The organism is uncultured Paraglaciecola sp. (assembly GCF_913058035.1).
Classification (GTDB): Bacteria; Pseudomonadota; Gammaproteobacteria; order Enterobacterales; family Alteromonadaceae; genus Paraglaciecola.
Map to the genome: position 1 here is coordinate 1 of NZ_CAJXPA010000007.1, position 57,671 is coordinate 57,671.

45 protein-coding genes and 1 pseudogene (1 of these 46 running past the window's edge) are annotated in these 57,671 nt (G+C 40.7%); 35 read left to right on the forward strand and 11 right to left on the reverse strand.

Annotation, left to right across the window (positions count from 1 at the left end; genetic code table 11):
* Together ovoA and QZ562_RS01885 are read left to right on the forward strand one after the other, a co-directional pair.
* Positions 1-2,094, forward strand: a 2,094-nt coding sequence (gene ovoA / locus QZ562_RS01880; protein WP_293756184.1) for a 5-histidylcysteine sulfoxide synthase, incomplete at its 5' end; no start/stop codon positions are given.
* 17 nt (positions 2,095-2,111) lie between these two features.
* Positions 2,112-3,338, forward strand: a complete 1,227-nt coding sequence (locus QZ562_RS01885; protein WP_293756186.1) for an FAD-dependent monooxygenase — start codon at positions 2,112-2,114, stop codon at positions 3,336-3,338.
* Positions 3,339-3,525: 187 nt separating this feature from the next.
* Here QZ562_RS01885 and QZ562_RS01890 read toward each other — a convergent pair whose 3' ends face one another.
* Complete coding sequence (locus QZ562_RS01890) at positions 3,526-4,485, reverse strand: LysR family transcriptional regulator (RefSeq protein ID WP_293756188.1); 960 nt, start codon at positions 4,483-4,485, stop codon at positions 3,526-3,528.
* Between the two features lie 334 nt (positions 4,486-4,819).
* On the opposite strand from QZ562_RS01890, the gene QZ562_RS01895 reads away from it, so the two are divergent.
* From QZ562_RS01895 to QZ562_RS01925, 7 genes and pseudogenes are all read left to right on the forward strand, one after another.
* On the forward strand, positions 4,820-5,362 hold the full coding sequence (locus QZ562_RS01895; RefSeq protein ID WP_293756190.1) for an acyloxyacyl hydrolase: 543 nt from the start codon (positions 4,820-4,822) through the stop codon (positions 5,360-5,362).
* A gap of 108 nt (positions 5,363-5,470) precedes the next feature.
* Positions 5,471-6,130: an ABC transporter substrate-binding protein gene (locus QZ562_RS01900; RefSeq protein ID WP_293756192.1), complete on the forward strand. Its 660-nt coding sequence runs from the start codon at positions 5,471-5,473 to the stop codon at positions 6,128-6,130.
* A 458-nt stretch (positions 6,131-6,588) separates the two neighbouring features.
* A complete protein-coding gene (locus QZ562_RS01905; RefSeq protein WP_293756194.1) occupies positions 6,589-7,668 on the forward strand; it encodes an SMP-30/gluconolactonase/LRE family protein in 1,080 nt (359 codons plus the stop codon).
* A 334-nt stretch (positions 7,669-8,002) separates the two neighbouring features.
* The gene (gene purT, locus QZ562_RS01910) at positions 8,003-9,193 is read left to right on the forward strand and encodes a formate-dependent phosphoribosylglycinamide formyltransferase (RefSeq protein ID WP_293756196.1); all 1,191 of its coding nucleotides are present in this window, start codon (positions 8,003-8,005) and stop codon (positions 9,191-9,193) included.
* An 897-nt stretch (positions 9,194-10,090) separates the two neighbouring features.
* The gene (locus QZ562_RS01915; RefSeq protein ID WP_293756199.1) at positions 10,091-10,801 is read left to right on the forward strand and encodes a hypothetical protein; all 711 of its coding nucleotides are present in this window, start codon (positions 10,091-10,093) and stop codon (positions 10,799-10,801) included.
* 336 nt (positions 10,802-11,137) lie between these two features.
* A pseudogene (locus tag QZ562_RS01920) lies at positions 11,138-11,215 on the forward strand (transposase); the annotation flags it as partial.
* A 979-nt stretch (positions 11,216-12,194) separates the two neighbouring features.
* Positions 12,195-13,370: an aminotransferase class I/II-fold pyridoxal phosphate-dependent enzyme gene (locus QZ562_RS01925; protein ID WP_293756201.1), complete on the forward strand. Its 1,176-nt coding sequence runs from the start codon at positions 12,195-12,197 to the stop codon at positions 13,368-13,370.
* A 66-nt stretch (positions 13,371-13,436) separates the two neighbouring features.
* Here the strand turns inward: QZ562_RS01925 and QZ562_RS01930 are convergent, their stop codons facing one another.
* Positions 13,437-13,715 (reverse strand): zinc-dependent peptidase, encoded by a 279-nt coding sequence (locus tag QZ562_RS01930; RefSeq protein WP_363315312.1) that lies wholly within the window; start codon positions 13,713-13,715, stop codon positions 13,437-13,439.
* Between the two features lie 917 nt (positions 13,716-14,632).
* Here QZ562_RS01930 and QZ562_RS01935 point away from each other — a divergent pair.
* The 3 genes from QZ562_RS01935 (at position 14,633) to QZ562_RS01945 (ending at position 17,091) form a co-directional block, all read left to right on the forward strand.
* Entirely contained in the window at positions 14,633-15,499 is an 867-nt protein-coding gene (locus QZ562_RS01935; RefSeq protein ID WP_293756203.1) for an SDR family NAD(P)-dependent oxidoreductase, read from the forward strand.
* A gap of 236 nt (positions 15,500-15,735) precedes the next feature.
* Positions 15,736-16,491 (forward strand): transporter substrate-binding domain-containing protein, encoded by a 756-nt coding sequence (locus QZ562_RS01940; RefSeq protein WP_293756205.1) that lies wholly within the window; start codon positions 15,736-15,738, stop codon positions 16,489-16,491.
* Positions 16,492-16,581: 90 nt separating this feature from the next.
* Positions 16,582-17,091 carry an immunity 22 family protein gene (locus QZ562_RS01945; protein WP_293756207.1) on the forward strand — a complete coding sequence of 170 codons (510 nt, stop codon included), beginning with the start codon at positions 16,582-16,584 and terminating at the stop codon, positions 17,089-17,091.
* A 557-nt stretch (positions 17,092-17,648) separates the two neighbouring features.
* Here the strand turns inward: QZ562_RS01945 and QZ562_RS01950 are convergent.
* Entirely contained in the window at positions 17,649-17,855 is a 207-nt protein-coding gene (locus tag QZ562_RS01950) for a hypothetical protein (RefSeq protein WP_293756209.1), read from the reverse strand.
* A 693-nt stretch (positions 17,856-18,548) separates the two neighbouring features.
* Here QZ562_RS01950 and QZ562_RS01955 point away from each other — a divergent pair.
* The 3 genes from QZ562_RS01955 to QZ562_RS01965 all read left to right on the forward strand — a co-directional run bounded on the left by QZ562_RS01955 (position 18,549) and on the right by QZ562_RS01965 (position 20,881).
* Positions 18,549-18,851 (forward strand): hypothetical protein, encoded by a 303-nt coding sequence (locus tag QZ562_RS01955; RefSeq protein ID WP_293756211.1) that lies wholly within the window; start codon positions 18,549-18,551, stop codon positions 18,849-18,851.
* 60 nt (positions 18,852-18,911) lie between these two features.
* A complete protein-coding gene (locus tag QZ562_RS01960; protein WP_293756213.1) occupies positions 18,912-19,499 on the forward strand; it encodes a CBS domain-containing protein in 588 nt (195 codons plus the stop codon).
* A gap of 224 nt (positions 19,500-19,723) precedes the next feature.
* The gene (locus QZ562_RS01965) at positions 19,724-20,881 is read left to right on the forward strand and encodes a hypothetical protein (RefSeq protein ID WP_293756215.1); all 1,158 of its coding nucleotides are present in this window, start codon (positions 19,724-19,726) and stop codon (positions 20,879-20,881) included.
* Between the two features lie 114 nt (positions 20,882-20,995).
* On the opposite strand, the gene QZ562_RS01970 is transcribed toward QZ562_RS01965, so the two are convergent.
* A complete protein-coding gene (locus tag QZ562_RS01970; protein WP_293756217.1) occupies positions 20,996-23,398 on the reverse strand; it encodes a penicillin acylase family protein in 2,403 nt (800 codons plus the stop codon).
* A gap of 249 nt (positions 23,399-23,647) precedes the next feature.
* On the opposite strand from QZ562_RS01970, the gene QZ562_RS01975 reads away from it, so the two are divergent.
* Together QZ562_RS01975 and QZ562_RS01980 are read left to right on the forward strand one after the other, a co-directional pair.
* Positions 23,648-24,334: a hypothetical protein gene (locus tag QZ562_RS01975; protein ID WP_293756219.1), complete on the forward strand. Its 687-nt coding sequence runs from the start codon at positions 23,648-23,650 to the stop codon at positions 24,332-24,334.
* Between the two features lie 295 nt (positions 24,335-24,629).
* Positions 24,630-25,697, forward strand: a complete 1,068-nt coding sequence (locus tag QZ562_RS01980; RefSeq protein WP_293756221.1) for an ABC transporter substrate-binding protein — start codon at positions 24,630-24,632, stop codon at positions 25,695-25,697.
* Positions 25,698-25,872: 175 nt separating this feature from the next.
* On the opposite strand, the gene QZ562_RS01985 is transcribed toward QZ562_RS01980, so the two are convergent.
* The 4 genes from QZ562_RS01985 to QZ562_RS02000 all read right to left on the reverse strand — a co-directional run bounded on the left by QZ562_RS01985 (position 25,873) and on the right by QZ562_RS02000 (position 29,094).
* Positions 25,873-26,415, reverse strand: coding sequence for a peptide-methionine (S)-S-oxide reductase (locus QZ562_RS01985; protein ID WP_293756223.1), 543 nt, complete (start codon positions 26,413-26,415; stop codon positions 25,873-25,875).
* A gap of 52 nt (positions 26,416-26,467) precedes the next feature.
* Positions 26,468-26,965: a peptide-methionine (S)-S-oxide reductase MsrA gene (gene msrA / locus QZ562_RS01990; protein WP_293756225.1), complete on the reverse strand. Its 498-nt coding sequence runs from the start codon at positions 26,963-26,965 to the stop codon at positions 26,468-26,470.
* A 2-nt stretch (positions 26,966-26,967) separates the two neighbouring features.
* The gene (gene msrB / locus QZ562_RS01995; RefSeq protein ID WP_293756227.1) at positions 26,968-27,414 is read right to left on the reverse strand and encodes a peptide-methionine (R)-S-oxide reductase MsrB; all 447 of its coding nucleotides are present in this window, start codon (positions 27,412-27,414) and stop codon (positions 26,968-26,970) included.
* Between the two features lie 108 nt (positions 27,415-27,522).
* Entirely contained in the window at positions 27,523-29,094 is a 1,572-nt protein-coding gene (locus QZ562_RS02000) for an NAD(P)/FAD-dependent oxidoreductase (RefSeq protein WP_293756229.1), read from the reverse strand.
* 98 nt (positions 29,095-29,192) lie between these two features.
* Here QZ562_RS02000 and QZ562_RS02005 point away from each other — a divergent pair, with 98 nt between their 5' ends.
* Positions 29,193-30,398, forward strand: a complete 1,206-nt coding sequence (locus QZ562_RS02005; RefSeq protein WP_293756231.1) for an aromatic ring-hydroxylating dioxygenase subunit alpha — start codon at positions 29,193-29,195, stop codon at positions 30,396-30,398.
* 324 nt (positions 30,399-30,722) lie between these two features.
* Here QZ562_RS02005 and QZ562_RS02010 read toward each other — a convergent pair whose 3' ends face one another.
* A complete protein-coding gene (locus QZ562_RS02010; RefSeq protein WP_293756233.1) occupies positions 30,723-32,492 on the reverse strand; it encodes an acyl-CoA dehydrogenase C-terminal domain-containing protein in 1,770 nt (589 codons plus the stop codon).
* 622 nt (positions 32,493-33,114) lie between these two features.
* On the opposite strand from QZ562_RS02010, the gene QZ562_RS02015 reads away from it, so the two are divergent.
* Positions 33,115-33,852 (forward strand): NAD(P)H-dependent oxidoreductase, encoded by a 738-nt coding sequence (locus tag QZ562_RS02015; protein ID WP_293756235.1) that lies wholly within the window; start codon positions 33,115-33,117, stop codon positions 33,850-33,852.
* A gap of 681 nt (positions 33,853-34,533) precedes the next feature.
* Here QZ562_RS02015 and QZ562_RS02020 read toward each other — a convergent pair.
* The gene (locus QZ562_RS02020; RefSeq protein WP_293756238.1) at positions 34,534-35,142 is read right to left on the reverse strand and encodes a TetR family transcriptional regulator C-terminal domain-containing protein; all 609 of its coding nucleotides are present in this window, start codon (positions 35,140-35,142) and stop codon (positions 34,534-34,536) included.
* Between the two features lie 615 nt (positions 35,143-35,757).
* Between QZ562_RS02020 and iadA the strand changes: the two genes are divergently transcribed.
* From iadA to QZ562_RS02055, 7 genes are all read left to right on the forward strand, one after another.
* Positions 35,758-36,945, forward strand: coding sequence for a beta-aspartyl-peptidase (iadA, locus tag QZ562_RS02025; protein WP_293756241.1), 1,188 nt, complete (start codon positions 35,758-35,760; stop codon positions 36,943-36,945).
* 2 nt (positions 36,946-36,947) lie between these two features.
* Positions 36,948-37,766, forward strand: a complete 819-nt coding sequence (locus QZ562_RS02030) for a cyanophycinase (protein ID WP_293756244.1) — start codon at positions 36,948-36,950, stop codon at positions 37,764-37,766.
* A gap of 177 nt (positions 37,767-37,943) precedes the next feature.
* Positions 37,944-40,760 (forward strand): cyanophycin synthetase, encoded by a 2,817-nt coding sequence (gene cphA / locus QZ562_RS02035; RefSeq protein WP_293756247.1) that lies wholly within the window; start codon positions 37,944-37,946, stop codon positions 40,758-40,760.
* 13 nt (positions 40,761-40,773) lie between these two features.
* Positions 40,774-42,456 carry a Mur ligase family protein gene (locus QZ562_RS02040; protein ID WP_293756249.1) on the forward strand — a complete coding sequence of 561 codons (1,683 nt, stop codon included), beginning with the start codon at positions 40,774-40,776 and terminating at the stop codon, positions 42,454-42,456.
* A 97-nt stretch (positions 42,457-42,553) separates the two neighbouring features.
* Positions 42,554-43,600, forward strand: coding sequence for a metal-dependent hydrolase (locus QZ562_RS02045; protein WP_293756252.1), 1,047 nt, complete (start codon positions 42,554-42,556; stop codon positions 43,598-43,600).
* 212 nt (positions 43,601-43,812) lie between these two features.
* Entirely contained in the window at positions 43,813-44,748 is a 936-nt protein-coding gene (locus QZ562_RS02050; protein WP_293756255.1) for a MoxR family ATPase, read from the forward strand.
* Positions 44,749-46,230 (forward strand): VWA domain-containing protein, encoded by a 1,482-nt coding sequence (locus QZ562_RS02055; protein ID WP_293756258.1) that lies wholly within the window; start codon positions 44,749-44,751, stop codon positions 46,228-46,230.
* Here the strand turns inward: QZ562_RS02055 and QZ562_RS02060 are convergent.
* Positions 46,205-47,200: a helix-turn-helix domain-containing protein gene (locus tag QZ562_RS02060; RefSeq protein ID WP_293756290.1), complete on the reverse strand. Its 996-nt coding sequence runs from the start codon at positions 47,198-47,200 to the stop codon at positions 46,205-46,207. The two genes, QZ562_RS02055 and QZ562_RS02060, sit on opposite strands and share 26 nt — an antisense overlap.
* A gap of 159 nt (positions 47,201-47,359) precedes the next feature.
* Here QZ562_RS02060 and QZ562_RS02065 point away from each other — a divergent pair, with 159 nt between their 5' ends.
* The 9 genes from QZ562_RS02065 to QZ562_RS02105 form a co-directional block, all read left to right on the forward strand.
* Positions 47,360-48,541 carry an acyl-CoA dehydrogenase family protein gene (locus tag QZ562_RS02065; protein WP_293756261.1) on the forward strand — a complete coding sequence of 394 codons (1,182 nt, stop codon included), beginning with the start codon at positions 47,360-47,362 and terminating at the stop codon, positions 48,539-48,541.
* 2 nt (positions 48,542-48,543) lie between these two features.
* Positions 48,544-49,683, forward strand: coding sequence for an acyl-CoA dehydrogenase (locus tag QZ562_RS02070; RefSeq protein ID WP_293756264.1), 1,140 nt, complete (start codon positions 48,544-48,546; stop codon positions 49,681-49,683).
* A 536-nt stretch (positions 49,684-50,219) separates the two neighbouring features.
* Positions 50,220-51,080, forward strand: a complete 861-nt coding sequence (locus QZ562_RS02075; RefSeq protein WP_293756266.1) for a glycoside hydrolase family 16 protein — start codon at positions 50,220-50,222, stop codon at positions 51,078-51,080.
* A gap of 353 nt (positions 51,081-51,433) precedes the next feature.
* The gene (locus QZ562_RS02080; protein ID WP_293756268.1) at positions 51,434-53,098 is read left to right on the forward strand and encodes a SulP family inorganic anion transporter; all 1,665 of its coding nucleotides are present in this window, start codon (positions 51,434-51,436) and stop codon (positions 53,096-53,098) included.
* Positions 53,099-53,632: 534 nt separating this feature from the next.
* A complete protein-coding gene (locus tag QZ562_RS02085; RefSeq protein ID WP_293756271.1) occupies positions 53,633-53,977 on the forward strand; it encodes a PadR family transcriptional regulator in 345 nt (114 codons plus the stop codon).
* The gene (locus QZ562_RS02090) at positions 53,964-54,665 is read left to right on the forward strand and encodes a hypothetical protein (protein ID WP_293756273.1); all 702 of its coding nucleotides are present in this window, start codon (positions 53,964-53,966) and stop codon (positions 54,663-54,665) included. The genes QZ562_RS02085 and QZ562_RS02090 overlap by 14 nt, the downstream gene beginning before the upstream one ends.
* Before the next feature lie 676 nt (positions 54,666-55,341).
* The gene (locus QZ562_RS02095) at positions 55,342-56,556 is read left to right on the forward strand and encodes an ice-binding family protein (protein WP_293756275.1); all 1,215 of its coding nucleotides are present in this window, start codon (positions 55,342-55,344) and stop codon (positions 56,554-56,556) included.
* A gap of 618 nt (positions 56,557-57,174) precedes the next feature.
* Positions 57,175-57,342 carry a hypothetical protein gene (locus tag QZ562_RS02100; protein WP_293756277.1) on the forward strand — a complete coding sequence of 56 codons (168 nt, stop codon included), beginning with the start codon at positions 57,175-57,177 and terminating at the stop codon, positions 57,340-57,342.
* Positions 57,343-57,354: 12 nt separating this feature from the next.
* Positions 57,355-57,671, forward strand: the 5' portion of a protein-coding gene (locus QZ562_RS02105) for a MipA/OmpV family protein (protein WP_293756279.1). 244 nt of this gene lie beyond the right edge of the window; 317 of the gene's 561 nt are visible here — the first part of the coding sequence; it begins with the start codon at positions 57,355-57,357; the stop codon falls past the right edge of the window.

Below are 57,671 nucleotides of genomic sequence, written 5' to 3' on the forward strand. Positions count from 1 at the left end.
ACATTAGATAAGCCACCGCTGTTAACTGGCCATGATGTTGAAAAAAAACGAGCCGAGCTGAAAGCTTACTTTGAACAAACGTGGGAATTGTATGAATCGCTGTTTTCGTTGATAAACGAAGATAAAGCATTCGTATTGCGTCCTGAGCCATTGCGTCACCCGCTAATTTTTTATTACGGACACACTGCGGTTTTCTATGTTAATAAGTTACTTTTAGGCAAATTTATTAAGCAGCGTGTCAACAACCAGATAGAATCTGTTTGTGCTGTTGGTGTGGATGAAATGTCATGGGATGATCTTTCTCCAGATAATTATCAATGGCCAAGTGTTGAAGCTGTTTCTGAGTATCGCGACCAAGTCAAAGAATGTGTATTAGACCTAATTGATAGTATGCACATTACTTTACCGATAACTCAAGACTCATTATCTTGGGTTATCCTTATGGGCTGTGAACATGAGCGGATACACATTGAGACATCGTCAGTTATAATGCGCATGCTCGATACTAAGTATTTGACCCCATCTAATGTATGGAAAAACTGTCCTGACTCAGGTTCAGCTCCAGATAATGCTTTATTAAGTGTTGCAGGTCAGTCGTTAATATTAGGTAAGCCAGATTCTAATGCGACCTACGGCTGGGATAACGAATATGGGCAGTTACCTGTTGAAGTAAATGATTTTTTAGCCTCACAATATTTAGTTTCTAATCAAGAGTTTCTGCAATTTGTCGATGCCGGTGGCTATCAAACTACAAGCTTCTGGACAGAAGAAGGTCAAAGCTGGCTAGAATTTAGCAAAACTGAAATGCCACGTTTCTGGCGCCGTAAAGCTGGTCGATATTGGCAACGCAATTTAACTGAGGAAATTCTGTTACCCCTCAATTGGCCTGTCGAGGTTAATTTTTTAGAAGCCAAGGCATTTTGTAATTGGAAGGACAGTATCAGTGATGACTCTGTGCGCCTACCAACAGAAGCTGAATGGCAAGTTTTACGTGATCAACTCGACACCGACTTATCCGATTGGTCACAAGCACCAGGTAACATTAATCTAGAATATTTCGCCTCTTCATGTCCAGTTGATAAGTTCAAACAAACAGAATTTTATGATGTTATCGGTAACGTTTGGCAGTGGAGCGAGAGCCCTATAGATGGCTATGAAGGATTTAAAGTTCACCCGCTTTATGATGATTTTTCAACACCCACTTTTGATGGGCAACATAATTTGATTAAAGGTGGAAGCTGGATGTCTACTGGCAATGAAGCTACTCGCGATTCTCGGTATGCTTTTCGTCGTCATTTTCATCAGCATGCAGGTTTTCGTTACGTATCTAGCAAACATCAAGAAGTACCGATTACTCCAGTGACAAAATGCGAAATGCAGGCAGATATTAGCCGTACATTACATCATCATTTCGGCATGAGCAGTAATAACGCTGAACATGATTTGCAGCAGGTTCTTTGCTTAGTCCAGCAATATGTCACACCAGATAGCAAAGTTCTGGATATGGGTTGTGGTGTGGGACGCTTGGCATTTGAATTAGCCAAAACTGCTGGTAGTGTCGATGGAATAGACTTTACCGCAAGGCATATTCAGCATTGCCTTGACTTAAAAGAGCAAGGTCAAATTCGTTACGCTATGACTACTCAAGGTGAAATATTTGATTTCCATGAGGTAACATTAGGTAACTTAGGATTTGTAGATGCTCCTGAAAACCTACATTTTGCGCAAGGCGACGGGCATAATCTGAAATTACAATTTAATGATTACGACGTAGCAATTTGTCACCGTGTTATAGAATACAGTTATCATCCACAGGTCTTACTGCAACAACTCTGCCAACGCGTAAAAGCGGGTGGTTTGGTTATATTAGGCAGCAGTTATGCGTGGGATGTGTCTATTACTGATGTTCAACATTGGATTGGCGGCTTTAAGCGTAATGGTGAAAACTTGAGTAGCGAAGCTCATTTATCTGAAATAATGTCTACTGAATTTGACTTAGTAAAAGAAACAGAAATTGTCAGTAAGCTTGAATTGGATCAACGCACTAGCCAAACTGCTAATAACCATATTACTATTTGGCGCAAACGGGTCTAAATCGCTGGATAGTTGTTTTGAGTAAAAAAATTGTCATTGCAGGTGCAGGTATTGGTGGTTTGTGTGCCGCGTTAGCACTCGCCAAACGCGGGTTTCAGGTGGCTGTTTACGAACAAAGCCTGCATCTTGGTGAAATAGGCGCGGGTTTGCAACTTAGCCCCAATGCTATGCACGTATTACAAGTCCTTGGTATAGCTGATGAAGCGAAAGCCAAGGCCTTTATTCCAGCGTCAGCAGTGATGCGTCACTATCAAACCGGCAAAAAATATTTCACTGTGCCTCTAGCCGACACTGCTAGGCAAAAATATGGTGCTAATTATCTACACATTCATCGGGCAGACTTACATACTGTTTTAAAGTGTGCATGTGAGAAGCTAAATGTAAGCATCCATTTAGGCCAAGCGATTCGGAGTTATCAACATTGTCCGCAAAACTGGGATCCCAATAATCTGACCCTTCGTAATTTGACTATACAATTTGAAAACAGTGAAAGCCTAGAAGCCGATGTGTTAATCGGGGCCGACGGCATTAAGTCACATGTTCAGTCTTGTATGTTAGGTCAAACGCCTGCTGAATTCACCGGCCAAGTTGCTTGGCGTGGTGTAGTAGAAGCAAACAAACTTCCTAAAGGGCTAATCCAATCTAATGCCAATCTATGGGTAGGCCCGGGTAAACATTTTGTGAGCTATTATTTACGAGGTGGCGACTTAATCAATTTTGTTGCTGTGCAAGAACGTACTGATTGGCAGAAAGAGTCGTGGAATGAGCCAGGAGATATAAATGAGTTACGGGACACTTTCAAAGGCTGGCATCCCGAAGTCACAGAATTATTAGGCGCAACAAAGTCGTGCTTTCTATGGGCTTTGTTTGATAGGCAACCACTGACCCAATGGACAGATCGATCCGTCGCTTTGTTAGGCGATGCTTGTCACCCAATGTTACCATTTTTAGCTCAAGGAGCTGCCATGGCTATTGAGGACAGCTATGCCCTTGCACATTGTTTAGCGAATGAAAACGACACCCAAACTGCCTTAAAATCTTATCAAAATATACGGCTAACTCGCACCAGTAATATCCAACTTGCTGCGCGTAAAAATGCTGGTTTATATCATATGAGCTCACCCTTAGCACAGGCGAAATTAGCCGTATTATCAGGTTTATCTAATCTAGGTATAAGCGATAGAGTGGCCGTAAATAAACTTGATTTTATCTATGCGTATAATATTGTTGAGCAGTTAAATTGACATAACAGAGTGTGAATGACGTTTCTTTACACACCAGTATGATACTAAACAACATATAAAAAGTGCCCTTGATTGAGTCGCCTTTCCTCAATGCTATGTGTGCCGTTTTTTGTATGAAATGTTTTAGTTTTTAACTGATGTAATAACGATTAGAAATAAGTGTTAATACCCGATACTGCCTTTATTTTTACCTGCACATAGATGGATTCGCCTTACACAAGCTATCCATGACTTGTGCAGTCTCTGTCTCAGCAGTGCGGCTAATAATCCGTTTAAGATGTTCTCGCAGCCATATTAATCCTTGATCTCTGTCTTGTCGTTTGTGCCAAATTGAGGAAATTTGTTGTGGCATTATTTCTATAGGAGCCATAGTGGCAGCAATTTCTCCAGCGATGATGTCTTTAGCAACCGCAGTAACTGGGATCACGCATATCAGATTACTGCGCTTGATTAAATTGGCAACTGAAGAAAAGTGATTGACGCTAACCGCAACTCGTCTAGATAATCCATGTTGCAATAAAACCTGATCGGTATATCCGGTTATATCACCAGACAAAGATACCAAAAGATGATCTGCAGCAGCGAACTCTTCCAAACTAAGCTCGGCTTTTGCTAATAAGTGGTCATGATGCATAATGCAAATATACATGGGTGAAAACAAATACTCGGCTCTAAAAGTATTTGAAATAACGCCTGTGTTACCGATCACCATATCAACTTCTGCATTTTCAAGAACCTGATCTGCATTCACTATTGTGTAGGGGACCGCATGAATATTAACGCCTGGTGCTTCCTTTTCGAGAGCACAACGTAATTCTGCCCAGGCCATATCGACTACTATATCTGTTACCGCAATACGGAACGTTCGTTTGGCAGTAGCGGGATCAAAACTCTTGGGATCAACCGCTTCTGTGAGTGATATAAGGGGATCGCGAACTTGATTCCATAAGTTTTGTGCATGCAAAGTCGGTTGAATATTACGGCCATCTTTGACAAATAATTCATCTTTCCAAGCTACCCGCATTCTGCTGACAGCATTAGATACTGCAGGTTGTGTCATAGATAATCGATTAGCTGCTCGTGTAATAGAACGTTCAGTCATGATGGCATCAAATACCATTAAAAGGTTTAACTCTTGTGGACGCATAAGGTGTTTATTTAAAAAATTATTTTTGAACAATACATCACAAAATAAAATGTGTCACATATAAATATATAATTTTTTTTATTCAATTATAGCGTCCATAATACCCCTATCATAATAACCTAGCCAAAGGGCTTACCTAACAAACAAGTCAATACAGTCTTTGGTAGTGATGGCCGCGTAAGTGATTATTTACGAATTAACTGAGTAACAGATCCTGATTGGCAATACTGAGCCATTATTATCTTCTGAAGATACATTAATGAGCTTAATCTGAAATAAAACCTACATATTCCTTGTCCTATAGACACGTTTAAAATTTTTGGAGTACATTATTATGCGCTGGTTAATTTTATTATTAACTATACCCTTCAGTTTACTTTCGAGCCAAAGTACCTTCGCTAGCAAGCAGGCGGTAGCTATCGATTATTTGCACGGTGAAAGTGATTTATCTGGAATTCGTCTGGCTTATCGTCCTCATAATACTCAATTAACCAATTTTGAATGGTTAGGCAGTCTTGATCTGTATTGGGAGGTCAGCTTAAATTTTTGGGAATTTGGACAGGACAACCAACATGAAACCAATTATGCGATTGCGTTATCTCCCGTTTTTTCAAAGCAATTAAACATGCTATACAACAAATATCCTCTTAAATTTGAATTAGGTATCGGTGTATCACTGATCACTGACACACGTTTTGCTGGCAAGGACATAGGCTCTCATTATCAATTTGAAGATCGACTCGGTTTGATATTGGAGTTTGGGGAGCAATTAGAAAAGTCTGTGGCGATGCGTTACATGCATTATTCGAATGGTGGATTGAATGATGATAACCCCGGTTTAGATTTTCTGAATCTGTCATACGCACGTGAGTTCTAGTTTTGTATTTATTGAAGTGGGGCATTATTGCTGCTGCACAGTACATAAACACAATATTTTAGTTTCTTTTTATTCAAACATTGAACCGCTCATAAGGATCGCTTATTCATGAAAACAACATTTACGACAATAATAAAACATATTAGTCAGATAACATTGTTTATAACGTCAACTTTGCTGCTGACCCCAAGTTATGCAGACACAATTAATCCTCAAGAATTGCTAGAAAAAGTGACTAACACCACATTTAAGCGGATCGATTCAGAACAACAGAACATAAAATCTAACCCTGATCATCTTCGTGTGATCATTGATCAAGAACTGATGCCCTATGTTGATCATAAATTTGCTGCATTCAAGGTATTGGGGAACCAATTTAGATCAGTGCCTAAAGATAAAATTCCAGAATTTGTGAATGAGTTTAGGCAGTATTTGGTTTCTAACTTTGCTATTGCATTGGCAAGTTATGGTGGACAAGAACTACTGTTTGAACCTGTTAAAGACTTTGCTGATAAAAGCTCGATCAATATTAAGGCAATCATTAAACAAGGTGATGGCCCAAACATAAATATTAGCTTTAGTTTGCGTAAAATTAAAAACACACAACAATGGAAAACTTATGACTTGGTAGCAGAAGGGATCAGTTTGTTGTCGAGTAAACGCAGTGAGTTTTCATCGATTATCCGCCAACAAGGCATAGAGGCTGCTATAGATATTATGAGAAATAAAAATAGCCAAACCTTGAACATCGTCTCTAATGTTAACTAGACTAGGCAAACACTTAACTTGTTATGTGTTAGGTAAGCAATATTAGATATTTGATGTGTTACGGTAAATAAATTATTAGGCTGTAATTGAGTGGCATCAAATTTAGAGGGTGGCATCTTAATAGACAAATCAGTATTGATGGGCTTATCCTTTTTGTTTTCATAATAAGTTATGTTAGGTTAATTTAATACACGCACCTTAACAATCACGACCAATCAGAGCTGACTTATACGGTGTGTCTGATTATTCCTAGAGAACTTTATTTAACCTTTTACTCCAGACCCTTCTCTCGACAGTCGGTTGAGCCTTTTAATTGCGCGGCTATCTTGAAAAACACCGATAGTCCCGTCTTACCCAACGTAGTTGACGCATAATATTTTAATGGCTTTTAATCATCTTCGTAATAGACTGGCATTCCGAAAAATATCGGCATGTAGTTTTAAACAAGTGGAGAGGGTTTGAAAAAATTAATCTTTAGCACAATTGGAATTCTTATAATTTTAGTTATTTTTGTGTGTTTTATCCCTGCTCCCATTTCGCCAGTCGCCTATGCCCCGGCTGCACCAAAAGAACTTGTCGGCGTATTGGCACCAAACAAGCTTTTACAAAATGCAGAGCTTCTTGGATTGGGAAAAATTGATGGTCCTGAAGAGGTCGTCGTAGATAGCCAAGGTCGAATTTATGCTGGCATATTAGACGGGAAAATCATGATGCTTACCCTAGATGGTAAGTTGGATGTCTTTGCTGAAACACATGGACGGCCACTGGGCATGCAGTTTGACAAGAATGCAAACTTGATTGTTTGTGATGCTGATAAAGGGTTGCTCTCGATTAATCCTTTAGGGAAAATCACAGTTTTGGTTACTTCAGCGAATGGCGCTCTTCTGAATTTCACTGATGCTTTAGATATATCTAAAGATGGAATTATTTATTTTACAGATGCGAGCACTCAATACAGGCAAAATGAATATCTATATGATCTTTTAGAATCAAAGCCCCATGGCAGACTTCTAAGCTTCAACCCAGCCACAGGCCAGATTAAACTCTTACTCAAAGATTTATATTTTGCAAACGGCGTGGCTTTATCCCAGCAGGAGAATTTTGTATTGGTGAATGAGACTTACCGCTATAGGATCGTCAGATACTGGCTGAAGGGTCCCAAGGCAGGTACTCATGATATTTTTATCGATAATTTACCTGGCTTCCCAGATAACATCTCCAGCAATGGTAAAGGTACATTCTGGCTGGCCCTATTTACTGTGCGAAATGATGTGGTGGACACACTCCATTCTTATCCTTTTCTAAAAGCGCAAATGTCCAAACTACCCAAAGCTTTATGGCCTAAGCCAAAACCTTATGGCTTAGTTTTAGCTCTAAATGAACAAGGTGAAATCACTAAAAGTCTGCATGAACCTACAGGTAAACATCTAAATGAAATAACATCTGCGCGCGAGCAAGATGGTTATTTGTATTTGGGTAGTCTACATAATGATCGGATCGGGAAGTATAAATTACCTAAGGTGATAGGTGATAGGTAGCAATAAAACCTGTGGTATTGGGGTCGCTAAAACAGTCCAAACTTACCAAAAAACCATCTTTAGTTTGATGAAACTACAAAAGGTGTCTATATCAATTATTGTCCTAGCGACGATTATATTACCGAGTAGGAGTTTTAGAACTGCGCCCTATTAATTTGGTCTTTTTGGAGCGACTGTATCAATATTTAACAAATTTTCCCATACAGATACTGATTAAATGGTGTCGATGATCTATATCGTATGATTTTATATTTTCGCAGAAACCGCACTGCTTTTTTCTGATAATATTCTATCTCAAATAATCCCTTTTCACTTAAACCATGAGTTACTTATTATGAGCCTTTCTATTCTAGGCAGTGCAAAATCAAATAGCGCCACAAAAGCACTTTTATTAGGCTCCGGCGAACTTGGTAAAGAAATTGCCATTGAACTACAAAGGCTTGGCATTGAAGTCATTGCTGCAGATAGTTACGTAAATGCACCTGCAATGCAGGTAGCTCACTCTTGGTATGTACTTAATATGCTTGATGGCGAGCGTTTAGAAGAGATCATTCGTGCAGAACAGCCTGATTTTATTATTCCTGAGGTTGAAGCAATTGCCACCGCTTCATTAATAAAATTAGAGGCTGAGGGCTTTAACATTGTGCCTAGCGCACGTGCAACAAAATTAACCATGGATAGAGAAGGGATACGCCGCTTAGTCGCTGAAACACTATCAGTAAAAACGTCCCCTTATGTTTTTACTGATAGCAAAGCCGAGTATTTACAAGCCGTTAAAGAATTTGGTATGCCCTGTGTTATTAAACCTGTAATGAGCAGCTCAGGCAAAGGCCAAAGTGTGATTAAGTCAGATGCAGATTTGGAGTCAGCATGGACTTATTCTCAAGAGGGTGGCCGCAGTGGTGCTGGACGAATAATTGTGGAAGGTTTTGTTCCCTTTGACTATGAAATTACTTTATTAACCGTCAGTGCTGTGGATGGTATTCATTTTTGTGCTCCTATTGGCCATCGACAAGAAGATGGTGATTATCGTGAATCGTGGCAACCACAAGTAATGTCTGAACTAGCACTACAAAAAGTAAAACAAATCGCTGCAAAAGTAGTTAAAGAATTAGGCGGTTACGGCTTATTTGGAATGGAGTTTTTTATTAAAGACAATGAAGTCTACTTTAATGAAGTGTCACCGCGACCCCACGACACCGGCCTTGTCACACTGATGTCCCAAGATCTATCCGAATTTGCCCTACACGTCCGCGCAATTCTAGGTCTGCCAATTGGAGTTATCACCCAATATGGCCCAACAGCATCGAGTGTTATTTTAGGTGATGGTAAGTCACAGGATATTAAGTTTGCTAAAATAAGCCAAGCATTAAGCTTAGTGGCAGGTTCACAGCTACGTTTATTTGCAAAACCAAATATTGACGGTAAGCGCCGCTTGGGTGTTGCTATTGCACGTGGTAAAAGTACAAACAATGCGATTGAAAATGCTAAGCAAGTATCCAGTTGTATTGAAGTGCTTTATTAAATTTAAGGTGCATCAATTAGGTATCTAGGATCAGAGTCAACCTTAAGAAGTTTCCGTATTTTGCTGATTTAGCTATGAGTAATGTTGCATATAAATTAAATCATTAGCAGAAAACCTACAGGTACAGCTTCGTTAAAAATGTAAAGCTATTTGATGTTTTAATGCGTTAAAAGTATTGGGTACCTGCCAATAGTCTGCTGTCTCTGATTGAGTTTTAGCAACGCGAATGACTTCATTTATACAATCAAATTGTTTCCGAGAAACTAACTCCAAGCAGATTTGGACACACTCTTTGGCTTGTTGTTTGATGATTGTAAACACAAATGTGTGTTTTTTGTGCCACTGTAAAGTTTCTTGGTGAGTATCTGAGGTTAGAGCAAACTTTAAGCATACATAATGAAGATTTGTTTATTGTAGTAAATTTAGTTTTTATAATTTTACGACACAAATTAAAAAAGCATTGAAGTCTAAAACGTTTACTTTGCCTTTAACTAATTAACGTTTTTATAGAGAGACAATTTTATAAAGAGACGTTTTATAGGAAATTCTTGATAGTTTCCTTGTAAATTGTCAAGTCTGACCTGTTAATTGGTCCAGTTTGTCATGGTTTGTTATAATTTTTTTGAAGATAGGCTATGGTTATTCTTCGGAAGATGATTACAATTTAATCGACTTCTTAACCGATAATAAAATTTCGATGAGTATTCCAGCTATTGGTTTACATTACTAATTTTGAAATGGAATCAACCTGAATGTATATTCAATTACGATACGCCTAAGCACCTTAATTTGGCATGAACGGGTTGCTAAAACTGAGACTTTTAATTTCTCTATTAGATTAGTTTCTGAGGGTGAAATTTCTGATTATTAGAATAAACGAGCATTAAAGGGAATAAAATGTCAGGCACAAATAAATTATTAAACAAAGATACAATTAAAGAAATGATATCGATACTGTTCCCTACAACCACTAAAGAATATATCGAAATTATAACAAATATTATTTTAGATAAAGCACCTCTTTATAAAATAGATTCCCATTTGAGTTTGTCATTGTTTCTATCTCAAATAAGAGAAGAAATAGGGGATGAATTAAAATCTAAAAAAGAAAATCTTAATTACGATAGTAAAGGACTAATAAAAACGTTCGCTTATTATAGAAAAAATATTGCTGAAGCGGATGCTGATGGTAGGAGTCCCAACCAAGAAGCGAAAAAAGAAGAAATAGCTAATAAAGTGTATGCAAATAGATTAGGAAATGGAGATTATTTGAGTGGAGATGGTCTTAAATATATAGGTGCTGGTTGTATTCAAGTGACAGGAAAGACAAATTTTAAAAACGTACAAATTAGAATTGATAGATATGACAAAGCCTCGTCAATTAATATTTTAGAGAGAAATGATATTGAAAATATAGAGGGTGGTTTAATCAGTGCATTTGCATTTTGGATTTGGAAAGATATTAATTTAGTGTGTACTGATATGAGTGATGAGACAGTAGATAAAGTAACGAGTATTGTTAATAAACACACTCATAGCTACGAAAGTAGAAGAAACCATTTTCAGAAAATAAAACATCTTTGTGAGTCTGTAACGGATGCTGTGTAACGAGGCTGTAATGAATTTTGTGCAACTGCTTATCATAAATTACTCTATTGATAGTTAAAGATAGGCAGATGCAGATGAACAGAAAAGGATAGAACAAAAAAGTATTTGAAGCTTTCGCTAAAGAAGCTGTCAAAGGCATTAAATTTTCTAAAGACCTGAACAATTTCAGTCGAATGCTGATGAAAATAACCGTTGAGGCTGCATTAAATGCTGAGATGGATGAACATTTAGGCTATGAGTAACATACCAAGTCATTAGTCAAAAACAGTCGTAACTCAATGACTTTTTAAACGTATAAAATGGAAGGTGGTGAGTTCGACGTCGACACACCACGACAAAGGTTCCCCCGACGCGATTAACGCAGTGTTTCCACAAACCAATGTTCAGCTTTGTATCGTGCACATGGTGCGTCATTGACTTAACTACCACTTAACTACTTTTCTTGGGAAGACTACAAGGCTGTGACGACTGATTTAAAGCGTATGTATCGTTAAAGTAAATAGTAGAGGGCCTGTTTGAACTTGGGCGCTTCAGCAACACTTGGTACGAGCAATATCCACAAATTAGTAAGTCATGGCGAGCACACTGACAGAACGACAACATGCTATTTAGTTACCCTGTTAACATCCGTAAAGTGATGTATACAAGCAAGGCCATTGAGTTTCTCAACAGCGTTATCCGTAAAGCACTTAAGGAACGAATATTTCACCTCACAGAGAATAGTGTAACGTAGAACAGATGTTGCAAAACTTTGTGACAAGACAAGTGTATTGATAGTTAACAGAAATTTTAATACCCAAGCCATTATCGTAAAAATAGTCTGTGCATTGGTTATAGAGCAGACTTAAACACTAACCGCATTGGTTTGACTGGCTCAAAACTATGGATACTTTCTTTACACCTTTGAGCCTGCATTAGAAAATTTTATTAACAAGTATAATAATGCTGACGACCGAATTTCATACCAAGAGACTGTTTTACAACTTGGTCTAATAACTTTGATTTAGAACTACAGTAAAGTGGATTGGTTGCTTGTTGACCTGAGTTGTAAGACAAATTCAATCAAAAAACTTTTGATGCGCTCAAAAATTATAACAATCTTATTCATCAGTAATCTAAGTACAATATGACTATTAATTTGCTACGTTGAGAAATTTTCCGACCGTTTCCCGGCAGTTTTTCTGACTTTTTTAACACAATTTTTAAAGAAAAATGACTGATGGTCTGTAACGTACTAATTTATTGCCGAATACAAAAAATAACTATGGCGTGTATCGTAATTCAATTAAATATTTGAATTCGTAGTTTTTAAAGAGTGTTTTACATGGCTACAAATGGCAAAATGGTTGATCAAGATTTTACTGTTTTTTTCTAGAAAGTTGAGTTTTATCATTTGAAATATTCACAACGTGCGCAAGCCATTTCTCCTTTTTTTGCTATGGCTTTTAGTGAAAAAGCTTCCCGATTAGAGGCCCAAGGTAAGCACGTTATAAGGTTGAATATAGGTGAACCTGACTTTGGTGCGCCTCCTGATGTGTTACTTGCGATGCAAGACCTAGCAAGCAATGCGCCTCTTCCTTATACCTCAGCACTTGGGCTGCCAGAATTACGAACTGCAATTGCAGGCTTTTATCAAACAACTCACCAAATTAAACTCGATCCAAAACGTATTGTAGTGACTGCAGGCGCATCGGCTGCCTTATTGCTTCTGTCAGCTGCCTTTGTCGATGAGGGGGACAGCGTGATCATGGCTGATCCCTCATATCCATGTAACAAACAATTTATCAAAAGTTTTGGTGGTAAAGTGCAATTGGTTCCAACCCAAGCGAATTCGCGTTTCCAATTGAACATGGAGCTGCTTAAACAACACTGGCAACCTGGTACTCGAGGTTTAATGCTAGCAACTCCTTCTAACCCAACTGGCACCGCAGTAGCGGCTGATGAACTGGCAGCAATGTGTCAATTTGCTCGCAGTAAAGGGGCATGGCGAATTGTTGATGAAATTTATCTTAATTTGCACCACGGCGAGGCTGACTCGCAGCCAACGAGTGTCCTAGCTCTTGACGATGAGGCTTTTGTCATCAACAGTTTTTCAAAATATTTTGGTATGACGGGGTGGCGATTGGGTTGGTGTGTGGTGCCTGAGCGTGCAGTCGATATTATGGAAAGGTTGGCGCAGAATTATTATATTTGTCCGTCAACGTTAGCCCAAAAAGCGGCCTTACAATGTTTTACGCCAAACTCTATTGCTTTGTGTGAGTCACGACGTGCATCACTCATTTCTCGAAAAAAATTGGTACTAGTTGGATTACAAAAATGTAGTTTGTATGTGCCTGTTCAGCCTGACGGCGCCTTTTATGTTTACATCGACGTGAGTTCTACTGGGCTTTCAGCTATGAATTTTTGTGAGCGAGTATTACAAGAAGTGCATGTTTCGCTCACGCCTGGAAATGATTTTGGTGAATACCAAGGCGATCAGTATGTGCGTTTGTCATTTGCTTCCGCAGAATCTGAACTCGAAGAAGGTCTGCGTCGGCTTGCAATATTTATGAACAGTTTAAACAGCTGATAGCTATGAACAACTATGAGCGTCCTCGTATAACTACCAATAACTAGGCCAAGGTGTTTGCGCCATTTACTTAATGATCCTTGGTCTAAGACCATTGTCTGAGATTAAGAAATTACTCTTTTCAAACTGTTTATACAGTTTGTTATACAGTTTGGGATGTTGATGTTCTAGCTGGTCGGGTTTCTCAAAAAATTTCACAGTGACTACGGCAAAAAAACAGCAGGGTGAGATGATGTCATAACTGTCAATAACATCGTCAACGCCGTCACCTAGCTTTTGTTGCTGTGCATTAAACTCGGCACTTAATACTTGTGACCACTGTCGAATTGAACTGCATAGGGTAATAAAGACAGTTCATCCATTGCCGAATTTTCTTCATCTCATTTGTGGGCAAATATATGTATCACCACATTGTGTCCATCGCGGCTATCTTTTACTTATTACAACACATGAACCCAAACCAATATCACTGGACAAGGTAGCCAAGATCTCCACGCTCTGAGACTTGTATTGGTAATTCGTAACATGCCCTGTTTTGTGTACTGCTGACTAAGTAGGTTTCGGGATATAATAGTATGCTGCGAAAACCGGGATAATAATTATTTGGCTAGTTGCGTATTAATAAGCAAGCTGGAGCGGCAATTAACACTCTAACTTTGTCGCTTATTTCGGCCAAAGATGTCTTTTCCATCTTAAAACACCTGAATATGACTAACTATTTTAGATTATCATTCATTGGGAAAACACAGGCACAATGGAAACCAAGTTTGCAATAAATTCATTACCTTGGGCTCTAAAGACTGCGATCGTAACCGAAAACGTTTCAGATCACGCTGTTTAATACTACGCCTATCCAAGTAAAACCAAGTCAGCATGACTAAAGTCGGTAAACTCAAGAAAAAATATATCAAGATTTGATGTTTGTATTGTCTATTGATGATTTGAAGTCAGTTTTTTGCTTATCAAGTTATTATATTTTGAACTTGAAGAAATTAATTGCAAATAAAACATAGAGGACATACTTCAAAGTAAAAACCTAAATTTTTAGACTTTCAATCTAAGAATTTAAAATGAGTGTTGTCCACCATAAATTTTACTCGCTAATCTAGCATGTAATGGAGTCTTTTATTAACTATGTGTCTGGTAATTCGATTAATCTTGAGCAGTTGTATAGCTTACGTATAGTGTTTATTATTATGAAACTATGCGGGGCAAACACTGCAATGGTTGTTTGGTTTGATTTGTTATTTTAAGGAACTCATGTGACAAAATATGTTGTGGTGACAGGTGCATCTTCTGGTATTGGCCGTGGATGCGTCGGCGTGCTGATTCAAAAAGGTTTTCATGTGTTTGGCTCTGTCCGCAAACAAACCGATGCGGATAGTTTGCTTAATGAGTTTGGCGATAAAATTACACCACTGATTTTTGAGGCCACAGATATTGCAGCGGTCAAAGAAGCGGCGGATAAGGTTTCAAGCATACTGGGTGATACCGTCTTATCTGGACTCGTTAATAATGCGGGAGTTGCTGTTACCGGGCCTATGATGCACATCCCCATTGAAGAGTTTCGTTATCAAATGGAGATCAATACCGTTGGGCCCATCATAGCGATTCAAGCATTTTTGCCATTATTAGGTGCGGTGAATCCACCCGTAGAAAATCCAGGCAGAATTATCAATATTACTTCTATAGCGGGGGTGCGAGCGGCTCCTTTTTTTGGTCCCTATTCAGCCTCAAAACACGCATTAGAAGCAATCTCAGGATCGTTAAGGCAAGAATTAATGCTGTACGGCGTGGATGTCATCATTATTGGACCTGGTGCAGTGGCTACGCCTATATGGAATAAGGCTGAAATGGTTGATAAAAGTCAATATGATAATACAGATTATAAACAATCATATAATAAAATGAATAACTTCATGAGCGCAATGGGACCACAAGGCATACCGGTTGAAAAAATTGGAGAATTGGTGCATCACACTATTACTACTGACAAACCTAAAGTGCGGTATGCCATAGCCCCAAATATGTTGACTGATTGGATTATTCCGCAAAATTTGCCTAAACGTGTGTTAGATAAAATTATTGCCGGCAAGATCGGTTTAAAGAAACTTAAAAATAAGTTCTGATTGGTCTCGCCTAATTTTTTGTTGGTTCCTTCACTTCACTTCACTTCACTATAAGGTGGGGGGAGGTAAGAGTACTTCCACGATAATTTTAGCGACTGAAATTGCTAATGCACCCGTCTTGATTCCGACCACATCAAGGTCTTGGTAATTATTATTAATAGAAATCATATGTATACTTATCATGTTAACTGCGTAATATTAATTGGAATAAAAATCTACTCTACAAAGTTTATTAAATGAATGTCTTGTTGCGGGTAATATCTAGAACACTAGTACTAATTATTACTCTGATGAGTCTTAATAGTGTTGCTCAAGAACAACATCAGAAGCTTTACTTTGATATGGATTCAGATGGTGGATGGGTACCTTATCTAACCGGAGCAAAGCCTGGTGAATCTGGTATTATGACCGAGATAACCGAAGCCATTCAACGCCATTCAGGTATTAAATTTGTATCAATAAACCTCCCACAAAAACGAGCAGAAATTTCTCTCGAAGATGGTACTGTAGATTTTGACTTTATCTGTCTGGAATGGCTGAAAACTGGTGAGGTTAGTTCAAAGTACGTAACAAGCGAACCTTTTTTTGAACTGACAGAAAGTTTTATCACCTTAAAGAAAAATGCGCCGTTATTTCCAACTCGGGGGTCTTTTAATCAGAAACGTGTTGGAACTATTGCGGGGTACTTTTACTTCGATGAACATACTTTTATCCGAACAAACTTTCTCAATGAAGACCAATTAATGTTGGGTTTGAAACACGAAAGATTTAAAGCCATCATATTAGAACAAGAGACAGCTAAACATTGGGCTAGGGTTAATGACGTAGATATTCACTTTGCAGCTCTGCACAGCAAAGGAAACTTTATAATGAGGCTGAGGAAAAATTATCAAGGTCTTTTACCTCCGATAAATCAAGCAATCAAACAAATGAAAATCTCTGGTGAACTTCAAGCTATTCTAGATAAACACAACACTCAAATAAAATACTGATTGACTCAATGTAAGTAGAGTAGGTATTTCGCTATTCATCCCCCAATATAATAGAATATGAGTATATTCAATATTGGTTACCATCCCCTTATGAACGAAGATAATAATTACATACCCGAGAAAGGATTACTTTTTAATACGAAAGGTAAGGTGTCCGTTTGGGCATCACAATACCCTTACGCCGATATACCTGATGATTATTTTGAAGAAACGTTTTCTAAAAAAGGTTCTCGGGCAAAAAACAGTTGGTCAGATAATTATAAGATTCGGTATTTCGATCCCAAACAGATGGAAACCAATGGTGCCCATACTGGCACTATTGATATGCATGAAGCTGCTGGTGGATGTTCTTGCTCAAGCTCTTATATTGTCAACTTGATGAGTAAAGCGAAAAAAAATAAAATGGAGCAAGTGACCTGGATTATTTTACTTTTCGAGCAAGAATACAGCATCAAATTAAGCGGTGTTGTTAAGGACGAATATACTACTTTTTTAGGTGCCTTTAACTATGACGCCTCAAGCGAAAGCCTGCTGGGTGAAGAAGATGAAGATGAAGATGAAGAAAATGAAACTGAAACTGACTCAGCAGATCCAGAATAAATAATGTTGTGGTCAATTTAGATACCAAAATATATGGATGTATCTTGGTATTTAGTCAAGTAACTGCTCAAGTTAACAAAAAATTTGTCCTTGGCTAAGCGTGCATTTTTATCCTTGTTTAAAAAGCATAAATAAGCAAAAAATCAATCAATCAAGATTCTCCCAGTATTAATTAATTGCAACAACCGAGATTACAACGGGCACAGGTAGCGACAAAATTGTCGATCAGCGCAAGGCACTTATATCGCAAATTGGCCGAGGAAGGATTAAGTTTTAAAGATTTGTCTGAGTAGGTTAAAAAACACTGTGCGATAGAACTGGTTTAACAAGGCAAGTTAACTTAAGCAGGGTTAGCCGAGCATCTTAGCTATGCAGATGAAAGTGCATTTTTAAAGCATTTCGGCCCCGGACTGGGTATTCGCGAATTTTGGTGACAATGATGAGTCTCTTTGTCGGTCGGCATAACTCAGGAACGGCAGTGCCGTTTTATTCAATTGTCAGTAGCCTGACATCAAGTACCATTAGCGCATTAGCGCATTAGCGCCAATTTTACTTCCTTATCCACGTTTCTTCGAAGTGAGATCTGGCGGCACCACAAATTTATAACGACTACCCAAAGTCCTCCACTGCAAACCTTCTTGTAATTCTAGAATCGCATCTTCTAGAATTGTCTTTTTAAGTGTAAAGCGGTCAGTAGTTCCGTTTATATAAGTATCGGCAATCACGCTGCCATCAAAGTTCAGAATACGTTGATGAATTACCACTTGATCTTTCACCTTCGAGCTTCTGAATTAAGTGCTCTGGTAGTTCCCTTAATAAGCCTGTAATTTCATGAATAACGGATTACTGATAGGCGCAGCTATGTTAATCAGTATCGTAGGCTGCGGGTATTACGCCTTATCTCAAAATCAGCATTGGAAAGCGGTGACTAAATTCAATGTATTACCACTAGGCAAACACGTCTGTAGACTTTAGCTTGCTAGCGCTGAGTGCCATTTTAGTTTTATATTGTTGCAGAAGGTCTGGGATTTGCTGTACTAATTTGGTCATTGAGTGTCGGTTTGGATATTTTACCTGTCGCCATGATATTGGTTTTTTGGCCAACTATGTTGAATATTTTGATCGGTAGATTTAGATTACCTTTACCTGAGCTCGGATTACCTCAGCAAGGCAAAGTTAATCTCCTTGTCGTCCGCCTGCTTTAGTTATTCCATCGCCAGTAACTTTCCCTATGAGCGAAGATAATATCTGCTGCTTAAACATAGAAAGACTTTAAACATATTTCGATGTTGTACATCACTTTTTGCACATAAAACATGCTGTAAATTGTGGGTTCTAAAAATATTAAGATGAAACGACATAAATTCACGATAGAGCCTACTTGTGTTTTCCCCTCGCAGTCATAAGATAGAAGAATGAAAGCCACCTTAGTGATAAAATATTCCCTCACAAATTGCATGAGTAAGTGCAATGTAGCTTTGCTGTTGTTTTTATTCTTGTCCGTATCGTTTATCAATGTTGCCGTACCCGGTGATGTCTCCTCTCAGGATATAGTCATATACGTTGATGATTTTAATTGTGTCGCTGACAGCACCCCTAAATATGACTTAGGTGATGATAGTGTTGACATCAGTTATCACGTTACTGAGAAATGTGGTGCCGCACTTAATACTATTGCGGTTCAAGCTAGGACTACATACTCCTTAAACTATAGCTATTTACGGCCTCTTACCCGCGCTCCACCCAAAGTATTTATTTAAATAAATTTAATTCTACAGAGTAATTTGTAGTCATATTAATCAATATTTTGGTGAATAAAAATGAATAACTTTAAAATAATTCCTACTGTGGATAACAGTGTTCCTGGTGTCAATATGCCAGTCGAAGCGCAGGCTTGTCTGGATATACATAGCTCAGCTGAGTCTGTGGTTAACGACATAAATTGTATTCTTTCGCAAATGATTGCCCCAGATACCAGCATTGATGAAGCGTTGACAGTCATGAAACACAGTAATAAAAAGTCTACGTTATACGTTGGGACAGAGACTAAATTATTGGGCGTTATCAGTAGCTTTACTTTGGTTAGCCGTGTTGTATTAATGATTGCCAATCGAAAACGTGTGGCAAGGTCTGAACTAACGGTCGCAGATGTGATGAGTCTGGTCGTCAAGATGCCTGCTTTACGAAAAAATAATGTTCACAGAGCGTGTATCGGTGATATCAAGAAAACTATGGAGTCACTAGGTGAAGCACATATTCAAGTTGTGGATGAAACCAACAAGATTTGCGGGGTAATATCATCAACAGATGTTAGTCGAGTATTGCATGAGCCAGTTTATATTAATGCTACTGCACATTCGTTTAAGGATTGTTTTAATGTGATGCATGAGCACGAGGAACTCATTTAGCTCCTAAATATCCAGAGCCCAGGTTAAATAGATTAAAGCTCGTTTTTAAAGGGGAGGGTAGTAGTTGTAACCCTCCCAATATTCATATCAGGGACATTGCAGATAACTAATTGCAAGTCTGGCCTGCCATTTAAGTTGAATATATTTACCTGCTGAATTTGCAAGGCTGTGAACAGCTGTTAATATTGCACACTATTTTAAATAGCAATTAACAGGGATGTTACATGCAACAGTTATTACTCTTAGGACTGGCTAGTTTATTTTTTTCTTGTTCTGGCACTACACCAACAAGTTCGCAAACCGCTGCCCAAGAGGGCGGTTCACAACATGCATTTGAAAACCCTGATGTGATTTTTGAAAATATTCCTCAAGATGAAGACTCACTTATCACGTTTAAAGCTTTCGACGCCTATGAAAACAAGTATAAAAACCTATCAGGATTTAAGAGTTTTGCGCAATCAGAAAGCGGAGCTTGGGCGTATGTGATCAATCGTGATTCACAAGAGGAGGCTGATTTACATGTGCTTGAATCTTGTAAAAAGTATAATGTCAGGTTTAACGATACTTATCCATGCAGCCTGATTAATATATCAAATAAGTGGCTCGATTCTCCCAATAGAGCTAAAGAAATATTAGGTTCGTTACCTAAATTTACACCTGAAACGCCCATAGACCTGAGGAAATTACGCAGTAATGCCCTCGAAGACTTGCAAACCAAAGACTACGCAATGGCATTATCTAAACGCATTTGGTTTCATCAACATGCTCTTGAAGTAGATGAACATTATAGTGCTGTTAGGCTGTCATATGGGATAATGGACTGGGCTGAACTTGGTGAAATATACCCACCCGCCAAAACACTGCTCAGATATGTTGCAAGTTATACAAAACATTCTCTAATGAATGACCCCAAAGATGCATATTCTTTGATTCATGAATATGTATCTCTGAATAGGGTTTTAGAACGAACCGACCAATCTATGAGCTTTTTCAAATGGCTAGATAAACACCACCCTGACGTAGCCATTAAGAACTTCCATATTTTTCAAGACGTATTAATAAAACACGAACAATATTCACTCTACAACAAATACCTCAGTCCAAATGTCGATTTTAGTCAGATGGTTTCCAACTACGTTTGGGCAATAGATGCCAGTGAAAAAGTGGTGTACGGCGATAAGAAAACAAGTCAAGAAATGTTAGCGTCGGCTACCAAAACGTTTATTTATAATGTATCTAGGCTAGTCGCTATGCTTGTCATAAATGAGCGCTCAGAGGAAACAAAAAGCATAGCTGCAAAAGCTAAGTTAGAGCTTGATTCTGATGAATTCATGACCTCATTAAACAATGCCCTAGATGGGGAGCTTCCCCTAGCGCGATAGTGATACCTTAAATAAATTAAGACCTATTCAATTTTATGGCGAAATACACAAAAGTATTTCGCCATTCTGTCCATCCACTGCTTTTGTAACAAACTGAATTAAGTGACCGTTGTTTTACTTGGTCGGCACTAGTTGCAAGGTACTAATAGTGTTGGCTGTGACATCGGCTTCACTAAAATTCTGTTTTATGTACTGACCGTTGATATATGATTCAGCTTGATCTTGATAATGTTGATCAAACCACACCCCACTTTGCCCAACAGGATTGATACCAAGTGACTGGCTAGGGTCGGCAAAGTCGATGAGTCGGCGAGTTGAGGGGCCGTATGCTACTGACCAAGGCGCTGGACCGATTTTATGTGACAGGTTGTTTGGCGTCTCGTGGCCACCAGGTACAGCAAACTGACCCACGTTGAATAATATATCCAGCGGTTTTTGCTGGCCTAGTGGGTGTTCATGGGTGAGAGTATGGGCTGCGCCCCATTGCCAGTTGGCCGTGTTGTTGCCCAACGTGCTACGCAGATGTTTTAAGCTTTCTCGCCACGCGACAGTCACTGTTGTTGCGCGACCTTCGATGACTGACGTTTTTCTATTATCCCACCACGGCGAGTCGGGATCCTCAGCTAAACGTGGTAAGGCAAAATCGATTACTCGAGTACGAATTAATGTTGCGAAGAAACTGTCACCCATTTCGTCACTCATTTCGTCATTCATTTCGTCATTCATTGCCTCAAATGCAAGTTGGTAAACTAACTGGTTAAAAATCGTTGCGGCGATTTCATCAATTTTATGATCCCCATCCCAGTTACTGAGCATGTTCACGAGCTCTTTTTCATCGGCGCTGGCCGCAGCTTTAATGATGGGTAACAACGGTTTCAGCAAGCGCTGCGCATAGCCACTGCCAGTGTCCAGTTGCAGTGCTTGACTATTTTGCACATTCCACTGCACGCTATTGTCGCTTAAACGTTGCTCTAGTCGAATCCCACGGGCGGGTAAATTGTAGTAACCTGGCACCTCAATACCACTATCAGGAACGGGCTGATAATTAGCTGAAATAATATACCCTCGTTCTGGGTTTTCTTGTTGGGGATTATCATTAAAAGGTATAAAACCCAGTTTATCAGCTTCAGCACTACTGCCGTCGAGGATAAATGTAGGATTAACGCCACTAGGGCGCAGAGGCAGTTGAGCCGCTGCCCACCAACCAATATCACCACTAGCATTCGCCCAGATTATGTTGAGTCCAGGCGCATGGATTTTTTCACTGGCTGCACGGGCTTTTGCCAAGGTATCAGCACGGTTGAGTTGATAAAAGGCATCAAGAATTGGGTTCTCTGTTTCAAGAAATGCCCACCACATGGCGATAGGTGTTTTGCCTGAATGCTCACCAAGAGCATCGTTGATGATGGGGCCGTGAGGCGAACGACGCAGGGTTAATGTGACTGGGTCTTCACCTTTAACTTCAATTTGCTCCGTGCGACTTTGCAGTTCTACCCATTGGCCCTGATACCAAACTTGATTAATGTTATCAGGATTAAGCTTCTCGGCAATAAGGTCTATGTCATCGTTTTGGAACATAGTAATGCTCCAACCAAAGTCCATATTGTGTCCAAGACTAGCGACTGGGTTGAGTGCTTGATGATGACCATACAGCTCAAACCCTGGGTAAGACAAATGTGCTTCGTACCAGACTGAAGGAACGGCAAAGCCAATGTGTGGGTCACCTGCTAGAAGTGGTTTACCACTGGATGTGCGACTCCCAGATACAGCCCAAGCGTTGCTGCCCTCAAATAGTGCTAAACCGCTATCTGAAATCGCTTGTTGGCTGATATGAGCTAGGCGATTAAGGCCATGCCAATCTTTGGCGGTAAGGCTCTGTGACACCACACCTTCGGGGTGCCAAGCCAGATCAAACACCTCAAGATAGTCAGCACCCAATTGGTCACGTATATAAGTTAGCACCGGCTCAGTGCGAAAAGCGGCGGCAAAACTGTAAGCCATATAACCGGCGACGCTGAGTGTATCCGCTGCGGTGAAAGAGCGTTTTGTAATGCCAAGAATATCGAACTCTATAGGGGCTGGGTGAGTGTTCTGATATTGGTTGATACCATCTAAATAAGCGGCCAAGGCCTTATTTGCAGGAGTGTTAGTGTCCATCTTCGCTGCATAGGCATCTGCATGAGCGCGAATGCCGAGAGTACGAAACAAACGGTCGCTGTCGAGCAGTTTTGGTCCGAGTATGGCCGCTAGCTCACCTCGCGCTAAGCGGCGCACCATCTCCATCTGAAACAAGCGATCTTGGGCATGCACATAACCAAGCGTGCGATACATGTCGGCTTCGTTTTTCGCCTTAATATGCGGCACACCGCGTTCATCATAATGCACGCTGACCGGCGTTTGTAAGTTGGCTAGGCTAACTTCACCACTGCGTATCGGTTGTTTGTTATGGATATACCAGGCACCTAAGGCGCCAGCGACGGCAAAAATAACAGTGAGGATTTTTAGGATGAGTTTCATTACACGGATCTGCTTATTATGTTCATTGCTAACAAACATAACATTTTATATGTTATTTGTTCACAACTATCAAAGTGCAGATAATATGCATGTAGTCAATTTTATCTGGTCAGATATAGAGAACTATTTCACCCTAGAGTTAAGCCATAAACTAAAGTAATTAATCATACGAATACTTCTACAATAAAGTGCTATGGTTAAAGTAGGGATGTCATATTTGGATAAAATTACGATAGAAAAGGAGAATAAATGAAAACCTGGATGTTGATTATTTACTTACTAACTTCTTGCTCATTCGTAAGCTTTGCTCAAGAGCCAAAACCTTTTTTATTAACTCATATTGTGTACCCTGATATTGATGATTATTCCGAACTTTTCGTAGAAATTTATACTGAATTAGGCTTTAAGGTGGAGCTGATCCCTACACCTTCTATACGGGGATTGATTTTACTCAACAACGATGTTGTAGACGCTGACGTATTACGACTTAGTCCAATAGCAAAAAAATATCCCAATGTGATAGTGGTGCAACCTGAATTACAAAGCGCTAGCCTATCCTTAATATGTTCTAAGGGAGTGCCTTGTAACCGAAGTATATTAACAAATGCAAAAATATCTATATTAGCAAATAACAGGATGCTTGCGCTTATTGAGTATGGAGAATTTAAATCTGTTCATGTAGAGAATGAATTGTTCTCCAGCGTTCTCGACATGCTTAAGGCAAACCGATATAACTACGCAATATATGTAATAGATGACGTGATAGAAAAACATTTTGACCAAGACTTACAAATAGTAGAACTCAAAAAGATCTCAATTAATCACGTTATTCATAAAAAACATATTGGTTTACTACCGCAAATTCAAGAAAAAATACGCTCTAAACTCCCAGATTTAACTCATAGGCGTTTAGAAAATAGCCATCCTAAAGAGTAGAAATCACACTAAGCTGATTTTAATTAGCTGCTTATTTTTTCGCTCAAGTGATAGCAAAGTATTAAAGAAAAGTCTTGGGGTCAGAACAAATTTAAATAAGCCATCTACGATATCCGCTATTTATGGCTAACCCTTATTCCTTGTATCCTTTGTTTGGTTCTTCCAGTCTGAAAAACGACATAAAGTTAATCCCACGTTTGCGCGCCTTTAGAGTCTGTACCAATCACTAGTTCTAAAAGTGATTTTCAACTATGATTGCTCAATTTTGTCAGTATTGAGTTGGATATATGGGCCTATGATTTTGAGAATATTTGCAGTCGTCATTATTTTGTTATTTTCTCAAATTACGTTTGCGACCAAAGTGATTTTGATTATTCCGGACGAAAAAGGACCTGCGTTTTGGAACATAGTGCATCAAGTCAGTGCCGCTTCAGCTAAGAGTTTGGATGTGCACCTTGAGGTGATTTATGGTGGATCCAATCGCTTTTCAACGTTGGACATAATTGAAGGTATCGTTGCCCGACCAATAAAGCCTGATTACCTTATATTTCGACCATTTTATGGTAATGCTGCGAGTGTTTTGGACCTGATTGAAGCTAAAGGTATCTTGTTTGTAACATTGGAACAGGCTTTTTCTGGAGAAGAAGCGATGGAACTGCAACGACCCGGACAAAAGTATAAACACTGGATTGGAGAAGTTGCTTACGATAACGCTAACGGGGGGTTGCTGCTGTTAAATGCTTTACTCAAAGAACATCGAATTCGTCACCCAGCCGTTGAGCCTGCGATAATAGGGATGGGAGGTGACTTTGACAACTTATCTATCTCCAGACAACAAGTTCTCACTGATTTAGCTGGTACTAGTGAGGTTCGTCTAAACCAAATTTTCCCTACCTACTGGGATCCTAAAAATATTGCTACTAATTTTGCAATGATGCTTGAGCGTTATCCACATACTAATATTTTCTGGTGCGCGGGTGATCAGTTGGCATTAGAAACTTTGGCTCAACATCAACTTTTGTCCAACAAGCCAATTGTTGCGGGTGGGTTTGATTGGTTGCCCGAAGCTCTATTAAAAATCCAAAAAGGAGAACTCACTGCTTCGGCAGGCGGGCACTTTTTGATGGGGGCTATCGCCATTACAAAGATTTTTGATTATCAAAACGGCATAGACAGATTTTCAGCTAGCCCTAGCTTGTATGATTTTGAGGTTATCACGAAAGAAAATGTGGATAGTTACCAAGATTTCATGCAACAAAGAAAGTGGCAGGAAGTAAACTTTAATCAATTTTCAGCTTACAAAATGGGGGATGAACCCAAAGCTTTATCTATGCAAAATATTATTAAATCAATAAGAGAATAGTGGCTTGTATAGCCTTTGATAAGTTTACCAAGCGTTATATTTTTTCAATGTTTTCAGAGACGGTTTACTATTTAATACTCTAAGAGAATTAATGCATCCACTTGCTGTTGTGTGATTTTTTGGTGGAATAGACATCGGCTAAAGTTTATGCGACACAAGTCCGACTCAATCTAAACTAGTTGGGATAATTATTACTCACTTTCAAGCCAATTTCTGCCATTTTATGTTGATCAACATGGCGATTGAAACGGGCTATTAATAACCTGAGTTTAGGTTGAATATAGGTTTGGCAAAACGGCCGGTTATGGTCTGAATAAAAATAATCTGTTAGTTCAACCTTATTCGGTTTAAAGCTTTTGAAAGCATAGACTTGGGTAATTACCGCTTTATCAAAATCTGCTCTCAATACATTTAAAATGTGTAACGCTTGCTTAAATTGAATATCGTCAAAGGTATATATGGCTGAACGGTACTTTCCGCGCATAGAATGGTCAGATGTACTGGCATGGGTATGCAAATGGATTTCGATTAAGTCTGATAACGATATGACTGCTGGGTCAAAATACACTTCAATCGCTTCAGACAAGCTAGAGTGCTTGCCGTTTGATGCTATCCATCCTTGATTCACATTAGTTATACCAATAAGTGATGTAAATACGCCTTCGGTGCACCAGTGACAACCACCACCCAAACCAACTTTACTAGGGGCAGTTGTCATGTCAGGAAGCTTTCATTGCAAGTTTGTTAATAATCACAGATATTCAAACTCTCTATGCTGAAGGTAATTTCCAGTCAGGTCTGATGAAGTGACAAGTGTAGCCATTAGGACGTGTTTCTAAATAGTCTTGATGTTCAACTTCAGCTTCCCAAAAATCACTGACTGGTTCTACTTCAGTCACAACTTTCCCTGGCCACAAACCACAGGCATTTACATCAACAATAGTTCTTGATGCTTCTGCTTTTTGCTCATCAGACACATAATAAATAGCTGAACGATAAGACGCACCGGTATCATTACCTTGTCTGTTTTGTGTACTAGGATCATGAATTTGAAAGAAAAATTCTAAAAGTTGTCGATAAGTGATAATTTCATTATCAAATAATATCTCAATACCCTCTGCGTGGTTACCATGATTGCGGTAGGTAGCATTTGGCACTTCACCACCCGTGTAACCGACCCGAGTGGATGTAACCCCAGGCATTTTACGAATAAGATCCTGCATACCCCAAAAACAACCACCAGCTAATACTGCGCGTTCATTTGCCATGACTAAATCTCCTCTACTTGATCTAAATAAGCTTCATACCCTTTGTTTGCCATTTCATCCCGAGGGATAAAACGCAGTGAAGCAGAATTAATACAATAACGCAGACCGCCTTGGTCTTTAGGCCCATCAGGAAATACATGGCCTAGGTGACTGTCACCATGAGAAGAACGCACCTCAGTGCGAGTCATGCCAAGGGTGTTATCAGTAATTTCATTGACATTAACTGGGTCTATGGCCTTGGTAAAGCTAGGCCAGCCACATCCTGATTCATACTTGGCAGATGAGGCAAATAAAGGTTCTCCAGATACCACATCTACATAAATACCAGGTAAGGTGTTATTTAATAATTCACCGGTACCAGGGCGCTCAGTGCCATTTTCTTGAGTGACATGAAACTGTTCTGGTGTCAGGGCAGAAATTGCATCCTGTGATTTTTGATATGTACTCATAATTTCCTCTTTGTTATTAATGAGAGGTACTTGTTGGAGTGTAACAGACCTGCTCTTAGAGTATTTTATTGCGTATTGGCGATAAAGATCACTATTTGAAGTGAACGACTAGTTATCTTTTATGATTTCTCTAGCTGCGTTATGCCCTGGAGCACCTGTTACGCCACCACCAGGGTGAGTCCCAGCACCACACATATACAATCCTTTTATAGGAGAGCGATAGTTGCCATGGCCTAATAATGGTCTGGTGCTAAACATCTGATCCAAACTCATGTTACCGTGCATGATGTCACCTTTAGTCAGCCCAAATATACGTTCGAGATCTAGTGGGCTGAGTACTTGGCGACCTAACACCGATTGCTTAAAACCTGGTGCAACCTTTTCGATCTGTTCAATAATTAAATCTGCTGCTGTCTCACGGTGCAGATCCCAATCGATATCTGGGTCGAACTGTTGGCAAAATAAACTGGCCACATGTTGTCCTTCAGGCGCTAAGGTATCGTCAAGTGTTGAAGGAATAAGCATCTCCACAATGGGAGCTTTAGACCAGCCATGTTGTTTTGAATCACGGTAGGCTTGATCAATATAATCACATGTTGCACCTACAATGATCCCACCTGTTAGGTGTTCGGCACTGGCGCGTTCTTGCTGCGTCAAGCAGGTAAATTTGGGAAGTTCACTTAACGCCACGTTCATACGAAAAGTGCCTGAGCCGTTTTTGTAATGTTTCATGCGCCGTGCAAAATCATCTGGAAGATGTTTTGGATCAACCAGTTGGTTATACAACAGGCTTGGGTTGAGATTTGAGACGATGACTTTAGCTTCTAAGGTTTCGCCGTTTTCTAGTAATACAGCGTATGCCTTGCCATCTTTCACCAACACTTTTTTTACTGCTGCATCGGTTTCGATTTCAACACCTTTGTCCATAGCTGACTTTGCCATAGCTTGAGTAATGGCACCCATACCTCCAATTGCGTGACCCCAAACCCCTTTTTCGCCGTTGACTTCACCAAAAGCATGATGCATGAGAACATAAGCGGAACCGGGAGTTTGAGTATCGGCATAATTTCCCACAATACCATCAAAAGCAAATGCACCTTTGACGTACTCGTTTTCAAAATATAAGTCTAAAAAATCCGAGACACTTTTTGTGAAGATATCTAACACAATACGTTCGTCTTCGATGGGTAATTTTCGCAAGCGATTACCAAACTTTGCTGCTTTAAAAATGTCTCTGATCCCACCGCCAACATTGGGTGGTGTTTCCAGTAAAAAGTCGCGAATAATATCGGCGACCATGCTTGTGTCTCTAAAGTAGCGATCTAGGGCATCAGCATCAGTCTTAGAAAAACGCGCTATCTCGGCCTTTAAATTATCAGAGCCTACAACAAAAGCTAGAAAGTCACCGTTATCATGCGGCCATAAATTATTAACCTTTCTATGCACAATCTTTAAGCCGTTTTGGTGTAGCTGTAGATCATTAATAACCTTAGGGTTAAGCAAACTTACCGTATAAGCAGCCACTGAATTTCTAAAGCCTGGGTGAAATTCTTCAGTAACGGCAGCTCCACCCACCACATTGCGCCGTTCTAAAACACGTACTTTTTTACCTGCTATTGCAAGATAGTTGGCACACACCAAACCGTTATGTCCACCGCCTATGATAATTGCATCTAACATCTGTATTCCCAAAAAATTATGCTGTGTGATTATTGACAGTATTGAACACTCGTTCAATACTGTCAATAATCACAGATAAAGTAGACTAACCGAAAACAATGGCGCTAAACCAATCAAATAAAATAAAACAGCTTGTCGCTGAACAGAAACAGGGATTCTCTCTTGCTCAAACGTTTTATAAAGACATTGATATCTATGCTACAGAGATAAGCAATATATTCTTGAAACATTGGTTGTTTGCTGGGCATGTGTCACAAATTCCCATTGCTGGTGATTATTTTACTTTTGAGTTTGATACTGAGTCAGTCATTGTTTTGCGAACGACTGCAGGTGAGATAAAAGCCCATATAAATGTGTGTCGTCATCGAGGCTCAAAAATTTGCCTCGAACAATCTGGCACGCAAAAATCTCTTACTTGTCCATATCATGCATGGAATTATAATTTAGATGGAGAGTTAATTTCTGCTCGTAACATGCCTAATGATTTTGAGCTCTCAGATAATGGCTTGCATAAGGTAAACGTTGAGCTTTTGGGCGGGCTTATTTTTGTATGTTTAAGTGAAAACCCACCAAGTGTTGCTTCTCTTCGCCAAGATCTTAATTCAACCTTCGAACTATTCGGCATGCATAGTATGAAACTGGCTGAAAAGAAGTCATATCGCATTCCTGCAAATTGGAAGTTAGCGGTTGAGAATTATCAAGAGTGTTATCACTGTGCACCATCTCATCAAGAATTTGCTCAAGTTCACGCTATGGCAAAGCCTCCCAAGATGTTTCAAAAAGCCAAAGAAAATTTTTCACAAGCGAATCAAGGTAACCCAAAATTTACAGAGTTTAATCGTTATTTTGATTTGGCTGAAGAAGGGCAGGAAGGTTATCAATACGACAGAAATCCTTTACTTCGTAATGCACTTAGTGGAAGTCTAGGTGGCAAGACTGTTGCACCTTTGCTCGGAACTTTGCAAGGCTATGATGGTGGGGCTTCTGAGTTGATGATTGGACCCCTGAGCTATTTTTTAATTTACGACGATCATATGATTGGTTACCGTTTTTTACCTATTTCTGCAGATGAATGTATCTGTGATGTGTTCTGGTTTGTAAATGAATCTGCAGTGCAAGGGAAAGACTATCAACTTGAGCAACTCACATGGCTTTGGGACGTGACCACCCAAGCGGATAAAACCATTATTAGGAATAATCAAAAAGGTGTGGATTCAAGGTTTTATCAATCAGGACGTTTGTCTGAAATGGAACGTTTTCAACAAAGCTTTTTAAACTGGTATCTACAAGCTTTGGTGAAGTGATTTCTATCAGATTAATATTTGTGACGAAATTACCATTTAAGTTCATAAACGAGGCATACAAAATCAAACCGCTGATATAAGTTACGATAAATTATCAAATGTTTGAGTCGCCTTGCGGCTCAGGTCTAAGACACTTTATTTAGAGCTCTATTTTTAAGCTTAAATAAAGTCCGTGATAATTGAACCCTGCTAGATTTTTAAACCCCTGCAAAAACAGGGCGCCTAACTGTCTTTCTGCAACTGTAGGCGCCACAACAATGAAATAAAACTCAACAGAACTTAACGGGTGACATCGGGTAAGTCTTCAGCGAACCAATACCGCTGTTACCACTGCTCGTCTGTCAAAGCCATCATGCTGTCTTTTCCGCTGGTGATATCAGCCAGCAACCATGTACTTTCGGTCAACAGTTTGTCGAAGTAGTATTGCGCCGAAACCAACTTGCTCTCTAGCAGCGGAGTGTTACCTTCGCCAGCATTCAGTTGCTCCTTCGCCGCAGCTGCCATCCTTGACCACATGTAGGCGATAACCGTCAGTGCCATGAGGCGCAAGAAGGGACTAGCCGCTGCTCCCGCCTGTTCGGGATCCTTCATGCCATTTGCTGCGATCCATTGGGTGGCTTTCTCCAAAGACTTAACCGCAACTTCAAGTGCGTCATGATGTGGTAGTGAGGCGTTTCCTTTGACATAGTCATTCAGTGTCGTTAGTAGATGACCAATGAGTCGACCTCGATTCAGGCCGAGCTTGCGACCGACGAGATCCATAGCCTGAATTCCGTTGGTACCCTCGTAAATTCGTGAAATACGGCTGTCGCGCAACAGCTGTTCTAATGGCCAATCGGTAGTAAAGCCCGAACCTCCAAGTACCTGAAGCCCCTGATCAGCATTATTAAAGCCTTCGTCAGTGAGAAATGATTTCACGACTGGCGTAAGGAGCTGCACCATGTCATCTGCTCCCTCACGCACCGTGGCGTCAGGGTGGGCTACAGACAAATCGAGTTGATGCCCAGTGAAAAGTGCTAGGGCGCGCATCCCCTCGTTAAGGACTTTTTGACGCATCAACATGCGACGCACATCGGGGTGAACAATAATTGGGTCTGCCGCCTCGTCAGGATTTTTGGGACCACTGAGGGAGCGACTCTGCAGTCGCTCACGGGCAAAGCTTAAGCTTTCCTGAAAGGCCATTTCTGCGATACCCAGTCCCTGCATACCGACCATTAGTCGCGCTTCATTCATCATAGTGAACATGGACCGCATACCATCATTGGGCTCCCCCACAAGCCAGCCCTTCGCATCATCAAAGTTCATGACACAGGTTGCTGAGCCTTTAATGCCCATCTTATGTTCCAGCCCGCCACAAAATGCAGGATTACGCTCTGAACCTCCGGGTAGGTATTTGGGGACTAAAAACAGTGATAAACCCTTAGTTGTGTCTGGCGCACCTGGCAGTTTTGCCAGTACTAGGTGGATAATATTCTCTGCCAAGTCGTGTTCACCACCGGAGATCCAGATTTTGGTGCCTTTAATGCTGTAGCTATTATCGGATAGTGGGGTGGCGCGGGTACGTGTTAAGCCCAGGTCTGTGCCGCATTGTGGTTCGGTCAGGCACATGGTGCCAGTCCACTGTCCGCTAATAAGTTTGGCTAAGTAAGTGGCTTTCAGTTCGTTTGAACCATGAGCATAAAGGGCGCTGATAGCACCATGGGTGAGCCCAGAATACATGCCGAGTGAGAGATTGCTGGAACAGACCATTTCGTCCACAATAAACTTTAAGGTGTGTGGCAAGCCCTGCCCACCAAATTCTGTTGGAGAATCTAGTGATGCCCATCCCGCTTCAGTAAATTGTTTATAAGCCTCTTTGAAGCCCTTTGGAGTGGTAACATTATGCGTTTGAGGGTCGTATTGACAACCCTGCTCGTCACCTACTTTGTTGACTGGTTGCAGAACTTCGGTAGCTAATTTTCCTGCTTCTTCGATGACGGCTGAAATAATATCGGGTGTGGCTTCGCTGTATTTGTCTAGCTCATGGAGCTTGTCAGCGCCTAAAACATCAAAAAGAATAAATTTGATATCGTTTACGGGTGCTTTGTATTGCATAAAAATCCTCCGTTTATGGGTTAGATTTGGTGGTCGTGTGGCATTTGATCAAGAATTATTACGTAACAAATACTCGCTTAGTTCAGAACAGCGCGAGCCTATCTAATTATTGTAGACAGAGTACCTGCGAGATTTTATTAGTAAAAAATATTTCTCACCTCGATAAAAAGTCTTATTTATCGATAGTTACAACGAACAAACTGCTGTTAACTCAGGCGCCTTTAAGCCTGTTGCACAGATAAGGTATGTGCACTATTCTTGCATCGCTATATGGATGGATAATTTGATAAATGCATTTAGTAAGACTGTTTACTCTTATTCAAATATTCATCTTCAATGATCAGCTTTGATGACGTTTAGGTCGAGTGTATATATTTTGCACGCTTTCGGTAAAAGACTTCCGATTTAAATCTATATTCCTTCGAACGGGATTCAAGCTTTTTTTATAGCTCGAGATTTAACCTGATTATGACTTGTCTATCGATTAATGACATAAAGAGTAGCCTAAGAACAACAGCGCTTGACCATTTGTTTTTATTAGCCATAAGGCTTTGATTGATAATTTTTGTGTATGTTTTTTGATTTTTTAGCTGCTGTGTAATGAGTTTTATGAGGAGAGAAAATGAAAGTTTTTATTTTATATGCACATCCGGAGCCGGACGCTTCATTTCAAGCAGAATTGCATAGAAGGGGAGTTGAAACCCTAAAATCTGAAGGGCATGAGGTAGTGGTTTCTGACCTTTATAAAATGGGTTTTAACCCGGTGGCTAGTGCGGATGATTTTTCTATTCGGCGCTTCCCTGAGCGCCTGCAGTATGATCGTGAGCAAAAGTTTGCAGTTGATAATGATGCACTGCCTGAGGACATTAAAGCTGAGCTGGAAAAGATTTTCTGGTGCGACTTTTTCATTGTACAGTTTCCTCTTTATTGGTTTTCAACACCAGCAATTTTGAAAGGATGGTTTGATCGTGTGTTCGTGAATTCTGTAGTTTATGGAGCTGGAAAACGCTATGAAACTGGAGGCCTCAAAGGCCGTAAAGCTATGGTTGTGACAAGCTGTGGGGCTTATCCTGAAATGTTTGAACCAGATGGTGTGATGGGTGATATTAACGTTGCTCTATGGCACCTTCACAACGGTACCTTATTTTATACAGGATTTGAGGTATTGCCAGCTTTTGTAGCCTATTCACCAGTGTTCCTTGGGCAAGAAGCCTGTGACAAATACCTGAATGATTACAGTACTCGATTAAAAAATATTGATACGACAATGCCGATGAAATTTCATCCTCTTACCGATTTTGGCTCAGATTTTAAACTTAAGCCAGATGTAACCCCTCTAAGTGCAGGCCACCGACGGTAATAGTTTGGAGACGTTTAATCTAGTGGAAGAGGGGTGGGTTCTGTAAGGATTTTTCCGAAACGGTACCTCAACTTTTTCATAGTTAATAATTCTGGCTGTCATAAATTTATCGCCTCGTGTGAGTCAAGGAAAAATAAAATGCATCCTTGATTTATCCGTATGTTTGGTTACTCAATTTTACCCTAGCTAGCAAGCAGGGGGTAAGTGTGAGCAAAAGATGACGCCAAAAAAGTTAACTTAATTTTCTACTCTGGTGATATGAGGTCAATCTAAAAATCGCTGTTTGACTTTTATACAGCAGTCATTCATGTTTGTTTTGACAGCATATTTATCTGGCTTAGTTGTTAATTTCAGAGAGTCTTTGATACCTCCCATTTCTAAGATTGTTGGCTTCAAACAGAAGATAAGGTTGATTACATAACGTTACATATTCATCAAGTGCTCCTATGTGTTTGGGGATATTGTTGGGATTCGAAGATGACAACTAACATGATTTATTATGCAATGTTCGCTTATAAAGCCATCATGTATTTTATACATCATCCGACTCATTACATATTTTCATTACCCAATTTACAAAACTTTCTATTTGCTACGAATGTCGTCCATCTTTACTATTGTGTATCGATAAGCGACCCCATGGCAGCTCGTAAGATACTAGCTCAACATAACTAATCGTGCCTATTTCCAAGCAGTATTCACCCATTGTTCGCACAACAATACTGCTTCATCTGCACTAAAGGTTTCGCTAGATAAACACCACTCCAGCCACAACCCATCAATGATTGCAGTAAGCCCAATAGCGGCAAGTCGTGGAGAGGGTTTGACGGGATACAATTGGTCTAACTCAAAGAAGCTTTGTTCAAGAAATACTCGAAATGCCTTATTAGACGAATCATGCGCGTCTTTGATTTTGGGAGATATGTCAATCATTCCCCAAAACACCACCCAAGCTCGGAGTATCTTTCGTTGCATCACCGAATCACTAAAGGTTTCTTCTATAAAAATAGATAAACGTTGCCTTGGAAGTATGGTGTATTGTGATTTTACAATGGCCTCATCCATCAAAGAAAACGCCAAGTCTAAATATGCAGCAGCCAAGAGGTTATTAAGTGTACCGAAGTGATAATTAATCAGCCCAACTGACATGTCTGCTATCTCGCAAATCTTTCGGACAGAACAGCCATCAACACCCTCTTCCATCAAAGAATCTAATGTAGCCTGAATAAGCTTCGATTGAGCCATACTATAGCTAGGTCTTTGAGTGCTTTTAAAATCTATGCTGGTCATCTAGTAACCATAAGATACAAACATATTAAAGTCATCTTGTATTCATTATGTAAACATAGAACGATTGTTTTAATTTTAATAAGCTCGGTAGATCTTGGTTTATTAAATGTTAAATCGGGTCATTCAGCCCTTTAGCTAACTTGTATTTGATACGTATTCATTTTTGTAACTGCAACTTATGTAACTGCAAGTGCTGCATTTTAATTTAAGGCTTCGATTCCAATCTTTTTAATGACATTTTGATACCTGTGACGATCATCAATATATTCTCGATTTAATAACACCATTCTATTTATCGCTTGTTGGAAAAAATAACCTGTACGCAAATAACGTTGTTTCAACTCCTCTAGTCCTTTAGTCCAATATGTGATGAATATGTATTGACCAGTGCTTAGCTAATGAAAGACATATAAATAATGATAAAGAGGATTGCATCAGAAAATTTAGACCATAAGTTGAAGTAAATTTTAATCATACTAAACTCTCTAAGCTTAATTGACCGCAATTGCAGTCAACCCAATAGGCTGTATCTTCATTTACCCTCTGATTAAGCTGACAAAGCCTTTGCTAAGCGGCCTTGAGTGTTTTAAAATTATAAGAATAAGTTTCTTTTAAATGTCGGTATATTCAGTGTTCTCAGCTAGTTCAATAACTTTACTTAAAAATGCTAACGTTTATGCTCCAGATTCAATTGGGCTTAAACATCTTGTGATTGGTGGTGGGGAGATCCTGTATATCGGGGATGTTCTGCCTGTTTTAGACTCACTACTCGCTGTTGACGAGCTAGACTTGCAAGGCCAAGCGCTAATTCCTGGTTTTATCGATGCCCATACTCACATTACTGGCGGCGGGGGAGAAGCTGGTTTTTCTACTCGTGTCCCCGCTGTGCCCTTAAGTCAATTTACTAAAGCGGGTGTTACAACTGCTGTTGGTCTGTTGGGTACTGATGATATCACTCGAAGCACTGAATCATTACTGGCACAAGTTTATTCATTGCGTGAAGAAGGGTTGTCAGCCTATTGTTATACTGGTGGTTACCATCTTCCGCCTACTACACTGACCGGATCTATCAGGACCGATATCGTATTCATAGAGCCAATCGTTGGTGTAGGTGAATTGGCCATTAGTGATCACCGATCGTCTCAACCCACACTCAATGAACTACTCAAAGTTGCTTCAGAAGCTCATGTCTCACGTTTGATGACCGGTAAAGCGGGAATTGTGCATTTGCATTTAGGTGATGGAGAGCGTGGGTTAGAGTTAGTGCGTGAGGCACTAGCACAGTCCGAGATACCCGCTAAGACCTTTAACCCTACACATGTAAACAGGCGCAGAGAATTATTTGAAGAAGCGTGCGAGTTAACCAAGCAGGGTTGTTGGATTGATGTCACCGCATTTGAAACTGGGGATGTTGGCTATGAGCCAGCGGATGCGCTGTTACGCTTTATCAATAGTGATTACCCACAAGACAAACTGACCATCAGTTCTGATGGCGGTGGTTGTTTGCCAAATTTTGATAAACAGGGTCACATGACAAAAATGGATTTTGCTAATTCTATCGCTATGACGAATGTTTTTTACCAATTGATTGACCAAGGAACAAAGATAGAAGATTGCTTAGCTTTTTTTACAAGCAATGTTGCAACGCTAATGAACTTTAAAACTAAAGGTCGCATAGCACTCGGTATGGATGCCGATTTAATCGTTTTAGATAAACAAAACCGCATAAGCCATGTCATGGCTAAAGGTATATGGCATATCTACAATACAAAAGTTGTTAAGAAAGGTACGTTTGAGGAATAAAGATGCCGTCTCCAGAAATTAAAGGTCAGCAACGTGGTTATGTTATACCTATCGGTGGTGCTGAAGAAAAAATAAATAATCCTGAAATTTTAAAGAAATTTGTTGAATTATGCGGCGGCAGTGAAGCTGACATTTGCATTGTACCCACCGCTTCCCAACTAGAAGATACTGGTGAAAGATATCAAAAGTTATTTGAAGAACTAGGTGCAGGTAATACTCATTGGTTGCCTATTAGCGACCGTAATGATGCCAAAAAAGAAGAGTACGTGATTCAGCTTGAAAGCTGTACTGGCATATTTATTACTGGGGGTAATCAACTTCGTTTGTCGACTATTCTTGGAGGCACACCTATAGCCAAAACTATTCGTAAGCTCAATGCTCAAGGTGTTCATGTAGCAGGCACATCTGCTGGTGCTGCAATTGTGTCGCAACATATGATCACGGGTGGTAACACCGGCATTGTGCCTACTGAAGACGGTGTTAATTTAGCACCTGGTATGGGACTGATTAATACTATAGTGGTCGACCAACATTTTAATGAACGAAACAGATTGTCACGTCTGTTAAGTGCAGTGTCTTACAATCCGTTTTTACTTGGTCTAGGACTAGACGAAGATACCGCTGCTTTTATCGACGGTGACAATGAATTTACTGTAGTGGGGAGTGGCGCAATAACGGTAATCGATCCTTCGGATATCGAACATTCATCTATGGCTGAAGCACGCAGCGGTGATGCACTTACTTTGTTAAATTTAAAAGTGCATATATTGGCTAACGGAAGTCGTTACAACATCAACGATCGTAAAGCCTTCATAGAATAACCCTCTTAAAAAATGGGCGGCAATTTTCTCGCCCATTTTATACAAGCAATTATTCATAACATATTAAAACATTGGCGCTTATGGTAGTTTTTATATAAGTTAGTTTCAGTTTGATCTATCTACACACTCTCAACGCGTCCCTAATCCAGATAAAATTTAAGAAGGAATCTTTGGCCTATGAAAATTCTCAATAAAAATGTATATGTCGGCCCCAATATATACGCTAACTTTCCTGTTATTCGTTACCAAATTGATATCGGTGAGTTAGAGCAGTGGCCTTCAGTAAAATTAGGCATAGGGTTTATTGATGGATTAGTAGAAGCTTTACCTTCGTTGCAAAGTCACGGTTGTTCATATGGTGAAGAAGGTGGTTTTCTCAAACGGTTGAGAGAAGACGAAGGTACTTGGATCGGACATATTTGGGAGCACGTAGCCCTTGAGTTACAAAACTTAGCAGGTTCACCGGTCAATTTTGGACGCACTAGAAGCTTAAAGAAAAAAGGCTGTTACAACGTTGTTTACCAATACCATCAAAGAGATGTGGGGCTAGAAGCAGGCTCATTAGGTATGCGTTTATTAACTCACCTGATGCCACTTGATGTGCAACAGATTATCAAAGCAGATATTGAAGACGATTTTGATTTTAACGAAGAATTACGCGGTTTTGTACGTATGGCTCAACGTAAAGAATTTGGGCCTAGTACAGGCTCCCTTGTGGCGGCTGCTGAACAGCGAAATATTCCTTGGTTGCGTTTAAACCAATATAGTCTTGTGCAGTTTGGTCACGGTAAATATCAACAGCGTATTCAGGCCACTATTACCAGCGAAACTAAACACATCGCTGTAGAGATTTCTTGCGATAAAGAAGACACTCACAACTTACTCAACGATTTAGGTCTGCCCGTGCCCCAACAAACGGTGGTATACGGTGAAAAACAGGCTGCGCGGGCAGCAAATAAAATGGGTTTTCCTGTGGTAGTTAAACCATTGAATGCCAACCATGGTAGAGGCGTAAGTATTAATCTCACAACAGACGAAGAAGTGATTACGGCTTTCGTTGAAGCGCAAAAACACGGTACTGGTAAAGCTGTTTTAATTGAAAGTTTCATAACAGGTTATGACCACAGAATGTTAGTGGTAAATAATGAACTTGTTGCGGTTGCTAAACGTGTACCCGGCCATGTTGTAGGTGACGGTAACAGTAATATTGAAGAATTAATCGACATCGTTAACTCAGACCCTCGCCGCGGTATAGGCCATGAAAAAGTGTTAACTCGATTGGAGCTAGATAGCCAAGCCGAACGTTTAATGGATGAGGCTAACTACAACAAACAAACCATATTAGATAAAGACCAAATTTTCTTTCTTCGCTCTACAGCAAACTTGTCAACCGGTGGTACAGCGATAGATGTCACCGATATAGTGCACCCCGATAACAGAGATATGGCAGTCCGTTCCATTAAAGCCATCGGCCTTGACATAGGTGGAGTCGATTTTCTAACAGACGACATCAGTAAGTCTTATAAAGAAATTGGTGGTGGCATTTGCGAATGTAATGCTGCGCCGGGCTTTAGAATGCATGTAGCGCCAAGCGAGGGTACACCTAGAGATGTGGCTGGTAAAGTCATCGATATGTTGTTCCCTGCGGGCACTAATGCGCGCATTCCTATCGCTGCTATTACCGGTACCAATGGTAAAACGACCACTTCACGTATGTTAGCCAGCATTATGAAAGCATCTGGATTTACCACAGGCATGACCTCTACAGACGGAGTCTACATTGACGGACATCTAACGGTTAAAGGAGACATGACGGGTCCTACGGCAGCACAAATTGTGCTGCGTGACCCTAGCGTTGATTTTGCTATTATGGAGACAGCACGTGGTGGCATTTTAAAGCGAGGTTTAGGTTATACCTCTTGTAATGTTGGGGCTTGTTTGAATGTTACTGCTGACCACTTGGGACAAAGGGGCATTGATACAGTAGAGCAACTGGCGCAAATTAAACGTGTGGTGGTTGAAGTCGCAAAAGATGTAGTGGTGCTTAATGCTGATGACCATCTATGTTTACAGATGGCAGATTTTTGTGAGGCCGAGCGTATTTGTTATGTCACGATGGACTCGGGACATGGCCTAGTGCGCGAGCATATTCGCAGCGGTGGCATGGCGGCCGTGCTTGAAAAAGGCATCAACGGCGATATGATCACCATTTATGATAAAGGCGCACACATACCGCTACTTTGGACGCATTTAATTCCTGCAACGGTCGAAGGTAAGGCTTTGCATAATGTGCAAAATGCGATGTTTGCTGCAGCGATTGCCTATAGTTTTGATACATCGTTAGAGAATATACGCCAAGGCCTGAGGATTTTTAACACATCATTCTATCAAGCACCGGGTCGACTCAATATTTACGATGAGCTGCCTTTCAAGGTAATACTCGATTACGCTCACAATCCAGCTGCTATCGCTACCATCACTGACTTAGCAAAACGTTTAGATGTGAACGGAAAACGCCGCATTGTCATGGCAATGCCAGGAGACAGGCGCAATGAAGATGTAGTGGCCGTTGCTAACATAACTGCCAAGGGTTTTGACAGCTTCATTTGTAAGGCTGACGACGACAGAAGAGGTCGCAGTCATGATGAAGTGCCACAGATGCTCAAACAAACATTACTTGATGCTGGTATCAATGAAGCTAATATTCAGGTCATTCCATCCGAAGAAAACGCAGTTGAACAAGGTCTCAAAGATTGTAAAAGTGGAGATTTGTTGATTATTCTGGGAGACAATATTACTCGTTGTTGGAAACAGATAGTGCATTTTAATAGTGACATAGCTACAGACAACCATGATGAAAAACCATCTGAAGATTTTCCTGAAAAACTATTTGAACACACAGAGCATAAGTTTGAATTAAACGAAGGTGAGTCGTTGGTGCATGACGAACGTGGTGTGCGTTTAGTGGTTGAGCATGACGAAGATTCTGATTAGGGATATTCGAATCATGCGATTGGAACTAGACGAAGCGAGGCGTTTAACAGGCCCTAATCTGTTGTGGGATCACCCCGGTGGTATCCTAGATGTGTTTATTGAAGGCATTGACAAAATTAAGGTGGTGAATGAATGGCAGAAGTGGGTTGCCACGTTGCAAACACAATTTGGTTGGCAGCAGCAAACTACTTTTCGTCTGCACAGTGAAGGGGCGAACTTAGCTCTTAGCGCCCCTATGGATGCACTTTATTGTGCCTGCGATCTTGCTGAGTTAGCCTGGCATTGTTGTGTCGCAGAACTCAAAGGAGAAGCTGTCCCGAATTGGCAGCTTCGGCTAAATGAATTACATGAAGAACTCGCGCAGGAGGTTAACCCTGCTCTAATTCTTATTATGGAAGCTGCGCAAAAAAATAAAGTGAGTTGTATAACTGATGATGACGATATCAGCCTAGGTATGGGCAAGACATCACAAACGTGGCCTATTGATGAGTTGCCCGCGCTGCAAGATATCCAGTGGCATACCTATCAAGACATCCCTCGGGCTCTTATTACTGGTACAAATGGTAAATCAACCAGTGTGCGCTTGGCGTCGCACATTGCCAAAGCGGCGGGTTTTGTGGCGGGTGTCACCTCTACCGATTTTATTCGTGTGGGTGACGATATTATAGACAATGGTGATTATTCAGGACCTGGTGGCGCAAGAATGTTGCTCAGAGACTCGCGCACAGAGATAGCATTCTTGGAAGTCGCTCGAGGTGGAATATTAAGAAGGGGCATACCTATTGATTCAGTCGATGCGGCGCTTATTACCAATGTTGCTAGTGATCATTTGGGACAATATGGTATTAACACAGTTGAAGAATTAGCAGAAACCAAATTTGTAGTCGCAAAAGGGTTGGATCAACAAGGCATTTTAGTACTCAACGCCGATAATGAGCTTGTTATAGCGCAAGGTTTAAAACTTGATAAAAGTATTTGTTGGTACAGCACAGACGAATCCAATGTTTTGATACAAAGCCAAATAAGTTGTGGTGGTGCGGCAGTGTTCATACGTAATCACCATATTATTTATGTCTCGGGATATAAAGAAGAAAACATTGCATCATTAGAGCAAGTTCCTATGACACTTAATGGTGCTGCTCAGCACAATGTACAAAACGCCTTAGGTGTTGTGGGATTATCTAAAGCCTTAAAGTTGCCTACACAGGCTATAAGAATTGGCTTGATGGACTTCGGTAGCAATGCTGAAGATAACCCAGGAAGAGGCAATATCTATGAAATTAATGGCATCAAGGTATTGGTGGACTTTGCTCACAATGAACACAGTATGCGTGCGGTGGTAAAAACCATTAATCAATTACCGGCTAAACGTAAAATAGCCATGTTCAGTCATGCTGGGGACAGAAGTGATGACGAAATTCGAAGCCTAACGGCTGCGGTCGCTGAGCTTGATGCCAGTCTTTACATCGTTACTGAATTAGAGCGTTATTTACGAGGTCGTCAGATAGGTGACGTCCCGCAAATTGTTGGTGATTACCTGTATCGTCAATCGATCTCCTCAGAAAAAATCTGCTACGCTGCCGACCCATTAAAAGGGGCAAAAATAGCAATGGATTTTGCTCAGCCTGGCGATGTGGTGCTGTTGTTTGTATTAGCAGATAGAGAACAAGTACATCAGTATTTGGTGGGGCAATAGCCTGTGGCCATTGCAAAAAACAGGTGATTTAACTGGTCTAGAATTGATGCTTAACGCGTAATAGATAAGCAATAGCTGTTCAGTTTACAAGGTCAGTATGGATTCATTAACACAAGTTGTTTTGGGTAGTGCCGTTGGTTATGCGGTTTTAGGCAACAAAGTAGGACGTAAAGCCGCCATTTATGGTGCTGTTTTAGGTACATTGCCTGATCTAGATGTTTTTCTGCCTTATGGTGGTGAAGTCGAGGCTTTTACTTATCATCGAGGATTTAGCCATTCTATATTGGTGCATCTGTTAATCAGTCCGCTGATCGTATGGCTGATTAGTAAATATCATCAAGACACAATAGTGTATAAAAAACATTGGTTTTGGCTAGTTTTTCTGTGCTTGTCTACCCATGGGATTTTAGATAGTTTCACAGTTTACGGTACACAATTGTTATGGCCTATTACTGAGTATCCATTTGCTGTATCTAATTTATTCATTATTGACCCTTTTTATACTTTACCGCTATTGCTCGCTTTTATCGTTGTTTTGTTACCCAACATTAAGTATGAAAACTCATCTAAAATGTGCTTTTTTGCATTAATCATAAGCAGCTTATATGTGTGTTGGTCTTTGGTAGCAAAAACATATGTAGACCAAAAAGTAGAAACAGCACTTAACGATAGACAGATAAAATTCAACCACTATTTGAGTACACCTGCGCCCCTATCCACGCTACTTTGGAGGATATTAGTCATGTCAGATGGAGAATATTACGAGGGATATGTTTCTGTATTTGATTCAGCATCTGATGTGAGTTTGAATGTCTATAATTCGTCAGACTTTTTGCTCGATAACATTCAAGATGAATGGGGTGTACAGCGACTACGATGGTTCACTAAAGGATTTTATTCGGTCACACAGGAAAAGCAAAATATTGTGTTATCTGATTTACGAATGGGGGCGGAGTGCGGTTATGTGTTCAACTTTATTGTAGGCAAACAAACTGACACTGGCATTGTTGTGAGTGATTATAAAAAGTACAGTATGCGGCCTGACCTAAGTCAGGTTGGTAGAATTTGGGATAGAATTTGGGACCCTTCAATATCATTGGCTCCAGCTAAAAAAAATGCAGTGTGCGCAAACAGTGAAAATTGAGTGCACAGCTCAAATTTGTTGATGGGGACGATACCGATTTTTCACTTAAAACGAATATACTCTGCATAAATACATAAATTTTGGTTGCCAGATTTGTTGTATTGATGCCAACTTTTTAAGAAATGTCTGTGCTTTCCTAGTGAGAAGGGATTGCATTTCGTTGGAGCATAAGCAAATAATGTCAGGTATAACCCTTTGAGTGTCAAACATCAGTGATTATAAAACATCAAGAAAAAATTGCCTCCCCAGAGGTTATTCAAAGCCGTTACGAAGACTTAGGTTACATATGTAGTCATTCGGTAGCCACCTCAATATATTTGGCCTGCCACTTGCAGAAACCTATTCTAATTGAAGGCCCTCCTGGCGTAGGGAAAACTGAGTTAGCCAAAGTAACAGCCGCTTACCTCAACGCTCCTTTGATACGCATGCAGTGTTATGAAGGTCTTGACGAGTCAAAAGCACTTTATGAATGGAAGTATGGTAAACAACTTCTGTACACTCAGGTGCTGAAAGAGCAATTGGGCGATGTGCTCAGAGGAGCCAGAGGTTTAGATGAGTCTATCGCCCGTCTGCATGATTTTGGAGACATATTCTATTCACAGGATTTTTTAGAACCTAGACCTTTATTGCAAGCTTTACAAAGTCAAGAAGGTGCGGTCTTACTGATAGATGAAATAGACAAGGCGGATCAAGAGTTCGAAGCTTTTCTGTTAGAGCTGTTATCAGATTACCAAGTATCAATCCCTGAAATTGGTACGGTAAAAGCCGTTTCGACTCCTATTGTAATGTTGACCAGTAACAACACGCGAGAGCTCGGAGATGCACTAAAGCGCCGGTGTTTACATCTGTATATTCCTTTCCCTGATGCCGCCTTAGAAAGTCGTATTCTAGCAACTCAAGTTGAAGGTCTTGATGCGCAGTTAAGAGAGCAAATAGTGGCTCTGATTGGTAAACTTAGAGACATGCCTTTGAAAAAATCACCTGCAGTCAGTGAAACTATCGATTGGGCAAGGGCGCTACTTTTACTAAACGTTGAAGAGTTGGACCCACATTGGGTAAAAGAAACATTGAATCTGTTGCTGAAGTTTCAGGATGATATCGAATTGGTCGAGCCAGAAATTAAAGCTTTGTTGAAGGATTTACGCTAAGTGCGTTTTGTTGCCAACTTTATAGTTGCATTGCGTGAGGCCGGTCTGCCGGTGTCGCCTGCCGAATCTTTAGATGCGCTAAAAGCGATCAAGTTGTTAGGGCTTGAGAATCGAGAAACGTGCAAATCAGTCTTAGCATTGACCCTGGTTAAACGACAAGTAGATCAAGCTATCTATGAAGAGTTGTTTGACCTATATTTTGCTAGCGTTAATAAAGCCAAAGAGACAGGAGAGGAGACAAAAAAAAAGGCAGAAAATGATGCGTCTTTAGAGGCTCAGAACGATGTTGGTGATAACAAAAATAGCATACAAAGCCCAGACTCAAGTGAAGCTGACAAGTCGGATACTGAACAAGTTAACGTAAGTTCTGAGTTGGGGCGGGCTCTTAGCCAAGAAAAAGATATGAGTTTGGCGATTATTCAGGCTGCGGCTGCGGAAAAGCTATCTTCTATTGTTTTGTTTACTCAAAAAAATTACTTCGCCTATAAAATAATGCAACGCCTTGGGGATGATGCGCTGAGCGCTGAAATCCGCGGAAAAGGTAACAGTCTTGAACAAGAAAACAGTCTTGAACAGAGAAACAGTCTTGAACAGAAAAACAGTCTTGAACAGAAAAACAGTCCTGAGCAAAAAAGAAAGCAGCGTAAGCTAATAAAGTCTCGTGCACGCCTGCTGGATCAAGTTAAAGACTATGTAGAACAGCAGTATATGATTTATGCTCAACATAAAGGTCTTAAATACCGTGAGGAATATCTTCAGCAGGCAAAGTTAAGCCAGCTTGACCGTCTTGATTTTAAATTAATGCAAAGTTTGGTGCAGCGTGCAGCACGCAAATTAGCTTCACAACATAGCCGTCGCCGTTTGACCCGCAAACGAGGTCAGTTGGATGTGCGTAAAACCATTGCCGCCAATGCTGCTTTTGATGGTGCATTATTTCATACACGTTGGAAAGCGACTCGGATAGAACGCCCTAAAATTGTCGCTATTTGTGACGTCAGTGGTTCGGTCAGTTCTATTGCGCGTTTTCTTTTATTGTTTCTCTATTCTTTGCAAGATGTTATGCCAAAAGTGCGATCCTTTGTTTTTGCCTCAGATATGATTGAGGTCACAGAATTGTTTAAACACGAAGGCATTGAGTTGGCCCTTGAAGACATTATGAAACGCTGGGGTGGTTTGTCTACGAACTATGCTAAAGCTCTTGAGGATTTTCAGTCACAAGCACTGGCGAGCATCGACAAAAAGACAACGGTTATCATGCTCGGCGATGCACGAAATAATCAAGGCGATGGCCGAGTAGACATCTGGGAAAAGGTGTTTCGTAAAAGTAAACGTGTGTTGTGGCTTAATCCGGAACATCGCAATAGTTGGGACAGCGGTGACTCAATTATGTCGGAATATTCGCCCTGGTGTGGCAGTGTTGAACCTTGTCGAAACTTAAAAGATATTGAACGTTTTTTCAGTCGTCTTTTGAAGTATTCCTAATACTTGCTGGCCGAAGACGTGTGCGAAACTCTCGCGGTGTGACATCAGCAAGTGATTTAAACACTTTTGAGAAAGAACTAATATCTCGATATCCGACACCCATTCCAATTGTTTTAATGCTGTCTTGGGTATTAGCTAAACAGTGCTTTGCGGCTTCAACTCGAAGTCGTTGTAAATAGCGAGACGGTAGTTCACCTGTTGCTTTTTGAAAGCGGCGAATGAAGGTGCGCTTGCTCATGCCAATTTTTTTGGCGATAGACTGAAGCTCTATACTCTCAGTGTAATGCTCATCGAGCCAGTCCTGTGCACGATGGATCCCCAGATCCCTGTGTTGCCTAAAACCAGCGATATTAATCAGGTTTAAATCATAAATTCTCCGACTATCTGAGCTGATATCTCTAGCTAATCCGGCTACAAGTGAGGAACCACAAAATTTTTCTAGCAGATGTAAACTCAGATCCATTGAGGCATTTTGTCCATTAGAGCTGTAGATGCCTTGGTGTTCAACACTTGCTTGATTGGCTTGCCATTGGATATCGGGATAACGCTGTTGAAACTCCCTTAGATGACGCCAGTAGGTAGTTGCTCTTCCCCCATTCAATATACCCGCTTCTGCAGCCCAAAAGATGCCGCTATTAATTCCAGCAATGCGCGCACCTTGAGCATATTGTTTGGCTAGCCAAGGTGGGATTTCAGGGTGTTGCTGTTTAACTTTTTCAAAATCTCCCCAGTAATGGGCAAGTATAATCAGATCATAAGATTGTTCGCCAATAACAGCATCACCATGTATCGAATGGCCTCCATACAGCTGCACCGGTTGCGTATCCTCACTGAGTAAGTCGCAATGAAATTGCTGATCTTTTGGTTGGCGTAAGTTAGCGCTGTGAAATAATTCCAATGAGCCATAAACCGTAGAAGCCCAGGCACCGTTAAATACCAATAGTGCAACTCGCCATTTTGCATCAGGTATTATCTCAGACACGTGAATAAATTCCTCTACTTACATAATTTGGCACATTCACCACATTAAGTGGCATTTTACCCTAAGTACATGGGAATGGAAGGAGCGTAGAGTATTTACTTACTCGGGGTTAGTCTCGAGTCGAACAATTGATAGAGGAAACACTAAGTGGATATTACATTTTCGGCTGAGGAATTGGCCTTTCGAGATCAAGTACGTACATTTTTATCCGAGAATTGGACTGAAGATCTAGCGGCGCGAATTAATGCACGAGATGGCGATTATAAGGCCGCACAAATTGAGTGGCAAAATAGACTCAACGCTAAAGGTTGGCTGGCTCCTGGTTGGCCTGTTGAACACGGTGGTGTTGACTGGTCAGTGACTGAAAACTTTATCTTTGAAACGGAACGCTCTTTAGCAGGTATTCCTGATGTGGTGCCATTTGGTTTGAAAATGGTCGCACCTGTTATTTATGACTTTGGCAATGACGAACAGAAAAAGCGCTTCTTACCGCGTATTTTAAAGAACGAAGACTGGTGGTGTCAGGGTTATTCAGAACCCGGTGCCGGCTCAGATTTGGCCGCATTAAAAACTAAAGCGGAATTGGATGGCGATGATTACATCGTCACAGGTGCCAAGATTTGGACTACTTACGCACAATATTCTGATTGGATTTTCTGCTTGGTTCGAACTGACTCTTCTGGCAAGCGTCAAGATGGCATTACCTTCTTGTTGATTGACATGAGTAGTCCTGGTGTTTCGGTTAATAAGATTTCTTCTATTGATGATCACCATAGTCTTAATGAAGTTGTTTTTGACAATGTACGTGTTCCTACAGCAAATCGCATTGGTGAGGAAGGGAAGGGCTGGACTTATGCCAAGGCTTTATTGGCTCACGAACGAACTTCTATAGCAGCTGTTGCTGATTCCAAGCGTAAACTTCGCGAGCTACGGGATTTACTTGCTCAAGAAGTGAGCGGTGGACGTCCTCTTAGCGAAGATACCCATTTCCAGAATCGTCTTTCTAATACTGAAATTGAACTGATGGCCCTAGAATATACAGAGTTACGTGTACTGGCTTCAACAGCAGACGGCAAAGGACCAGGCGTTGAGTCTTCATTGCTAAAAATCAAAGGAACTGAGATTCAACAAGCGATACAGCAGATGTACATGGATTTAGCCGGATACTACAGTGGTGTGATCCACGGTGAAGACACTGAAGACACCATTGGCCACGCTTTTGGACACTCAGCGAGACAAGCTTATATGTATGGGCGAGCAGCCACGATTTACGGTGGTTCAAACGAAGTACAGAAAAATATTACCGCTAAATACGTATTGGGTCTTTAACTATGAATTTTAATTTATCCGAAGAACAAAATATGCTCAAAGACAGCGTCGCGCGCTTTGTGCGAGACGAATATGACTTTGATAGCCGCCGCGCTAATGCCTCGAGTGAGTTAGGCTTTAACCCTGCTAACTGGCAAATGTTTGCTGAACTTGGTTGGCTTTCCATTCCTTTCGACGAAGCCCATGGCGGTTTTGGCGGCGGTGCCACTGAAGTGATGGCAGTGATGGAAGAGATGGGTAAAGGTTTAGTGGTTGAGCCATTTGTCGCTACAGTATTAATGTTTGGTGGCTTGCTAAATAAAAGCGGTAACGCTGCCTTACAAGATGCCAATATTGAAAAAATCATAGACGGCTCACTGCAAGGTTCATTTGCCTACTTAGAACGTCAAAGCCGTTTTGAATTGGCCGACGTGAAAACCCAAGCTAAACGTGACGGAGCAGATTTTGTCCTTAACGGCGAAAAGACAGTGGTGTCTAATGGCATGGCCGCCAATAAAGTGGTGGTATCAGCGAGAACTTCAGGTGAACAGTGTGATGAAGCGGGTATTACACTGTTTCTGATTGACACTGACGCACCGGGCGTAGAGCGTACTTCTTACCGCCTGATGGATGGACAACTAGTTGCAAACATCAAGCTCACCGATGTACGTGTTGCTGCGGATCACGTTTTAGGTGAAGTTGATAACGGCTTCACACTGATTGAAGCAGTGGTGGGTGACGTCATTATCGCTTTGTGTGCAGAAGCCATGGGCATTATGCAAAAACTCAACACCACCACGATTGAATACACCAAAACACGTAAACAATTTGGTGTGGCTATTAGTAGCTTTCAGGCATTGCAGCATCGCATGGTTGATATGTTTATGGCCGGTGAACAAGCGAAGTCAATTTTGTACCGTGCAGTATGTGCAGCAGAAAGTGGTGCAGAGGATTTGCCCAAAAACATTGCAGCGTTAAAAGTGATGATTGGTCGTAATGGAAAATTGATTGGCGATGAAGCCATTCAATTACACGGCGGCATGGGTTTGACAGACGAGCTTAATGTAGGTCATTTCGTTAAGCGTTTGATGATGATCAATACCACTTTTGGTGATGCTGATTTTCAACAGAAAAAGTTTAACCGACTAACTTATTCAGACTAATCAAGTATTTAATTTTATAAAAACGTATAAACGTTAATCCAAGCTCTAATGAGATGGTCATTCAAATTTGATCGTCTCATTTACTTAATTCACCTCACCTCAAATATTTATTACCTAATTTCAACTTCTTATTATTCCACTATATCTTCCAAAATAAATCTACCTATTATCAAGACTCCGGCTATATGGTGAGTTATTTGATGAGTTGTTCAAGAACCTATCTAAAGCCCAGATAAAAACCTTGACTAGATTGTTAAAATAGAAGCATTTTCCAACCTGTCGCAGTTTTGGTCCAAGCTAACTTAATCCTTAGAGTACAAAAATCGATACGTGTTATATAAGATACGTTTTCTGAGGAGCGCTTTAATTCTCAATCTATTTTTATGGGGACTGATATCGCTTATTTAAGGTTCTAAGTTATAGATGTATAGCTTCAAACCCGAATGGTTTGACGAAATAAAATTCATCATTTTCTTGCATCAAACCCACTAATTAGTAACCTATGCATAATAGCCCACGCAAATTTTGGAGTTCATATGAATAATATCTTGACCATCATCACGCTAGCAGTTTTCGTCTCTGGCTGCTCCCAAACCGCACTAGAAGAGCCCGTTCAAAAAAGGCAGGACGCTATCGTGAGTGGTTGGCAAGTAGACTTCTTAGATGAGTTTGATACATTTAATCCAGCAAATTGGCAAGATCAAATGATATGGGTGAATAACGAAGATCAATGTTATGTACCAGATAATCAGTTTGATACTCGGGAAGTCAGCAATGGAACGTTAAAAATACGTGTGATTGACCTGGGTGAAAAACGTCCTTGTGATAATCTCAACAAACAGGGTCAACAACATCACGATACACAATACGTGGCTGGTCGAATTGCCTCAAAAAACCGCAAAGAATTTATTAAAGGTAAATGGACAGCTAGATTGAAAGTGGAAGATAGTGGTCAATCTGGCATGTTTCCAGCGTGGTGGTTGCTCGGCGCATTGAACAATGAACCTCCCGTGCAAGAAGCCAATGAAACGGTATGCTGGCCGATGACAGGATCAGGTGAAATCGATATTTTTGAACATCACAGTGATGGTGGACGAGACCATTATGCAGCCCGTGCAATTACAAGCCTAGGCTACTGTGATGGTGGTGATTGGCAGGCCCTCATGTTGGTGCAAGCCGCTAACCTGGGTGAATACCATGATTACTCAGTCGAATTGGTTGGTAATAACATTGTTTTCCGCCTTGATGGAGTAGAAGTGTACCGTAACAATAAGGATGAGGACCAGTTCCCTGAGCCGTTATTCGCTATCCTAAATTTTGCAAAGATAAACGACTCCCCCATGACTCAAAACTGGACTATGGAAGTAGATTGGGTCAAACACGAAGTCTGGAAATAAACAAACTGCTTTTAGTTGCCTGAAGTTTTGCTGTTAAGTAATTCATTTAGATCTTTCATTACTAGATTCAGAATACAGCATTGATTTACACAACCTTAGATAGATATTTTAGTGGTAATTGGCCCAATTTAAAATTGCTCTATTATATGGATGCGATAAATTAAATGTTATTGCGGCTCAACTTTATTAATTAAAATAGTAAATTATATATCTTTAAAATTGTAGAGAATATTAACCTGAACCGACTACCGAGATTCAACAAATATGGTATCAAAGTAAATATTGAGCGACGCTGCTATATGCCATAAGCGCTATTAACAGCCATTAAAACGAGTTTTAAAAAGGGATATCGCTTGAAAATTTTTAACACCATTAACCGAAAAAGCTTAAAAGGGGATATTTTAGGTGGCTTAACGGCTGCTATTGTATCTTTACCTTTGGCACTCGCATTTGGTTTAGCCTCAGGTGCAGGGCCAGAAGCAGGTCTGTATGGGGCTATTATTATTGGTTTTTTTGCGGCGCTATTTGGTGGCACTCCTACACTAATATCTGAGCCGACAGGCCCTATGACTGTGATTATGGCCGCAGTCGTGACGGCGATGGTTGCGCGCTACCCTGAAACCGGTTTAGCGATGGCTTTTACGGTGGTTATGATTGCGGGGGTCACCCAAATACTATTTGGCGTATTGAAGTTAGGTAAATACATTACCTTGATGCCCTATAGCGTGATCAGCGGCTTTATGTCAGGCATTGGTTGTATACTTATTATCATACAGTTTGCACCTGCGGTAGGAGTCACAGCCCCATCTGGCGGCGTTACCGGAGCAATAATCGCTTTCCCTGATACCTTAAGTAATATCAGTATTACGGAGTTGGGAATGGCGCTAGGTACGCTGCTATTAATATTATTTACACCCCGTAGAATTAAACAATGGGTACCACCACAATTGATTGCGCTGGTGGTTATTTCGTTAGTTTCGGTCTTTATATTGACCGATCCTGATATCAAACGTATCGGCGAGATTGACGTTAGCTTGCCTTCATTAGTATTCCCTACTTTTACCCCTGAATTATTACAAACTATGATACTAGATGGCATTGTGCTGGGTATGCTGGGTTGTATTGATTCGATGTTAACGTCAGTCATTGCCGACAATCTCACGCGCAGTGAGCACAAATCAGATAAAGAACTGATTGGCCAAGGCTTAGGTAATTTATTCTCCGGTTTGTTTGGTGGTTTGCCAGGCGCAGGTGCCACCATGGGGACGGTGGTAAATATCCAAACCGGAGCCAAATCGGCCTTGTCAGGTCTTATCCGTGTGTTCATATTAACTGTAGCTGTATTTGGTGCATCTGGTCTCATCTCGGTTATTCCTATCGCTGTGCTGGCCGGCATCGCTATCAAAGTGGGCATAGATATTCTGGATTGGAGCTTTATTAAACGCGCCCATAAAACATCCAAACAAACCAGTTACATCATGTACGCGGTATTACTGCTGACAGTCTTTGTTGATTTGGTCGTTGCCGTAGGGATTGGGGTATTTATTGCGAATATTATTACGATTGAAAAGCTCAGTGCATCACAAGCCAAAAATATTAAAGCGATAAGTGATGTTGACGGTCGATTACCCCTCAATAAAGAGCAACGCTCGCTGCTGAATAAAGCCCAAGGGCAAATCTTATATTTTTATTTAAGTGGGACTATGATTTTTGGCGTATCCAAAGCCCTCTCCAGAGAGCTTGGAAGTTTGGGTGATCACCATGCTTTAATTGTAGATTTAAGTGATGTTTCTTTTTTAGATGACACTATCGCTCTGACTATCGAAAATTTGATAAAAGACGCACAAGAACTCGATAAACAAGTGGTGATGCTGGTGAATAAGCCCCGCACCAAAGATAAACTTATGCACTTGGGTTTTGAAACCCTACTGACGGATGCAGACTTTGTATATGACCGTACCCAAGCGTTAACTTTAGCTCATCAAAAACTTCACAATGCTGGTGTTTTAATTGATTGAGCTAGGTAACCTGAACTCGGGATAAGCCATACCGTTCAGTTCAGTTCAGTTCAGCTATTACTGCGATTGTCTACGTTAAACCTGCTGTACGGGCATATTAAAGTTTGAAACTGAAACCTCATGAAACCCGCGATTTTGTGTATTTAGTTTTAGCCCAAACTATGTAATGTTTGTAACTAGGAAAAGCCAAAGTTTACACTCTATAAAAATTCGACGAATTAATGATTGAAACTCAGGCTTGCCTAATAAACTGACTGACGGCTATGAGCGAATTGCCGCCGTTCGTTCTCACTATCTTTTAGGTCTGGTTCCAGCAAACCGTAGACCTACATTCTCCCTATTTCATTGGGAGTCAGATTTCTTCCTTTTTATTTCTAAAGATATGAGGTTTCAGCATTGATAGAAAAATCTCATCAATTTTGGTGAGTATGGTTTGATATACCTATGTATGCTTTAAAATTACTACAATGTAGTAATTTGCTTTGCAAAGTCCACCTTTAAAAACTACATTGTAGGAAATCTTAGGAGGTAATTATGAACCAAAAAACGTTAGGTGAATTTGAACACATAGTATTGCTCGCATTGTTGCGATTAGAATCCAATGCATATGGTGCAGCTATTCGTCAGCTTTTACAGGCTGAGATAGACAGAGATGTTGCGCTAGGTGCTTTGTACTCAACTCTAGAGCGAATGGAGAAAAAAAGCTTGGTCGTGTCTAAACTTGGAGAGTCAACAGCTCAGCGGGGTGGTAGACCTAAACGCTTTTTTTCTGTGACTGCCGAAGGTAAAACAGCACTTAAACACGCTAAGCGAGCCATGGATAGCATGTGGCAAGGCGTTGTACTTACAGTAGGAGGTGAGATTCATGAACAGTACTAATTCAACTGAAGAACAAAGCACTTCAATGCTCAGGGTAGCTACGTGGTTATTGTCTCGATTAGCAAATCCTATATACCGTGACGTACTTATTGGTGATATGGCAGAAGAATACACCGAGCGTCAACAAACTAATCAAGAGTCAACCAACTGGCTACTACGACAAACAGCATTGGCAATTTGGGATGGACAAAACGCGATGGTGAAAACAACAGGTTTTGTAAAAGTATTGAGTATTGTTTTATGTGTGCTGACGTTACCAACGATTACCTTTTTCGTTGGTTGGTTATCAAACATGCGGGAGCCTTCAGAGCAGCTATGGCAGCTTTTGATGGCGGGTGAAGTACATTCCATATTGTTTAATGCCGAATATTGGAGAATTGTATGGAATGAGAGCGGCATATCTCACCTTGAACTTGCAATGTTTATCAATATCCCATCCATTCTTTGGGCAATGCTGTTCGCTGGTTCGGCTTATTTATTTTTGAAAAAATCTAACCCGTCGGTCTGGGTATTTAGCGCTTTTGCCTTGGCCTATATGTTGTTGCCTTACCTTTTTGGATATACGTTGATCAATTCAGTAGATCCTGTTCCCCAAATAGTGGGACCGATTCTGGCCTTTATGATGTTGGCTCCATTTTTCACTTTACCTTTGTATGTTTGCTTTTTGTTTAGGCAGTTTTCAAAGTAAAACTATTTATTGACCAATAAAAAAGCTGGTAGATGCCAGCTTTTTCTGCATTTTCAAGATCCATAGTAATTTACTGTTTAATGTCAGCAACAAGTCCAAAGTGACATTTCATATGGGAGCTAGCGAAGGTCAGCTAATGGCACATTTGCGACGCACAGCGATTGTCTCCAATGAGCATTCACCGGACAGTCAGCCCTATTTATTCCAACCATTGAATATGCATTGGTGATCCAAAAGATACTCAGCCACCTGAATACAAAGAATGATGAAGTCGTCTTATCTAGTCCTCCACAAAGTCGAGCTCCGCCTCAGATAAGTCTGTTTGAATAAAAGCCGTTCACCATCATTAGCAATATTCAGAGCTTGTTTGCACAACAGCTGGAAGCGCTTGTTCTGAATTATGTAAAAATGGCTGATTAATAGCCGACTTTCACTACCTTGAGCATTCAAAATTGATGTCAATATGGAAAATATGAGGCATCATAGATTTTGATTTTAGGAAAATGTCGTTTTATTTTACCTAAACTCAACTGCTGAGCATTAACAATAGCCTGTCGATTACAAGTAACTAGGACCTTGTAGTAGATTGAGCGATAATAGGGTATTAATCCTTCCTATACTCGGCAAAAGTACGGCTGAAATTTTTATTTGTAATTTTATTTAAGGAGAGATTATCATGAAAAAACCATGGCTAGTGGGTGCGATGCGCGCCAGTGTCTTGTGCGTTTACTTGCCGTTGGCCCAGGCCGACGTTTTAGAGGAGGTAGAGCACGTAATGAATAAAGACGTGTTTGGTCAGTCTGTCTTTGCCAGCTCTTATGCAACCCTGAGTGCAAATTCAACAATCAATGGCGACGTTTCGTCTGGAGCCGCCACCACGCTAGGTGCGGGTGCAATCGTCCATGGCAGTACTCTGGCCGGAGCCGCCACCACGCTCGGCGCGAATGCACTCGTCAATGGCAATGTTGACTCTGGGGCCGCTACTACTCTCGGTGCGGATTCTACCGTCGATGGCGCTGTTTCGTCTGGTGCCGCCACCACGTATGGCGCGGGTGCAAATGTTAATTGGCGTTATTTTAATAGCTCAACTTTGGCTACTTATGCTACGCCGTCGCCGCTGACACAAGACGTTATCGATGCCCAAGCTTTTCTGAGTGGCCTGGAGCCGGACGTCTTGCTCCTTCCTAGCAATATCGGCGCAGACATGACTTTCAGTCCTGGAGTATATGAAGTCGCAGGTCCACTGTCGGTGAGTGCGGGCACAACAATCACGCTTGATGCTGGAGGCAATGCCGGTGTATTTGTTTTCAATATCAGTGATTTCTTAAGCTTTGGTGCGGGCGTAAATGTCGTCATGATCAATGATACAAAAGACACCCGTGTTATCTGGAACATTACTGGCACCTACATTAGCGTAGGCGCGGATGCGAATATTATAGGTGACCTATTGGCGAAAACGTACGTCAGCACTGGCGAAAATTCTACTGCCAGCGCCGCTTATTCGGCAACTTCGTACGTTACTGTTGGCGCAAGTTCAGAAATTAACGAGCCGTCGTTGGGCTTGGGGGAGAATACCCCTCCCGTTGCGTTTGACGGCCCTGATGGGTTCGTACCGAGTGATCTGGATGATCAGCCGAATGAATCGAAACCTGGACCAAAGTTCCTTTTTGCGGTAGATGCCGACGAAGACGACCTGACCTTCAGTGTCGTCCTTAACAGCCTAGGTCCATTAGGGAACAACGTGAAGTACTTTGAGTTCGACCAAGCAACGGGGAAGTGGAGTGTCGAGTGCATCGGCGTCAACGGTGGGCATGACTCGTTTAAGTGGGTGGCCAATGACGGGAAAGTCGACAGTAATGTCGCCACGCAGTACTTCTTGTGCGCGATTTGATGTAAATATTCGGACGAATCTGCAAAGTTTAAAGGCAGGAGGCCCCATTGCTCCACAGGGGCCTCCTGCGCTTACAAACCGCGCCGAGTGAGTGCCACGAGGCTCAGCTATACCCATTCACTATTTTTACAGAAGAGGTAAGCAGCAATACACTCTGCTTAACTAGTGCATTACATTGATAACTCTAATCGATAGGGTCAGTGACGTTGATTGATCAAAAATTCAACGACCGCTTATGGCACAAACCCGCTGTCCAACGGGTTTTGTTTAGTTGTGCGAGTTTCAAACTTTAATATGCTCGTACACTTGCTCTCAATAGCTGGCTATTCCTTCACAAGCTCGCCTCGATAAACACAATAATATCAGCACTGGATGCATTCAATACTTTAGCAAATCAGTTTTTACGTCCTTAATTACTATTTTTATTGAAATTATTTTTAGTCGCACCGCACGTCTTAACTCGAGTTCAGGTTAGGTAACAAGATCATTGGGGATGAAAGCAACATCGAATAACAAAGGTAAATTGGAATAATAAAGTTTGCTGCTGTGTTTACGTGATCTTTGATTAAAGGGTATTATTTGATATGATTTCGGCGTTATTTATTATCCGGAATATTAATGAAATATTTAGCTTTACTTAGTTTTAGCCTATTGTTCAGCCCGATTTTATTGGCTCAATGGTCTGCTGGAGTAGCGACTATCTTTCCTTCTAACCCATACCTAGGAACAGATACAGAAATAAAGGTATTACCCATCATAACTTTCGAGGGGAAAAGGTTTAGTTAGCGTGGTCCCTCTTTGGCTTACAAACTCAGTGGATTTGAGCGGGGAGAGCCGTCCATTGGATTGAGTGTAAACTTGGCACCTAATGAGCTTGATATTAACGATAGCGATAAGCTGAACGGTATAAAAGACCGTGATTTTTCGTTTATGTTTGGTGTTAACTATAGTCACACCCTCGATTTTGCGACGATATCTGTTTCTTTGGAAACAGATATCTCTAATAGGCATCAAGGGCAGCGCGCAGTTGTTGGGTTGGAAAGAACACTTTTTACTCACCCAAAACGTGAGTGGATGATTAACCTTGGAGCAGAATTGGAATATTTGTATGCTGA

Coding starts and splice junctions, on each gene's coding strand:
- QZ562_RS01890 (WP_293756188.1), bottom strand. CDS start 4,485: ATGCGTCCACAAGAGTTAAACCTTTTAATGGTATTTGATGCCATCATG.
- QZ562_RS01895 (WP_293756190.1), top strand. CDS start 4,820: ATGCGCTGGTTAATTTTATTATTAACTATACCCTTCAGTTTACTTTCG.
- QZ562_RS01900 (WP_293756192.1), top strand. CDS start 5,471: ATGAAAACAACATTTACGACAATAATAAAACATATTAGTCAGATAACA.
- purT (WP_293756196.1), top strand. CDS start 8,003: ATGAGCCTTTCTATTCTAGGCAGTGCAAAATCAAATAGCGCCACAAAA.
- QZ562_RS01915 (WP_293756199.1), top strand. CDS start 10,091: ATGTCAGGCACAAATAAATTATTAAACAAAGATACAATTAAAGAAATG.
- QZ562_RS01940 (WP_293756205.1), top strand. CDS start 15,736: ATGAATGTCTTGTTGCGGGTAATATCTAGAACACTAGTACTAATTATT.
- QZ562_RS01945 (WP_293756207.1), top strand. CDS start 16,582: ATGAACGAAGATAATAATTACATACCCGAGAAAGGATTACTTTTTAAT.
- QZ562_RS01955 (WP_293756211.1), top strand. CDS start 18,549: ATGAGTAAGTGCAATGTAGCTTTGCTGTTGTTTTTATTCTTGTCCGTA.
- QZ562_RS01960 (WP_293756213.1), top strand. CDS start 18,912: ATGAATAACTTTAAAATAATTCCTACTGTGGATAACAGTGTTCCTGGT.
- QZ562_RS01965 (WP_293756215.1), top strand. CDS start 19,724: ATGCAACAGTTATTACTCTTAGGACTGGCTAGTTTATTTTTTTCTTGT.
- QZ562_RS01970 (WP_293756217.1), bottom strand. CDS start 23,398: ATGAAACTCATCCTAAAAATCCTCACTGTTATTTTTGCCGTCGCTGGC.
- QZ562_RS01975 (WP_293756219.1), top strand. CDS start 23,648: ATGAAAACCTGGATGTTGATTATTTACTTACTAACTTCTTGCTCATTC.
- QZ562_RS01980 (WP_293756221.1), top strand. CDS start 24,630: ATGATTTTGAGAATATTTGCAGTCGTCATTATTTTGTTATTTTCTCAA.
- QZ562_RS01985 (WP_293756223.1), bottom strand. CDS start 26,415: ATGACAACTGCCCCTAGTAAAGTTGGTTTGGGTGGTGGTTGTCACTGG.
- msrA (WP_293756225.1), bottom strand. CDS start 26,965: ATGGCAAATGAACGCGCAGTATTAGCTGGTGGTTGTTTTTGGGGTATG.
- msrB (WP_293756227.1), bottom strand. CDS start 27,414: ATGAGTACATATCAAAAATCACAGGATGCAATTTCTGCCCTGACACCA.
- QZ562_RS02000 (WP_293756229.1), bottom strand. CDS start 29,094: ATGTTAGATGCAATTATCATAGGCGGTGGACATAACGGTTTGGTGTGT.
- QZ562_RS02005 (WP_293756231.1), top strand. CDS start 29,193: ATGGCGCTAAACCAATCAAATAAAATAAAACAGCTTGTCGCTGAACAG.
- QZ562_RS02010 (WP_293756233.1), bottom strand. CDS start 32,492: ATGCAATACAAAGCACCCGTAAACGATATCAAATTTATTCTTTTTGAT.
- QZ562_RS02015 (WP_293756235.1), top strand. CDS start 33,115: ATGAAAGTTTTTATTTTATATGCACATCCGGAGCCGGACGCTTCATTT.
- QZ562_RS02020 (WP_293756238.1), bottom strand. CDS start 35,142: ATGACCAGCATAGATTTTAAAAGCACTCAAAGACCTAGCTATAGTATG.
- iadA (WP_293756241.1), top strand. CDS start 35,758: ATGTCGGTATATTCAGTGTTCTCAGCTAGTTCAATAACTTTACTTAAA.
- QZ562_RS02030 (WP_293756244.1), top strand. CDS start 36,948: ATGCCGTCTCCAGAAATTAAAGGTCAGCAACGTGGTTATGTTATACCT.
- cphA (WP_293756247.1), top strand. CDS start 37,944: ATGAAAATTCTCAATAAAAATGTATATGTCGGCCCCAATATATACGCT.
- QZ562_RS02040 (WP_293756249.1), top strand. CDS start 40,774: ATGCGATTGGAACTAGACGAAGCGAGGCGTTTAACAGGCCCTAATCTG.
- QZ562_RS02045 (WP_293756252.1), top strand. CDS start 42,554: ATGGATTCATTAACACAAGTTGTTTTGGGTAGTGCCGTTGGTTATGCG.
- QZ562_RS02070 (WP_293756264.1), top strand. CDS start 48,544: ATGAATTTTAATTTATCCGAAGAACAAAATATGCTCAAAGACAGCGTC.
- QZ562_RS02075 (WP_293756266.1), top strand. CDS start 50,220: ATGAATAATATCTTGACCATCATCACGCTAGCAGTTTTCGTCTCTGGC.
- QZ562_RS02085 (WP_293756271.1), top strand. CDS start 53,633: ATGAACCAAAAAACGTTAGGTGAATTTGAACACATAGTATTGCTCGCA.
- QZ562_RS02090 (WP_293756273.1), top strand. CDS start 53,964: ATGAACAGTACTAATTCAACTGAAGAACAAAGCACTTCAATGCTCAGG.
- QZ562_RS02095 (WP_293756275.1), top strand. CDS start 55,342: ATGAAAAAACCATGGCTAGTGGGTGCGATGCGCGCCAGTGTCTTGTGC.
- QZ562_RS02100 (WP_293756277.1), top strand. CDS start 57,175: ATGAAATATTTAGCTTTACTTAGTTTTAGCCTATTGTTCAGCCCGATT.